The organism is Pseudobdellovibrionaceae bacterium, from assembly GCA_019637875.1.
In the GTDB taxonomy this organism is placed as follows: domain Bacteria; phylum Bdellovibrionota; class Bdellovibrionia; order Bdellovibrionales; family Bdellovibrionaceae; genus JAHBUW01.
Map to the genome: position 1 here is coordinate 1 of JAHBUW010000021.1, position 47,333 is coordinate 47,333.

41 protein-coding genes are annotated in these 47,333 nt (G+C 59.0%); 19 read left to right on the top strand and 22 right to left on the bottom strand.

The window, feature by feature from the left end; genetic code table 11:
• The 7 genes from KF767_18395 to katG form a co-directional block, all read right to left on the bottom strand.
• Positions 1 to 873, bottom strand: an 873-nt coding sequence (locus tag KF767_18395) for a M23 family metallopeptidase (protein ID MBX3019863.1), incomplete at its 3' end; no start/stop codon positions are given.
• 103 nt (positions 874 to 976) lie between these two features.
• Positions 977 to 3,184: a cadmium-translocating P-type ATPase gene (cadA, locus tag KF767_18400; GenBank protein MBX3019864.1), complete on the bottom strand. Its 2,208-nt coding sequence runs from the start codon at positions 3,182 to 3,184 to the stop codon at positions 977 to 979.
• Between the two features lies 1 nt (position 3,185).
• A complete protein-coding gene (locus tag KF767_18405) occupies positions 3,186 to 6,326 on the bottom strand; it encodes an efflux RND transporter permease subunit (GenBank protein MBX3019865.1) in 3,141 nt (1,046 codons plus the stop codon).
• Positions 6,327 to 6,336: 10 nt separating this feature from the next.
• Positions 6,337 to 6,810, bottom strand: a complete 474-nt coding sequence (locus KF767_18410) for a hypothetical protein (GenBank protein MBX3019866.1) — start codon at positions 6,808 to 6,810, stop codon at positions 6,337 to 6,339.
• Positions 6,807 to 8,039, bottom strand: a complete 1,233-nt coding sequence (locus tag KF767_18415) for a TolC family protein (GenBank protein MBX3019867.1) — start codon at positions 8,037 to 8,039, stop codon at positions 6,807 to 6,809. The genes KF767_18410 and KF767_18415 overlap by 4 nt, the downstream gene beginning before the upstream one ends.
• A gap of 74 nt (positions 8,040 to 8,113) precedes the next feature.
• Positions 8,114 to 8,479: a hypothetical protein gene (locus KF767_18420; GenBank protein MBX3019868.1), complete on the bottom strand. Its 366-nt coding sequence runs from the start codon at positions 8,477 to 8,479 to the stop codon at positions 8,114 to 8,116.
• Positions 8,480 to 8,603: 124 nt separating this feature from the next.
• Positions 8,604 to 10,880: a catalase/peroxidase HPI gene (gene katG / locus KF767_18425; protein ID MBX3019869.1), complete on the bottom strand. Its 2,277-nt coding sequence runs from the start codon at positions 10,878 to 10,880 to the stop codon at positions 8,604 to 8,606.
• Between the two features lie 502 nt (positions 10,881 to 11,382).
• Between katG and KF767_18430 the strand changes: the two genes are divergently transcribed.
• The 6 genes from KF767_18430 to KF767_18455 are packed head-to-tail and all read left to right on the top strand — an operon-like array spanning position 11,383 to position 18,962.
• On the top strand, positions 11,383 to 13,980 hold the full coding sequence (locus tag KF767_18430; GenBank protein ID MBX3019870.1) for a HAMP domain-containing protein: 2,598 nt from the start codon (positions 11,383 to 11,385) through the stop codon (positions 13,978 to 13,980).
• 8 nt (positions 13,981 to 13,988) lie between these two features.
• Positions 13,989 to 16,001 carry a response regulator gene (locus tag KF767_18435; GenBank protein ID MBX3019871.1) on the top strand — a complete coding sequence of 671 codons (2,013 nt, stop codon included), beginning with the start codon at positions 13,989 to 13,991 and terminating at the stop codon, positions 15,999 to 16,001.
• Entirely contained in the window at positions 15,991 to 18,018 is a 2,028-nt protein-coding gene (locus KF767_18440) for a response regulator (GenBank protein MBX3019872.1), read from the top strand. The genes KF767_18435 and KF767_18440 overlap by 11 nt, the downstream gene beginning before the upstream one ends.
• A complete protein-coding gene (locus KF767_18445; GenBank protein ID MBX3019873.1) occupies positions 18,015 to 18,410 on the top strand; it encodes a hypothetical protein in 396 nt (131 codons plus the stop codon). The genes KF767_18440 and KF767_18445 overlap by 4 nt, the downstream gene beginning before the upstream one ends.
• Positions 18,403 to 18,666, top strand: coding sequence for a hypothetical protein (locus KF767_18450; GenBank protein ID MBX3019874.1), 264 nt, complete (start codon positions 18,403 to 18,405; stop codon positions 18,664 to 18,666). Before KF767_18445 ends, KF767_18450 begins: the two co-directional genes overlap by 8 nt.
• Positions 18,663 to 18,962 (top strand): hypothetical protein, encoded by a 300-nt coding sequence (locus tag KF767_18455; GenBank protein ID MBX3019875.1) that lies wholly within the window; start codon positions 18,663 to 18,665, stop codon positions 18,960 to 18,962. Before KF767_18450 ends, KF767_18455 begins: the two co-directional genes overlap by 4 nt.
• Before the next feature lie 9 nt (positions 18,963 to 18,971).
• Here the strand turns inward: KF767_18455 and KF767_18460 are convergent, their stop codons facing one another.
• The 3 genes from KF767_18460 to KF767_18470 form a co-directional block, all read right to left on the bottom strand.
• A complete protein-coding gene (locus KF767_18460) occupies positions 18,972 to 20,111 on the bottom strand; it encodes a DNA/RNA non-specific endonuclease (protein MBX3019876.1) in 1,140 nt (379 codons plus the stop codon).
• A 157-nt stretch (positions 20,112 to 20,268) separates the two neighbouring features.
• The gene (locus KF767_18465) at positions 20,269 to 20,841 is read right to left on the bottom strand and encodes a hypothetical protein (protein ID MBX3019877.1); all 573 of its coding nucleotides are present in this window, start codon (positions 20,839 to 20,841) and stop codon (positions 20,269 to 20,271) included.
• A gap of 50 nt (positions 20,842 to 20,891) precedes the next feature.
• Positions 20,892 to 21,275, bottom strand: coding sequence for a hypothetical protein (locus KF767_18470; protein MBX3019878.1), 384 nt, complete (start codon positions 21,273 to 21,275; stop codon positions 20,892 to 20,894).
• A 223-nt stretch (positions 21,276 to 21,498) separates the two neighbouring features.
• Here KF767_18470 and KF767_18475 point away from each other — a divergent pair, with 223 nt between their 5' ends.
• Together KF767_18475 and KF767_18480 are read left to right on the top strand one after the other, a co-directional pair.
• A complete protein-coding gene (locus KF767_18475; GenBank protein ID MBX3019879.1) occupies positions 21,499 to 22,494 on the top strand; it encodes a ligase-associated DNA damage response exonuclease in 996 nt (331 codons plus the stop codon).
• Complete coding sequence (locus tag KF767_18480) at positions 22,494 to 24,902, top strand: DEAD/DEAH box helicase family protein (GenBank protein MBX3019880.1); 2,409 nt, start codon at positions 22,494 to 22,496, stop codon at positions 24,900 to 24,902. The genes KF767_18475 and KF767_18480 overlap by 1 nt, the downstream gene beginning before the upstream one ends.
• On the opposite strand, the gene KF767_18485 is transcribed toward KF767_18480, so the two are convergent.
• The 9 genes from KF767_18485 to KF767_18525 form a co-directional block, all read right to left on the bottom strand.
• Entirely contained in the window at positions 24,899 to 25,897 is a 999-nt protein-coding gene (locus KF767_18485) for a hypothetical protein (GenBank protein MBX3019881.1), read from the bottom strand. The two genes, KF767_18480 and KF767_18485, sit on opposite strands and share 4 nt — an antisense overlap.
• An 80-nt stretch (positions 25,898 to 25,977) precedes the next feature.
• Positions 25,978 to 26,610 carry a TetR/AcrR family transcriptional regulator gene (locus tag KF767_18490; protein ID MBX3019882.1) on the bottom strand — a complete coding sequence of 211 codons (633 nt, stop codon included), beginning with the start codon at positions 26,608 to 26,610 and terminating at the stop codon, positions 25,978 to 25,980.
• A gap of 90 nt (positions 26,611 to 26,700) precedes the next feature.
• Positions 26,701 to 27,441, bottom strand: coding sequence for a hypothetical protein (locus tag KF767_18495; GenBank protein ID MBX3019883.1), 741 nt, complete (start codon positions 27,439 to 27,441; stop codon positions 26,701 to 26,703).
• 181 nt (positions 27,442 to 27,622) lie between these two features.
• The gene (locus tag KF767_18500) at positions 27,623 to 27,760 is read right to left on the bottom strand and encodes a hypothetical protein (protein ID MBX3019884.1); all 138 of its coding nucleotides are present in this window, start codon (positions 27,758 to 27,760) and stop codon (positions 27,623 to 27,625) included.
• A gap of 13 nt (positions 27,761 to 27,773) precedes the next feature.
• The gene (locus tag KF767_18505; GenBank protein ID MBX3019885.1) at positions 27,774 to 29,096 is read right to left on the bottom strand and encodes an erythromycin esterase family protein; all 1,323 of its coding nucleotides are present in this window, start codon (positions 29,094 to 29,096) and stop codon (positions 27,774 to 27,776) included.
• Between the two features lie 6 nt (positions 29,097 to 29,102).
• Entirely contained in the window at positions 29,103 to 29,534 is a 432-nt protein-coding gene (locus KF767_18510; protein MBX3019886.1) for a hypothetical protein, read from the bottom strand.
• A complete protein-coding gene (locus KF767_18515; protein ID MBX3019887.1) occupies positions 29,531 to 30,871 on the bottom strand; it encodes a hypothetical protein in 1,341 nt (446 codons plus the stop codon). Before KF767_18515 ends, KF767_18510 begins: the two co-directional genes overlap by 4 nt.
• Before the next feature lie 114 nt (positions 30,872 to 30,985).
• Entirely contained in the window at positions 30,986 to 32,824 is a 1,839-nt protein-coding gene (locus KF767_18520) for an acetyl-CoA hydrolase (GenBank protein ID MBX3019888.1), read from the bottom strand.
• 6 nt (positions 32,825 to 32,830) lie between these two features.
• Positions 32,831 to 33,355 carry a hemerythrin domain-containing protein gene (locus KF767_18525; protein ID MBX3019889.1) on the bottom strand — a complete coding sequence of 175 codons (525 nt, stop codon included), beginning with the start codon at positions 33,353 to 33,355 and terminating at the stop codon, positions 32,831 to 32,833.
• A gap of 178 nt (positions 33,356 to 33,533) precedes the next feature.
• Here KF767_18525 and KF767_18530 point away from each other — a divergent pair, with 178 nt between their 5' ends.
• The 5 genes from KF767_18530 (at position 33,534) to ligD (ending at position 38,157) form a co-directional block, all read left to right on the top strand.
• On the top strand, positions 33,534 to 34,100 hold the full coding sequence (locus KF767_18530; protein MBX3019890.1) for a cysteine hydrolase: 567 nt from the start codon (positions 33,534 to 33,536) through the stop codon (positions 34,098 to 34,100).
• The gene (locus tag KF767_18535) at positions 34,097 to 34,576 is read left to right on the top strand and encodes a hypothetical protein (GenBank protein MBX3019891.1); all 480 of its coding nucleotides are present in this window, start codon (positions 34,097 to 34,099) and stop codon (positions 34,574 to 34,576) included. The genes KF767_18530 and KF767_18535 overlap by 4 nt, the downstream gene beginning before the upstream one ends.
• Positions 34,577 to 34,693: 117 nt before the next feature.
• A complete protein-coding gene (locus KF767_18540) occupies positions 34,694 to 34,840 on the top strand; it encodes a DUF421 domain-containing protein (GenBank protein ID MBX3019892.1) in 147 nt (48 codons plus the stop codon).
• A 5-nt stretch (positions 34,841 to 34,845) separates the two neighbouring features.
• Entirely contained in the window at positions 34,846 to 35,745 is a 900-nt protein-coding gene (locus KF767_18545) for a Ku protein (GenBank protein ID MBX3019893.1), read from the top strand.
• A 9-nt stretch (positions 35,746 to 35,754) separates the two neighbouring features.
• The gene (gene ligD, locus KF767_18550; GenBank protein ID MBX3019894.1) at positions 35,755 to 38,157 is read left to right on the top strand and encodes a DNA ligase D; all 2,403 of its coding nucleotides are present in this window, start codon (positions 35,755 to 35,757) and stop codon (positions 38,155 to 38,157) included.
• On the opposite strand, the gene KF767_18555 is transcribed toward ligD, so the two are convergent.
• Positions 38,105 to 39,118, bottom strand: a complete 1,014-nt coding sequence (locus KF767_18555) for an HD domain-containing protein (protein ID MBX3019895.1) — start codon at positions 39,116 to 39,118, stop codon at positions 38,105 to 38,107. The genes ligD and KF767_18555 overlap by 53 nt on opposite strands.
• A 139-nt stretch (positions 39,119 to 39,257) precedes the next feature.
• Here KF767_18555 and KF767_18560 point away from each other — a divergent pair, with 139 nt between their 5' ends.
• The 6 genes from KF767_18560 (at position 39,258) to KF767_18585 (ending at position 43,634) form a co-directional block, all read left to right on the top strand.
• Positions 39,258 to 39,644, top strand: coding sequence for a BON domain-containing protein (locus KF767_18560; GenBank protein MBX3019896.1), 387 nt, complete (start codon positions 39,258 to 39,260; stop codon positions 39,642 to 39,644).
• Between the two features lie 15 nt (positions 39,645 to 39,659).
• A complete protein-coding gene (locus KF767_18565) occupies positions 39,660 to 40,241 on the top strand; it encodes a DUF3341 domain-containing protein (protein MBX3019897.1) in 582 nt (193 codons plus the stop codon).
• 15 nt (positions 40,242 to 40,256) lie between these two features.
• Entirely contained in the window at positions 40,257 to 41,291 is a 1,035-nt protein-coding gene (locus KF767_18570) for a DUF748 domain-containing protein (GenBank protein ID MBX3019898.1), read from the top strand.
• A 47-nt stretch (positions 41,292 to 41,338) separates the two neighbouring features.
• Complete coding sequence (locus KF767_18575; GenBank protein MBX3019899.1) at positions 41,339 to 41,869, top strand: hypothetical protein; 531 nt, start codon at positions 41,339 to 41,341, stop codon at positions 41,867 to 41,869.
• Between the two features lie 260 nt (positions 41,870 to 42,129).
• Positions 42,130 to 43,191 (top strand): hypothetical protein, encoded by a 1,062-nt coding sequence (locus KF767_18580; GenBank protein ID MBX3019900.1) that lies wholly within the window; start codon positions 42,130 to 42,132, stop codon positions 43,189 to 43,191.
• On the top strand, positions 43,182 to 43,634 hold the full coding sequence (locus tag KF767_18585) for a hypothetical protein (GenBank protein ID MBX3019901.1): 453 nt from the start codon (positions 43,182 to 43,184) through the stop codon (positions 43,632 to 43,634). Before KF767_18580 ends, KF767_18585 begins: the two co-directional genes overlap by 10 nt.
• A gap of 30 nt (positions 43,635 to 43,664) precedes the next feature.
• On the opposite strand, the gene KF767_18590 is transcribed toward KF767_18585, so the two are convergent.
• Positions 43,665 to 44,093: a hypothetical protein gene (locus tag KF767_18590; GenBank protein ID MBX3019902.1), complete on the bottom strand. Its 429-nt coding sequence runs from the start codon at positions 44,091 to 44,093 to the stop codon at positions 43,665 to 43,667.
• A gap of 247 nt (positions 44,094 to 44,340) precedes the next feature.
• The coding region (locus tag KF767_18595; GenBank protein MBX3019903.1) for a tail fiber domain-containing protein at positions 44,341 to 47,333 on the bottom strand (2,993 nt) is incomplete at its 5' end.

Here is a 47,333-nt window from a genome sequence, read left to right on the forward strand (position 1 = left end):
TGACTTCCTCGGTAAGACAGTGAGCGGATTGATCCACTTGCCATTTTTGATCAGTTCGAAATGAAGATGCGGTCCGGTCACGGCCCCCGTCGCACCCACGCAGCCGAGGGGGGCGCCTTGGGCGACGCGGGCGCCACGGGCGGGGAGGCGGCAGCCGGGACTCAGGTGAAGATAGCGTGTTTTCGTTCCGTCGCCATGATTAATCGTGATCATATTTCCCGCGCCGCCGTTGCAGGAGCTGCGCCCATTGCGGCAACCGCCGGCGGAGACCTCGATGACGCCCGCTTTGGCCGCGCGAACCGTCGCTCCGTTGTTGCGTGAGATGTCCGTTCCACGATGAAGCTTAACCACGCCCTTGATCGGATGGCGTCGGTATCCGAAACCACTCCTCACCACTCCCGAAACGGGCCAGATAAAGTTGGACTTTGAATTTGTCGCGCGGGCGATGGCTGAAAGATCCTCGGTGGCGCGGCGGGTGGCCGTGGCGGGCTCGGCGCAGTTGGTGCATCCGACCCGTGCTTCGGTTCGGCTCTCACGGGGCTGGTCCGCTTCGACGGGTGTTTCGATGGGGGTGAAAAAACGGGCGTTTACCCATCCGGTGCTCACCTGTTTGACCCCGTTGGGTGAACGCACGATCTGGACGCGGTACCAAGTTTCGCCGTTACGCAGTTTACGGGTACGCAGAACTTCGATCTCTTCATAGCGTTTCACTTCACCGAGAACCTCGTGACCCGTCCGGCCCGCGCCATTCCAGAAGCGCACATCGGTATGGTTGGTTTTCACCGTATGTCCCATCGCGTTTTGGAACACGCCGAATCCCGCGATCACGATGAGGGCATGGAGCAGGATGTGGTCGTATTTCCGCAAGGCCATGGCCTATGGAATTGCAGACGGGGTGCCAGATGTAACTCATTTGAAGGCGTTCCAATTTTCCTTGAAACGCCCAAATGTTTTTCGGGTGGCCAGCGTGGAAAGGCTATCGATCCTTGGTCCGCAGCAGCCGAAGCGCGTTCAATGTGACAAGGACGGAGGCGCCCAGATCGGCGGCCACCGCCAGCCAGAGGTTCGAGAGGCCGACGATCGCAAGGACCAGGAATGCGGCTTTGGTCGCGATCGCGAAGGCGATGTTGAACCGGATCACATTCAGTGCCCGTCGCCCCTGCTGAATCGCGCGGGGAAGTTGGGCGAGGTCGTCCTGCATTAAGCTGATATCGGAGGTCTCGATCGCGGCATCCGTCCCGGCCGCTCCCATCGAGATGCCGACACTGGCGTTCGCCAAAGCCGGAGCGTCGTTGACTCCATCGCCGACCATACCGACATAGGTGTAGCGGGCGGTGAGATTTTTGACGGCCTCCACCTTCGCTTCCGGAAGGAGATCTCCCTTTCCTTGATCGATCCCGGTCTGCGCGCAGATCGCGTCGACCGTCCTCTGATTGTCGCCGCTCAGAACGACGACATGCTGAATTCCGACCCGGTGAAGTTCCGCGATGGCCTCTTTCGCGTTCTTCTTGACGGTGTCACCGAGTCCGAAGATGGCCAAGACTTCGCCCGGTCGCCCGCCTTCGTTCAGCCGACCGAGGATCACGACGGACATGGATTGCTGTTCCAGGGAAATCAGATGGGCTTCAATCTGGGGATTGCATAAACCCAGCTCATGAGTCATGCGGTGATTGCCGACAAAGTAGGGGCGGCCATCGATATGTCCCTGGGCCCCGCGGCCCGCAATGACACGATAGTCGGTGATTTCCTTCAGCGGCCCCCGTGGGCCGCCTTGATAAGCCATGACCGCCTTGGCGAGCGGATGCGAAGACAGACTTTCGAGGGCGTAAGCGAAGTGAAGGGCTTCGGTTTCGTCCTTTGCGCCATAAAGGCGGAAGCTTTGAACTTGGAACCGGCCTTCGGTGAGGGTTCCTGTTTTGTCGAGGGCCACGGCCTGGAGGCGTCCCAGAACTTCGAGGTACTTTCCGCCTTTGACCAAAACTCCGCGCCGCGCGAGGGAGGCCAGTGCGGAGACGACCGAAATGGGGGTCGCGAGAACTAATGCGCAGGGGCAAGCGATCACGAGTAGAACCAGCGCGCGGTAAAACCAAACATCGAACTCTCCACCCAGAATGAACGGGGGGACCGTGGCGACGAGCACGGCCACCAAGAACACGATCGGGGTGTAGATCCGCGCAAACCGGTCGACGAATCGTTCCGATGGAGATTTCTGATCTTGGGCCTCCTCGATCAGACGCATGACTCTTGATATTTTTGTATCTTGGAAGGCCTTGGTCACCTGAACGGTCAGCCCGCCCTGCTCGTTGAGAGTGCCCGCGAAGACGCTGTCGCCGGGGCCTTTTTCGACGGGGACGGATTCTCCCGTGAGTGGGGCCTGATTCACGCTGGATGTGCCCTCAGTGACGGTTCCGTCTAGGGGGAAACTGTCTCCCGGGCGAACGATGATGAGGTCTCCGAGACCAACTTGCGCCACTGGCAGGGCCACGATCGCACCATCGCGTTTGACTTGCGCGATTTGGGGCGTCAGCTTCAGGACCGCGCGAATGGCTTGGCGTGCTCGGGCGACACTGAAAGCCTCAAGCAGTTCGGCCAGCGAGAACAAAAACACGACGGTCGCGCCTTCCGAATACTCTTGGATGGCGAAGGCTCCCGCCGCCGCGATCGTCATCAAAAAGTTCATATCGAGGGATCTTTGTTTCACCGCCCGTAGAGCTTTCGGAAACACGAGGGCCCCGCTGAGGGCCGTCGAGAGTCCGAAGACGGCGAAGGCCATCATGGGCGAGAGATTTTCACTCCAATCCAGAGCGAGTCCCGCGACCAAAAGAACTGCGGAGAGGGAGAGGAGGGCGATGCCTTTACGGTGGCTGACAAAAAATCCAGGCGCTTCGTTTTCGACCACGCGCACGCCGGTTTTTTCGATTTGCGCCCGGACCTGGTCTTCCCGAATTGACTTCGGGTATTGAACGGTCGCCGTGGACGCGATCAAATTGACCGCGACGGAGGTGATCCCCAATTCGGCGAGAGATTTGGTGATGGCGTTCACCTCGTCCGAGCAGTCCGCCCCCGAAATGTGAAAGACACTTTCGTTCTCGCCTTCCCGCGCGGCGCCGAGCGCCGGTGCGGGAGATTCCTCGGAATGGCAGTCGTGGCAATGCGAGGTGTGTGATCCTGGATGCGAACTCATATTAGTGGGCGACCTTTCCTTTGAAGCGATTCTCAAAAAGGGAGTAGAGGATTGGCAGTACGATCAGAGTCAAAAGCGTGGAGGAAACGATGCCGCCGATCACGACCGAGGCCAGCGGTCTTTGCACTTCCGCGCCGACGCCCGTGGAAAGCATCATCGGCAAGAAACCGAAAATGGCGACAAGGGCCGTCATCAAGACCGGGCGTAGTCGAATCAATGTTCCGGTGAAGACGAGCTCTTTTCCCGTGTACCCATCCTGCTTGAGCTGGTTGAAATAGTTCACGAGCACGACCCCGTTCAACACCGCGATACCGGAAAGGGCGATGAAACCGACGCCGGCCGAGATGCTGAAGGGGAGCCCATTGAGCACCAGGCTGACGACGCCTCCGACGAGGGCGAACGGAACGCAGAGGAAGATGAGAGCGGTCTGGCCCACGCTGCCGAAGGCCGCGTAGATCATCAAAAGCACCACGACCAATGAGATCGGCGTCAGAAGGAGCAGACGTGAACGCGCCTCCTGCAGATTTTTGAAGTTGCCTCCCCATTCGACGTAGTAACCCTGTGGCAGCTTCACTTCCTGCTCGACCCGTGCTCGCGCCTCTTGCACGAAACTCTCCGTGTCTCGACCACGCAAGTTGATGAGGACGGCGGAACGGCGGTTTGAGTCTTCCCGGTTGATGGACCCGAACGTTTCGCTGAATTCCGTTTGCGCGAGTTCCGCAAGCGGGGCGGTGACGTTCGTTCCGACAGCCACGGGCAGCCTTCGGATGGTTTCAAGATCCGAGCGTTCGTCTTCGGCGAGTCGTACCACGATCGGAAACTTCCGCTCTCCTTCGTAAAGGTATCCGGCCTCGCGGCCCCCAAGCGCGATGGCGATCGTGTCTAGAACGGCCACTTTGGGAGCTCCGTAGCGATCCATTCGCGTTTCGTCGGGCGTGACGCGCAGGACGGGACTCGTTCCCGCCAAATCGACTTCGACGTCGCCCGCGCCAGGCACCTTCGTCACGATGGTTTGAATTTGCTTTGCTAGGTTCATATTCGTCTGCAAATCGGGCCCAAATACCTTCACCGCTACGTCCGCACGCGTCCCCTCGAGAAGTTCGTTGAAACGCATCTGGATGGGTTGGGAAGCGAGATAGTTTTGTCCGGGTAGCTCCTTTTCGAGTCGCGCGACGAGAGTGTTCACGAGGGACTCGTAACTGTGTTTGCCCGTTTCTTCGTGAGTGGGCCACTCTTTTCTTTCTTTGAGCATGATGTAAGTGTCCGAGACGTTCACGCCCATGGGGTCGGTGGCCACCTCGGATGTTCCGATCCGCGAGAACACGTTCTGAACCTCGGGGTACTGACGAATGATCCGTTCCGCCTTGACTTGGAACGCGATGGATTGATCCAAGCTAATATTGACGGGGCGGATCATGTGGAAGGCGTAGGAGCCTTCGCTGAGTTGCGGCAAAAATTCCGCGCCCCGAGAGGCGAAAAGCGCGACTCCCACCATCACGGCCGCCACCGCGATCGAGAGCGTGGCGGCTTTGTACCTGAAAGTGGCCTCGAGAATCGGTTGATAAAGGCGCCGCACCCACTGCATCAGGCGGGGTTCGGATTCGTTGGCATGTCCTGAGAGCAGAAGCGAAGCCAGGGCCGGTGCGGTCGTAAAGGAAAGCACCAAGGCCGACGCAACGGCGATCGCGAATGTTGCCGCCATGGGGCCGAACATTTTTCCTTCGATACCGACGAGGCCGAAGATCGGCAGGAAAACGACCACGACGATGAGTTCGCCGAACCCGGCGGCGACCCGAACTTCGACGGCGGCGTCGTAAACGGCCTTCTGTAGCTCCTCTCGGCTCAACGGGCGACCGTATTTCTTCGCGAGGTCATTCACGTAGCGGACGCAGTTGTCGATCAAGATGACCGTTCCATCGACGATGATTCCGAAGTCCAGCGCCCCGAGACTCATCAGGTTTCCCGAAATCCCAAGGGGTTTCATGATCAGAAAGGTCGCCATCAGAGAGAGGGGGATCGTCACCGCCGTGATGAGGGCGGCGCGGACATTTCCGACCAACAGGAAGAGAATCACGATCACGAGCGTCGCACCCAACGCGAGATTGTGCTCGACCGTACCGAGGGTCGCATTGACGAGGTTCGAGCGATTGTAGACCGTCGTCATCACGTACTCTTCGGGAAGGGATTTCGCGACTTCTTGCACCCGCGCTTCGACGCGGTTCGCGACGATTCTGCTGTTCTCGCCCAGCAGCATCATCACGGTTCCGAGAACGGTTTCGTTTCCGTTCACCGTCGCCGCACCGGTACGCAGCTCCTTGCCGAGTTTGATTTGTGCGATCTCCCCCAGCTTGATGATCTTGAACGAGTCGAGCTGTTTGACGGGGACGTTCGCGATATCGCTCGGACTTTTGAAGAGTCCTACGCCTTGAACGAGGAACTGCTCCGCGGTCTGTGAAATATAGCCGCCGCCGACATTTTTATTCGCTTTTTCGAGGGCGAGGGTGATGTCGTCGAAATGAATCCCGTAGGTCACCATCTTCGCGAGATCGGGTTGGACGTGGTACTGACGCTCGAAGCCGCCGGTGGTGTTGATCTCGGCGATTCCCTCGACCGTCATCAGTCGCGGTTTGACGTACCAGTCTTGCAAGGCCTTGACGTCCATCAACTGGCGGAGTCGCTCTTCGGGATCTTGTGCCGGATTTTTGACGTCCAGAGTGTATTGGTAGATTTCACCGAGGCCGGTTGAAATCGGCCCCAGGCGGGATTCAGCCCCTTCCGGCAAATCCCCGATCACGCTCTGTAGGCGCTCCGAGACCATTTGACGAGCGCGGTAAATGTCGATCCCGTCTTTGAATACGATCGTCACTTGCGAGAGGCCGAAACGCGTGACGGAGCGGACCTGGGTTACGCCCGCGATTCCGCGCATCGCGCTTTCGGTGGGAAACGTGATCGTCCGTTCGATCTCTTCGGGTGCAAGGCCGGCGATGCTGGTGTTGACCTGAACCTGATTGTTGGTGATGTCCGGGACCGCATCGATCGGAAGGTTCTGAAAGGCGACCAGACCGGCGATCGCCATCGCGAAGGTCAGCAGCAGAACAATCCCGCGGTTATAGACGGAAAAATGAATAATTTTGTTGATCATAAGGTCATCCTTAGTGTGAGTGGCCTTCGGCCATGCCGCCGGTGGCGGCGAGTTCCGCGATCCGCACGAAGCCGAGTCCCGCAATCAGGATCTCGTCTCCGGGTCGCAAGTCCTTTGAAGAAACGCGAATCGTTTCGCCGGACTGGCTCGCAGGGGTGAAATCGATACGTTTGATGAATCCCGCGCGTCGCCGATAGAGGCTCACTTCGCTGCCTGATCGGACGGTCGCCATTTTGGGCAGCGTCCAGGGACCGGCATCCTTCAGCACGATGGCCCGGATTTCGAAGTTTTTCTCGGCCTCTGGAGACAGTTTGAATCCGTCGTGATCGTCGATGGCGACAATCCCTTTCTCGGGGCCCACGTTTTCGGGCGTTTCGGAACGTTCTTCAGTGTGGTCGGGGCCGTGCTCATCGTGTTCATCCGCGCTCCAGGCCGGGGGCGTGATCAGCAGAAAGCAAACGAGAATCCAGATCTTGTTTTTCATGTTCCGACCTCCGGTAAGATGCCGTCGAGAATCTGCGCTTCCAGCAAACTGTCGATGGCGGTGGCCTCGCGCTCATTGCGGCTGCGCTCCAGTTCGAAATGCGTACGGTGTGACTCGATCACGAGGGCGCTTGGAATCATTCCGCGGCCGAAGAGTCGGTCCACCGCTTTGTGGCGCTTCTCCATGTCCTGGTGGCTCGGGCCTTCGTTCAGGGCCTTGACGGATTGGCGGTAAATCCGCGCCAATTCTTCGCGCTGAATTCCTTGCTCGCGAAGGCCGGTTTGGCGTCGATTTTCTTGCAGCCGTAGGGCTGCTTGCGAGGCCGCTTTCGCGCCGCCATTCGTATTGAAAATGGGAAGGGGAAGGCTCAGGTTCATGCCGAAGAGTTGATTGGAGCGATTCGCCTCTCGCTGCACTTTGACGCTCGGGCCGATCGCCAAAATGGGCCACGCTTCGCTGCGGGCCACGTCAAGGTCGGCTTGGGCTGCCGCGATCTCGGCATCGAAAAGTCGCGCTTGCGAGGACGGCGCGGGAGACGCTGGCCGTTTCATTTCGGGCCACGATTTCGGGGCGGGGGGGAGAAGGCGGCGCAAGTTTGGACCCGTCGTTCCGGCTTTGCTTCGGAAGAAGGCTTCGAGGCCCGCGATCTCGTCGGCGAGCGCGACGGCTTTGAACTGAAATTCGCCGTAGGCCGACTGAAACAGCGACAGGGACACCTCTTGCTCGGGATTGAGTCCGGGGCGTCGCGCGTACTGTGAAATCAGCTTCGCGTAGCTCTGCAGGGTCTCGTCGACGATCTCGATCTCGTGAGCCGTTTGCCGCAAACGATGCAGTCTGAGAATGGATTCGCGACGGAGTTCCGCGCGGGCGAGTTGATGGCGAAGTTCCGCGATCCGGACTTGGCTTTCCGCGACGGAGCGGCGCGCGGCGCGCCGCGCGCCGAGTTCAAGGGGGATCGCGAGGGAGAGATCGGTTTCGCTTTGGCGAGTGCCGTCGGCGTCCCCTTGAAAAGTCTCTGCGGAGAACTCGGGATTTTTCCATTGTTCGGCGGCGCCGATTTGTGCCTTGTTTCTTTCGACTTCAAGGCGGCTCGACTGCAGTTCGGCGGACTGTTCTTCGAGACATGCGAAGAGTTCATTGATGGATGTCGGGGATGGGCACTCCGCGCGTGCGGTCGATATTGCGCACGTGAGCGCGAGCAGTCCCGTCAGGGAAATAAGACGATTCACGTCAACCTCGTTGGTGAGATGTAAGTTTAAATGGGCAAAGACGGCCGCTCACCGCGATCGCGGCGGGCTTAAAACTAGGCGAGGCGAGGAGGACGACGTCGAGCTTCGAGATCCGGCGCCGCCAGGAGATGGCGTTCCGCAAAGCGATTGCTTTTCGCAAAATGGACCATAAGGTTGCTGTCCGCTACGGGCGCTGACGTGAACAGACAGTGTCCGAAATGGGCATGCCCCGAATGGCAAGGGTCGCCGCAGGACTCTTGATCGGTGGTCTGGGGGGACGCGGAGTGTTCGGTCAGAATGGATCCGGAACCGACGCATTCTTGCTGATGTGACAGGGAGACGTCCGCGTCATGGGGTTTGACTTGAAGGGCACCGGAAATCAAAACCGTTCCCAACAGGGTCACGAGCATCAAAATGAGAAAACGCCCCAGTGCATTCACGCCTTCAATTTATCGGATCCCGTTGGAGTTGACAAGGGAAGCTTTGGCATCCCTCATGTCCGCGTTCGGAAGTCCCGGCCGACTCAGGCCGGGACTTCCATTCAGATAAGAAGGAAAATTCTCGTTACTTCTTACCGACTTGCAGATCAAAGCGATCGTTGTTCATGACTTTGTTCCAAGCGGCGACGAAATCACTCAAAAACCTCTGCTGTCCATCGTTCGCGGCGTAGAGTTCCGCGAGCGCGCGCAGCTCCGAATGCGAGCCGATCAGCAGGTCGACGGGAGTCGCCGTCCACTTGACCGCACCGGTCTTGCGATCGACACCTTCATACATTCCGGCGGTTTTCGCTTTTTGCCACTTGGTCGACATATCGAGAAGGTTCACGAAAACGTCGTTGGTCAACTGACCCGGACGATTCGTGAACACTCCGTTTTTCGAACCGTCGGCGTTGATGTTGATGGCGCGCAGACCGCCCATCAAGACCGCCGCTTCCGGAACGCTCAATCCTAACATGTACGCGCGGTCGACGAACGAGTCCACCGGGGACAGATAGTTGCCCGGACCGAAGTAGTTGCGGAACGCGTCCGCTTTCGGCTCGAGGAAGGCGTAGGACTGAACGTCCGTCTGCTCTTGAGTCGCGTCGCCGCGACCCAAAGTCACGGGAACCGTGATCTTTTGTCCCGCGTCTTGCGCCGCTTTTTCGATGCCGGCCGCGCCGCCGATGACGATCAGGTCCGCCATTGAAACCTTCTTGTTGCTCCAAGCCGACTTGTTGAAGTCGTTCTGGATCTTCTCGTAGGCCGCGAGCACCTTCGCGGTGGCCGCGGGGCTGTTCACCGCCCAGTCTTTCGCGGGAGCTAGACGCAGACGCGCGCCATTCGCGCCGCCACGCATGTCGGTCTTGCGGTAAGACGCCGCCGAAGCCCACGCCGTGCGCACGAGATCCGAAGTCGAAAGTCCCGCGTCCAGGATCTTTTTCTTCAAACCATTCGCGTCGCTTTCGCTGATCTGTTTGTAGTCGGGGGTCGTGATGGGGTCTTGCCAGAGCAGAACCTCGGCCGGAATTTCGCTGCCGACGTAACGCGCGCGCGGTCCCAGATCACGGTGCGTGAGTTTGAACCAGGCCTTCGCGAAGGCGACTTCGAACTCGCGCGGATGCTCGAGCCAGCGCCGGGTGATTTTGCCGTACTCGGGATCCATCCGCAGCGCCATGTCCGTGGTGAACATGATCGGTGCGTGACGTTTCTTCGGGTCGTGCGCATCGGGCACCATCGAGGCACCTTGGCCGCCCGAGGGGATCCACTGCGTGCCGCCCGCGGGACTTTTGCTTTTCACCCAGTCCCACGCGTAAAGGTTCGCGAGGAATTGGTGTGTCCACTGCGTCGGCGACGCGGTCCATGCGCCTTCGAGGCCCGAGGTCGTTGCGTCGGCGCCAACGCCGGTGCCGCATTTGTTCTTCCAACCCATGCCTTGCTCTTCAACACCGGCGGCGCCGGGCTCGACGGCCACGCATTTGTCGGGACGATGACGGCCGTGCGCTTTACCGAACGTGTGTCCACCCGCGATCAATGCGACGGTTTCTTCGTCGTTCATCGCCATGCGGCCGAAGGTCTCGCGGATGTCTTTTCCTGCCGCGATGGGATCGGGATTACCGCCCGGGCCTTCCGGATTGACGTAGATCAAACCCATTTGGACTGCGGCCAGAGGGCCGTCGAGTTTGCGGGCTTTTTTGTCTTTGTTTTCTTTGTAACGCTCGTCCGCGAGCCACTTCTTTTCCGGGCCCCAGTAAACGAGGTCCGCTTCCCAATCGTCGGTGCGGCCACCGGCGAAGCCGAAGGTTTTGAAACCCATGGATTCGAGGGCGACGTTGCCGGTGAGGACCATCAAGTCCGCCCACGACAGCGCGTTGCCGTACTTTTGTTTGATGGGCCAGAGCAGACGGCGCGCTTTATCGAGGTTCGCGTTGTCGGGCCAGCTGTTCAGCGGCTCGAAACGTTGTTGGCCGCCGCCGGCGCCACCACGCCCGTCAACCGTGCGGTAGGTGCCCGCACTATGCCACGCCATACGGATGAAGAACGGACCGTAGTGTCCCCAGTCCGCGGGCCACCAGTCTTGCGACGTTTTCATCACCTTCTCAATATCGGCTTTCACCGCTTTGAGATCGAGTTTCTTGAACTCTTCGGCATAGTTGTAATGCGCGAGGGGATTGGATTCGATCCCGTGTTGGCGCAAAGGACTCAGGTCCACGCGCTCGGGCCACCAGAACTGATTCGACATCGTTTGCACGATGGTGGTGGTGTGGGCAGCGGTACTTTTCAGTTGTCCCTCTTTTTGCGCGTAGGACGTGAGGGGGAGGGTCAACGCGAGCAGCGCGATCCCTTGAATTTTCAGTCGAAGCATAGGCTCTCTTTCTCCGGTTGAAAGGTTGGGGTTTTCGTCTTTGAACGACGCTTCACGATGCCGCCCCCGTCCGGATTCGTACAATACTTAAAACCTATCGCGGGATAGAGGATGTCTATTCTGTTTCCGCATGCGCGGGAAAATCCGTGCGGGAGAAGCATGAGCAGTGAGTCACGCCCATCTGTTCTCCCGTGGCGCGCACTTTTCCGCCTTGGCGCCGCTGTGCTTCATTCCATATTAAACTTTGCTAAGCGGCTTCGCCGACGAGTTCAGCAGAGACGTCTTTTTCTCCTCAAAATCTGAAATCGATGCGGGATATTTTCCCGCTTCAGCAAAGAAGCGGCCATCGAAATCGCTCCCTAATTTCCTCAATTTCTGAAGAAAGTTGTAAGCGCCACTTTTGCAGGCGAATAGAAAATCTTCGCTTTTTAGCGTCGATCACATTGAAGTGAGCGACTGAAATTTTGATCGAGATCGTTAAACCGGATCAATGGAGGATTCGATGGAACGAGTCGTTGTCGTAGGAAAACCCAAATCCAAAGGGAAAGCCTCGAATAAACCTCTGCCTGCTCCGAGGGGCGCGGACGTCGGCCCTTCGCTGAGTGAATCCTCGCGCCTCAGCTCCCCAGACCTGCGCACCCAACTTCGCGATTTACATAAAGTCGTCAAGGCCGTTCGTAACGGTGATTTCTCTGTACGGATGAGTGTCGAGTCGGAGGGGATCGTCGCCGAGATCGGCGAGGTCTTAAACGACATCATCGAACACAACGAAAATATGGCCAATGAATTCGTCCGCGTTCGGAGCATCATCGGTCTGGAAGGCCGCATGACCGAGCGGGTGAATATGGGGTCGGTCAAGGGATCGTGGGCGACTTCGGTCGACTCGGTGAACTTGATGATCTCGGATCTGGCGCACCCGACAACGGAAGTCGCGCGGGTCATCACCTCCGTCGCCAAAGGGGATTTGTCGCAAAAGATGTATCTCGAAGTCGACTCGCGCCCCGTGAAAGGGGAGTTTTTGCGGATCGGAACCACGGTGAACGCCATGGTCGATCAGCTGAACTCGTTCGCGTCGGAGGTGACCCGGGTCGCGAAAGAGGTCGGAACCGAAGGAAAGCTCGGCGGTCAGGCGAACGTCGGCGGCGTGAGCGGGGTTTGGAAAGATCTGACGGATAACGTGAACGTCCTTGCGGGAAACTTGACGGATCAGGTCCGGAATATCGCGAAGGTCACCACCGCCGTTGCGAAAGGCGACTTGTCGCAAAAAATTACGGTCGACGCCCGCGGCGAGATCATGGAACTCAAAAACACGATCAACACGATGGTCGATCAGCTTTCGTCCTTCGCTTCGGAGGTCACGCGGGTCGCGAAGGACGTCGGTACCGAAGGAAAGCTTGGCGGTCAGGCGAACGTCAAAGGGGTCAGCGGCGTCTGGAAAGATCTGACCGATAACGTGAACGGTCTGGCCGATAACTTGACGGCGCAGGTTCGTAACATCGCGAAGGTGACGACCGCGGTCGCGACGGGCGACTTGTCGCAGAAAATTACGGTCGACGCCCGTGGCGAGATCATGGAACTGAAAAATACGATCAACACGATGGTCGATCAGCTGCGGTCCTTCGCGGCCGAGGTCACCCGGGTCGCGAAAGAGGTCGGTACCGAAGGACGACTGGGCGGACAGGCCGACGTCAAAGGGGTCAGCGGAACTTGGAAAGATCTGACGGATAACGTGAATGGTCTTGCGAACAACTTGACCGCGCAGGTTCGTAACATCGCGAAGGTGACCACCGCGGTCGCGAACGGCGACTTGTCACAAAAGATCACGGTCGACGCCAAGGGCGAGATCTTGGAGCTCAAAGATACCATCAACACGATGGTCGATACGCTGCGCTCGTTCGCCGCGGAGGTGACCCGGGTGGCGAAGGAAGTCGGTACCGAAGGGAAACTCGGCGGTCAGGCGGACGTCAAAGGCGTCAGCGGAACGTGGAAGGACTTGACCGATAACGTGAACGCCATGGCCTCGAACTTGACGGTCCAGCTTCGTGACGTCTCGAAGGTCGCGACCGCCATCGCGACGGGGGACTTGTCCCAGAAGATCACGGTCGACGTGAAGGGCGAGATCCTGCAGATCAAAGACGTGATCAACAAGATGGTCGATCAGCTGGGGTCTTTCGCGGCCGAGGTCACGCGGGTCGCGAAGGAAGTCGGTACCGAAGGAAAGCTCGGCGGTCAGGCGGACGTCAAAGGCGTCAGCGGAACGTGGAAAGATCTGACGGACAACGTGAACGTCCTTGCCGGAAACTTGACGGATCAGGTCCGGAACATCGCGAAAGTGACGACGGCGGTCGCAAAGGGCGACTTGTCGCAAAAGATCACGGTCGACGCCCGGGGCGAGATCTTCGAGCTGAAGAATACGATCAACGTCATGGTCGATCAGCTGAACTCGTTCGCCGCCGAGGTCACGCGGGTCGCGAAGGAAGTCGGAACCGAAGGAAAGCTCGGCGGTCAGGCGGACGTGAAGGGCGTCAGCGGAACGTGGAAGGACTTGACCGATAACGTGAATCAGCTGGCCGGAAACTTGACGAGTCAGGTCCGGAACATCGCGAAGGTCACGACGGCCGTCGCGAACGGGGACTTGTCGCAGAAGATCACGGTCGACGCGAAAGGCGAGATCTCGGAACTTAAAAATACGATCAACGTCATGGTCGATCAGCTGAACTCGTTCGCCGCGGAGGTCACGCGGGTCGCGAAAGAGGTCGGTACCGAAGGAAAACTCGGAGGCCAGGCGGAAGTCCGCGGGGTCAGCGGAGTCTGGAAGGATTTGACCGATAACGTGAACTTCATGGCCCTCAACCTGACGAAACAGGTCCGGGGGATCGTGAAGGTCGTCACCGCGGTCGCCAACGGCGACCTCAACCAGAAGTTCGTCATCGAAGCGAAAGGGGAGGTCGCGGCCCTCGCCGAAACGATCAACTCCATGACCGATACGCTCAGGACTTTCGCGGATCAGGTGACCTCGGTCGCCCGCGAGGTCGGTATCGAAGGAAAGCTCGGCGGTCAGGCGAAGGTTCCGGGGGCGCGGGAACGTGGAAGGATTTGACCGACAACGTGAACCAGCTGGCCGGAAACTTGACGAGCCAGGTCCGCGCGATCGCGGAAGTCTCGACGGCGGTGACGAAAGGGGATCTGACCCGGTCCATCACGGTCGAAGCCCAAGGCGAGGTCGCCGCACTCTCGGATAACATCAACCAGATGATCTCGAATCTGAAAGACACGACGTCGAAAAACACCGAGCAGGATTGGCTGAAGACGAACCTGGCGCGATTCTCGGGCATGATGCAGGGGCAGCGCTCGATCACGGCGGTCGCCCAGCTGATCATGTCGGAATTGACTCCGCTGGTGGACGCCCGTCACGGGGCCTTCTTCATGGCGGAAAACGACAAGGACGAAATGTCTTTGAACTTGGTGGCGAGCTACGCGTTCACCGAGCGCCGGACGGTTTCGAACAAATACCGCATGAAGGAAGGTCTGGTCGGTCAGTGCGCGTTCGAGAAAAAACGCATCCTGATCGTGCAACCCGAAGACAACTACGTTCGTATCAGCTCGTCTTTGATCGAAATCACGCCGAAGAACTTGATCGTTTTGCCGGTGCTTTTCGAGGGCGAACTGAAAGCCGTCATCGAACTGGCCTCGCTGAAGCCCTTTACGCAGAACTACCTGAGCTTCTTGGATCAGCTGATGGATTCCGTCGGCGTCATCTTGAACATGATTTCGTCCAACATGCGGACGGAAGAGCTGCTGCAAGAGCTGAAGCGCTCGAATGCGGAGCTGGAAGATCAGGCGCTCGAACTCGAGGACAAAGCGAAGCTGCTTGAAATCAAAAACCAAGAGGTCGAGCTAGCCTCGCGGTCTTTGGAGGAAAAAGCCGAGCAGCTGTCCTTGATCTCGAAGTACAAGTCGGAATTCTTGGCGAATATGTCCCACGAGCTACGGACGCCGCTGAATAGTCTGCTGATTCTGTCGAAGACCTTGGCGGACAACAAAGACGGCAACTTGTCGCTGGATCAAGTGAAGTACGCCCGTACGGTGCATTCGGCGGGGAACGATCTGCTGGGATTGATCAACGAAATCTTGGATCTGTCGAAGGTCGAAGCCGGCAAAATGCAGGTCACGCCGAAAGAGGTGGAGGTCACCGGCATCCGCGCTTATTTGGAGCAGACCTTCCGGCCCGTTGCCGAACACAAGGGGCTGGATTTCGCGATCGAGGTGGGCGCGGGAGTTCCGAAGCTCCTGCTCACCGACGAGAGCCGCCTGCAGCAGATCCTCAAGAACTTGCTGTCGAACGCCTTCAAATTCACCGAGCGCGGTTCGGTCCGCTTGAACATCCTGCGCACGATGGCGGCGAGTGGCCAGGGACAGATCGTGTTCGCGGTGACCGATACGGGGATCGGTATTCCGTTCGACAAACAGAAACTGATCTTCGAGGCCTTCCAACAGGCCGATGGCACCACCAGCCGGAAGTACGGTGGCACCGGACTGGGACTGACGATCTCGCGTGAAATCGCGCGGCTCTTAGGGGGCGCGATCGAAGTCGAAAGCGATCCCGGTCGCGGTTCGGTCTTCCGTTTACAACTTCCCGAAAAGTACATCGGGCCGGACGTCACCAGCGCGGTGGACGAACGTGAAACACTGCCGCCGCGGGCCGCGCTGCCCGAAGCCGCGGATTTCACCGGGCGTCGCGTTTTGATCGTCGATGACGATATCCGCAACATCTTCGCGGTGAATAGCGTTTTGAAAGCGCGGGGCATGAATGTCATGCACGCCGAGAACGGGAAACAAGCGCTCGAGATGCTGGACCGTTATCCGGGTTTCGAAGTCGTCCTGATGGACACGATGATGCCCGAGATGGACGGCCTTGAGGCGACCCGCCATATTCGGAGCCACAGCGCGCATCGGATGATTCCGATCATCTCGTTGACCGCGAAAGCGATGAAAGGGGACCGCGAGAAGTGCCTCGAGTCGGGAGCGACGGACTACCTGACGAAGCCGGTCGATGAGGACAGCTTGCTGTCGGCCATTTTCCAGTGGCTCCCGGCTAAGGAAGAAGCGCGTGCTGAATAGACGCACGATCGACATCCTGATCGCCGACGACCGCGAGGACGGGCTGATCGCCCTCGAAGCGGTCCTTGGCGACGAAAAGAATTACCGCCTGGTGAAGGCGCGATCGGGGCGTGAAGCTTTAGAGCTCGTGCCCGAATACGATTTCGCGATGCTTTTGCTGGACGTGCAGATGCCCGAGATGGATGGCGTGCAAACTGCCGACGCCATCCGGCGCGTCCCGGGCTATGAAGCCGTGCCGATTCTTTTTGTCACCGCGATCAACAAAGACGAGCAACACGTCTACCGCGGCTATGAAGTGGGCGCGGTGGATTACATCTTCAAGCCCTTCGACCCCATCATCCTGAAGTCGAAGGTCGCGTTCTTCGCCGAACTGCACCGTCGAAAAATCATGATCATGGAACAGGCGCAGAAGCTCAGCGAAGCCGAGCAGCGCACGCGCGAGTTGCAGATCCAAAAAATCGAGATCGAAAACCAACGCCGCTACCACAATCTAGCCGACGCGATCCCGCACATGGTGGTCAAAGCCAATGGCGACGGCGAGGTCGATTACCTGAATCAGCAGTGGACCGCCTACACGGGGCTGGGCCTGGAGGCGATGGGACGTGGCTGGTTCCGCGCGCTTCATCCGGACGATCGCGAACGTGTCGTGACGGAGTGGCGCTTCGCCGTCGCGCAGGGACGTGCCTTCGAGGCCGAGGCCCGCCTGCGCCGACACGACGGCGTGCACCGTTGGCATCTGGTGAAGTCCGAGCCCGAAATGAACGCGGCCGGAAAGATCGTCGCTTGGTTGAGCACTTGTACCGACATCGAGGATCGTAAACGTTTCGAAGAAGAACTCGTCGATGCCCGTCAAGCGGCCGAGGCGGCGAACAACGCGAAAACCCACTTCTTGGCGAATATGAGTCACGAAATCCGCACGCCCTTGAACGCGGTCATGGGGTTTTCGGCTCTGCTTACCGATAGCGATATCTCGCTTGCGGACAAAATGAAAAGCGTCACGATCGTACAGCGCAATTGCCAACAGCTCCTGCGCATCGTGGATGAGCTTTTGGATCTTTCTAAAGTGGAAGCGGGCGAACTGAGCGTCGAGAAGATCGAAACGCCCGTCATTGAGCTTTTGCAAGAAGTGAAAACGGTCATGCTTGCCCAAGCGGTCAAGAAGGGCATCGCGCTTTCCATGACCCTTTCGAGCAGCGTACCCGCGAAGATCGTCACGGATTTCACGCGGCTAAGACAGATTCTGCTCAATATCATCGGTAACGCGATCAAATTCACCAATGAAGGAACGGTCACCGTCGGGACGCGCTTTTACACCGACATGGGCGGGAAGTCCTATATGGAGTTTTCGGTGAGCGACACCGGGATCGGCATCGAAGAGGGCAGCTTGCACAAGATCTTCAAGCCGTTCTCGCAAGCGGACTCGACCACCACGCGTCTCTTCGGCGGCACGGGGTTGGGGTTGGCGCTCTCGCGACGGCTGGCGCGCGCGATGGGCGGTGACGTCACGCTCGCCCGCAGTCAGCCGGGCGTGGGCAGCATGTTCGTCGTCAGTATCGAAGCCGAAGTCGTGCCCGAGTCATCCTGGTATACGAAAGCGCGCGAGGACTTCGCGCTCGAGGCCGCCGTCATCGCGCAAGATATGGAAAGCGATTGCCTGGCCGGGAAGCGCATCCTGTTGGTCGAAGACGCCGAAGACAATCAAGTGCTGATTCAGTTCTTCTTAAACCATACGGGAGCGATTCTGGAGATCGCGCAAAATGGGGAAGAGGGGATCGATAAAGCGCTTCACAACGACTACGAGGCGGTCTTGATGGACATCCAGATGCCGCTCGTCGACGGTTACCAGGCGACCTCGCGTTTGCGGGCGGCAGGTTACGATAAGCCGATCATCGCCCTGACCGCGCATGCGCTTCAAGAGCAGCGCGAGAAATGTATGGAGACCGGCTGCAATGGGCACCTGACGAAGCCCATCAGTCGGCGTCTGCTAATTGAATCACTGATGAGGGTTACGAATTGACCACGGACGGAATCGGCGAGGACGTTCGCCAGTTCATATTCGAATCGATCGATTCGGTCGAGCAGCTCGAGGTCTTAATCTACCTGCGGCATCATCCGGATACGAGTCACTTCCCGGAAGAGATCAGTCAGGTCATGCGGAGCACTCCCGAATCGGTCGCGGTGCGGATGCTGACGCTCGAACGTCAGGGTTTTATCACCGGTGATCGTAAGCTCGGGTTTAAGTACCGTCCCGATTCGGGCGCCGATGATGTCATCGGTCGTGCGGAAGAGTCCTTCCGCAGTCGCCCCCACACCGTCATGGAAATGATATTTTCGCCGATGAAAAAAGCGCGTGGCTTTGCCGAGGCCTTTATCGTGAAGCGCAGAAAAAGTGAGGATCCCAATGGCTGATCTCGTTTACGTTCTTTGCGGTGTGACCTGCGTCGCTTGCGCGGTGCTGTTGTTCCGCGCGTATCGTCGGACGGGGACGCAACTTCTGATGTGGAGTGCGCTCTGCTTCGGTCTTTTTGCTTTGAACAATTCGGTCCTCGTCATGGATGTCGTCGTCTTTCCCGAGCGGGATTTCCAGGGGCTTTTATGGCGTAATGCTTTAGGTTCGGGGGCCGGGGCGGTCCTTTTGTTCGGCTTGATCTGGGAGCTGACATGATCATGACCTTCACGCTCTTTCTTTCAGGCGTCATGGGGACGACCTTCGCCGCTTCGGGAATCTTCTTCCTGAAGTTTTGGAAGGCCTCGCGTGATCCATTTTTCCTTTATTTCGCTTTCGCCTGTGAGCTGATCGCGCTGGAGCGCATTGCCGCCGTGACTCTGCACGCGGTCTACGGTCCGCACGATACGGTTCCGGATTTGCGGATGGGGATTTACATCATTCGTTTGGCGGCCTTCGTGTTGATGCTGGTCGCGATCGTGCAACGAAATCGCGCTTCGGGGCAGCGTTACTAGTCCTCCGGACTATTCTTCGCCGTGCCCCAGCCGGGGCGCGGCTTTACGCTCGCGCGCGAGTTTCTTCGCGCTGACTTGGGTTTTCATTTCCGGACAACGGGCCGACTTCCATTGCGAGAGGGGCGTGATACGCGCGCTGGCTTTGCGGAAGAGCGCGAAGCCCGCGCGTTTTTCGACCTGCCGTGGGCTGACCTGCTGACGAAGGGGGAGCGTTCCGGACGGCGTATTCTGTTCGTAAATAAACGCCGCGATTTTGCGCGGCGGAGTGTGGTCGACGATCACTTTGTAAAAGGCTTCGGGGATGGGGACCCGGCTCTTCAGGAGCTTCGGTTTCGCTCCCAGAAGGGGCCCCGTGATGATCGTGACCCGCTCTTCGCCGCAGGCCCAGTCGCGGGCGCGCTCCTCCAGAGACTTCCAGCTCTGCTGGTTGAGGCTGCCTTTTTGTGGAGCCATGTTCGACATGTAGAAGCTCGCAAAAAAAGCGTCGGCGTTGAAGCTCATGTCTTCGGCCGGGGCCAAGTGCCCGCGGTCGTAACCGCTCCGGGTGTAGGTGGCGTGGGTCGCGGCCGCCTCAGGCGCCGCGCTCAGAAGGAGCGGGTCGGGCGTGAAGGGGTTGGCATCGCGATGGATGAAGCGGGCGCGCAGATCCGCCGCCGTGAGCTCGTACTTCGCGTACAGCGCGATTTTTTGCTTTGTCGAGAACGCGATCTGCAAAACGCCGTGATCGAGCGCCAGCGCGCCCGGCGGAAATTGAACGGCGATGTCCTCAGGTTCGAGCGGCGGATCGGGATTTTCGTCCGGCGGCAGGGGGTCGAGCTGCTCCGGGGGCAGGTCGAGCGTCTCGGTGGGGATATTGTCTGGGACGCTGTCTGGGATATTGTCCGAAGGCGCGGGCGTCGTGCTTTCCGGTGTCGGGCTCGGTGTCGTGGTGGGGCCGGGGATGGGCGACGGCGACTCTTCCGGAGTGGGGGCCGGTGGCTTGCGGCGACGTTCCTTTTTCACGCGGGTTTTGGATCGCTCCGCGACTTGGGCCGACGGGGAGTCCGCCACGGGCGCCGCGGGCGTGACGGGGTCAGGCGTGGTTGCACAACCCGAAATAAAAACGAGGATCGTCGCGGTGGCGACGAAAGACAAAAAACGCGCGCGCATGAACCTGAATCCCCCTCAGGGTCCAGTGTCACGCGGGCACCGATCTTCAGGCAATGAGAAAAGTGGCTGACGCCGGAGGGAGGCCCGACGCCAGCGCTCTCGTCGACATCGCAAAGGTCCAAGATCCATGCCGACCCCGAAGGGCCCAGATCCGGGGTTAAAAGGCTGACGCCGCCTCGTCCGTCGCGCCGTCTTCGCCCCGCGATTTCAGAATGTAAAAGAAGTCTTTACCGCTCAGTCCAATATTGAGCCAGAGCTCTTGTCCCTTACGCTCAAAGGGCACGGCGGTGGCGCGGCCGTTTTGCATATCCGGATCGCGGCCGCAGCTGGAGGCATTTTCGGGATTCACCCAGGTGACCCGTTGGCGAAGTTCCGTGCCGACGACTTCGTAGTCCGCCAGCCGTTCGCAGAAACCGGGCTCGTCTTTGCGTTCCCAGTAAAGGCGGCTGACGCCGTCCTCGCGAAATTGAAACTCCAGATCCAGGTCAGGGTTGGGATTGGGGTAGCGATGTCCCTCGTAGAAAAAACCGTCGTAGCGCCAGCGTCCGAGGACGGGTGCGAACTGCGAGGTTTGCGTGGCGGGAAGGCGAAGGACGCTCGGCCACAAATTTTGCGCGCAAATCATGACGTGCGCGTCGCCACCGGCGTTCAGCACCAAGGGGAGTGCGAACGCCGAAGGCGTGGAGAGCAGAAACACGGCCAGAATTTTTGCGAATGTCTTTCCGGCCATCGGCTCTCCTTGAGAGATTTCGAAATTTCCGCGAAATCCCAGACCGAACCTTAGTGGACGGTCAGAGTTTTTTCGAAGAAAGTGTCGTCACCGCTGATAAAGCGCAGAGTATGTACGCCAGCATCAAGCGGTCCCAGATTCACCTCTTTAGCGAACGGAACCAGCACCATCAAGCACAGGCTGTTCGTTTGGACTTTCGCAATGGCCTTGATCTCGTGAATGAAGTCCACCGAGCGGACGACCGCACGATCGTAGCGGTAGCAACCATTGGGGAGGATTCCGGAAAGAACGATTTTGGCTTCGTCACCAGCCCGTAGATTGCTGGGAACGTAAACGTCGTTGACGGCGATGTTCACGTCTTTTGTGGTTTGGTCGGCGAAGGCCGGTGAAAAGCTGGCGAAGAGTGCAATAAAACCGATCAGGATGCGTGTCATGGAAGAACCCCCAAAGTAGCGCGAGCCTCATTGCTCGCAAGCGCTGTCCATTACACGAGCTGTGCCGAGCGTGGGGAGAAAATGGCGGGGGTCTGGGCGCGGAGCGCGGGACAAGACCGCCGATGGCGCGGTGCTCAAGTGTGACAGAATGTCCCGCCAGCCGCGCGCGTCAGCGGCCCGCAGGGGACCTGCATCGGTCGCGCTTTTCTGGCAAACTGGAGTGATGCTGAACTTGGCCAAGGAAGGACTTTATTGCCGAGCGGGGGACTTCTTCATCGACCCGCGACGGGGCGTCAAAGACGCCGTGATTACGCATGCCCATGCGGATCACGCCCGTCGGGGCAGCGAGACCTACCATGTGGTCAAAAGCGGGGTGGATCTTCTGCTCGCGCGCCTGGGTCGCAAGATCAACGTGCGCGCCTACGACTACGGCGAAGTTTTCGAGCTCGGCGCGGCCCGCGTATCCTTTCATCCGGCGGGACATATTCTGGGTTCGTGTCAGGTGCGCATCGAGGTCGGCGGCGAAGTGTGGGTGGCCTCGGGGGACTATAAACGTGAAGCCGATCCGACCTGCGAGCCCTTCGAGGTGGTGAAGTGCGACGTCTTCGTCACCGAGGCGACCTTCGGGACGCCCGCTTACCGCTGGCCGAAACAGGCCGACCTCGGCGGGCAGATCATGGAGTGGTGGCGCCGCAACGCCGCGCGCGGCGAGAACTCGGTGCTCTTCGGTTACTCTTTGGGAAAAACCCAGCGCATCCTCGGTGAATTGAGCGATTTGTCCGAGCGTCCGATCTACTGTCACGACGCCGCGGCCGAAATCAATCTCGCCTACCGACGTCAGGGCATCGCCCTTGCCGAGACGATCTGTTTGAGCGGCGTGGACGAGTCCACGCGTTTGGAAGGAGAACTCATCCTCGCGCCCCAGGCTTTTCTGAAATCCCCGCAGGCCGTGATTTTAGGGAATCGCTTCCGGACCGCGTTCGCCTCGGGCTGGATGGCGGGGGGACGCGCCTTCGGATACGATACGGGCTTCGTGATGAGCGATCACGCGGATTGGGACGATCTGGTCCGCACCTGCGTCGAGACGGGGGCGAAACGCATCTACGTTCAGCACCGGGGGGCGGGCGCGCTCGTCCGTCATCTGCGAGAGCTCGGGATCAAGGCCTATCCCGAAGAGGAATTGACTCTCCAAAACCCCGATCAGATGGCGTTTTTCTGATGAATAAGAAAATCATCCATCTTCCCATCACCGATTTCGCGATCCCGGCGCCCCGTCGCGGCTCGATCGACGCGCATTCTGGGCTCGGCCGCGCCTCGCAGGCGGGCATCGAGATCCATCAAAAAGTACAGCTCGAGCGCGCCCAGGATTTTTCGGATTACGAAGCCGAAGTCGCGGTCGAACACGAATTCGAAACCGAAGACTATATTTTTCGCGTCGGCGGACGGATGGACGGGGTTTTTCGCTCCGAGAAATCTTTTAAGATCGAAGAGATCAAAACGAGCTTCAACATCTTCGATCTCATGCACAAGCTGCGCGAGTCGCAGGACGATCATCCTTACTGTTTGCAACTTCTGACCTACGGCTACATCCAGTTCCAAGCGAGTGGTCGCTTTCCGGAATTGCGTTTGCATCTGGTTTCGACCCGCAATGGGGAAACGGCGGATCTGAGCCTGCGTTTGAACTTGGACGAATACGAAGCCTGGTTGAAGCGGCGCCTGGGCGAGCTGGTCGATGAGGCGCATGCGGAGGAAAAACGCATCGAGCGTCGCAAGAAAGCGGCGGCGGCCTTTCAGTTTCCGTTCGAGCGTCCGCGGCCCGGGCAGGTCGAGCTGATCCAGCAGATCGAAGAGGGGATGAAGGACGCCCACCCCATGATGTTCCAGGCCCCGACGGGCCTCGGGAAAACCATCGGGGTCATGTATCCGACTTTGAAAGAGGCCTTGGCGCGCGGACAAAAGCTCATCTACATCACGCCCAAAAATAGCCAGCACGCGGTGGCCGAGGACGCGGTCACGCGGCTGCAAGAAGAGGGCGCGAAACTGAAGTCGCTGACGATCACGGCGAAGTCGAAGATGTGCATGAAGAATGAACCGCTGTGCAATCCGGACTATTGCGAGTTCGCGCGGGATCACTACACAAAAGTCAGCGAACATCGTTTGGTCGAAGAACTGCGCAAGAAACGCAAACTCACGGCCAAGACGTTCAAAAAGATCGCCGAGTCCCATACCGTTTGTCCGTTCGAGCTTCAGCTCGACGCGGCCGCCGACGTGGACACGGTGATCTGCGATTACAATTACGTCTTTGCGCCGCGCTCGGCCTTCGGGCGTCTGGCGAAAGAGGGGCTGGTCATCAAGGGAAAGCCCAACCTCGTGATCGACGAGGCCCACAACCTGCCGGGCCGCGCGATCGACATGTACTCGCCGCAGCTTTCGGTTTTCGCGCTTTTGAAGTTGCGCGAAGAGGGCGGCAAACTTCCCGGAAAGTTCGCGGGCGAATTTTTGGCGATTCTGAACAGCTGCATCGCCGTGGTGCAAAGCTGCGGAAACCCCGGCCAAGCCAAGGCGCACGAGATCGAACCACCCATCGAGAGTTTCATGTTGCAAGACGTGGAGGTCCGGCAGTTCCTGTCCGCTTATCTGGCCAGCGACATCGAGATCCCCGCGCGGGACCCGGTGCTCAGCCTCGCGTTCAGCTGGTCCGAGTTCACCGGCGCTTTGGAGTACGTCATGCGCGGCAATGAAGCGGAGGGCGCGCCCCGTCGCTTCTTCACGACCTATACGCCCAATCCCGGAACGGTGAAGATCACCTGCTGCGACGCCTCGGCCTTTTTGCGCGAGTCCTACGACGACTTCGCCCAGGTCGTGGCGTTCTCGGCGACGCTGAAGCCCTTCGAGTACTACGCGAAGCTTTCGGGCCTGGAGGGGGAAGGTCTCAAGACCGCCGAGTTCGTCTCGCCGTTCGATCCCGTCCGGCGCAAACTTCTGGTCATCCCGCAGATCTCGAGCAAGTACAGCGAGCGTGAACGGAATTATCCGCGCATCGCCGAAACCATCGCGCGGGTGGTGAAGCTGAAAAAGGGGAACTACGTCGCGTTCTTCCCGAGCTTCGATTTCATGGAGCGTACGCTTGCGCAGTTCGAAGCGCCCGAAGGCTTCCGCTTGCTACGTCAAGAGCGCTTCATGAAACGGGACGACGTGGACGAGGTCCTCGAACGTCTGGCCGATCCGGCCTTCGATCATCTGCTCTTCGCGGTGCAGGGGGGCGTTTTCTCGGAGGGCGTGGATTATCCGGGACGCATGCTGATCGGCGCTTTCGTGGTGGGGCCGCCGCTCCCGAGCTTCGATCTGGAGCGCGAAAAGATGCGCGAGTACTACGAGAAAAACTATCAGGCGGGTTTCGACTACGCCTACACCTATCCCGCCATGGCGAAGGCCGTACAGTCGGCGGGCCGGGTGATCCGCTCCGAGACGGACCGGGGCCTCATCGTCTTGATGGACAATCGGTTTCTAGATGCGAGCTACTCGAAGTCGATGCCGTCGGATTGGTTTCGCACGCATCCGTCGGAGCTCGTTTCGAACCGCATCCTGGCCGAGATCCGCGAGTTCTGGGAGGGGGAGCACCCCTAGCCCCTCCACGAAGTCCAAGCCCTCCGAAAGGATTCAGGGAAAGAGGTGAAGGGATGCTGGGAGAGGTCTCTCTCGCAGACGTCCAATACGATTTCCATGGCCTTCGCGGCGTGAGGGCTTCGGCCATTCCAGTTCCAGCCCGACATGAGGACGTTCGCGAGGTAGCCCAGCTGTTCGCTGAACAGGGGGAATTCTTCCGGATACTTTCGGAAAATTTCGAAAACCTTTTGGAATCGGTTCGCCTCTACGGGGATGGCGGGGATGAGTGGATTTTTTGGAGCAACCGCAGAGGGGGCTCCCGGTTTCCGTAAGAGTTGCGGTGGGGTGAGCCGATCCGGAGGGAAGGAGGGGGCTTCGCACAACTTCAAGAAGGCTCGGGCATTGGCCGGTGAGACAAATCCCTCGGCCTCTCGACGTTTTTCTCGTTCGTGGGCGACGTCTTCGATCAATTGGTCTTCCGTCGTCAATAGGTCGTAGAGTCCTTCATTTTCGTCACCAGCTTGATCCATCAGTAGGCCCGCGCAGCGATCCAGAATGGGGGACAAGGTCGAGAAGTGATGTGTGTCGAGATCCGCAAGGATCGTGATGAGCGCGTCCCAGGCTCCATGATCGCGTGAGAAGAGCACGTAGTTTTCCAGTTCATAGCTCAGACTGGAATCGATCACTTTATCCAAGCGAGGATCGATTTCACACCCTTCTTGCAGCCAGCTCGAATCGGCGACCCAGGCGAGACTTGAGATGGCGAGCACCAAAAAATCCTCGTCCATTTCGGAAAGTTTATCCCCGGCTTTGCGGGGGCCGAGTTCGAGCAGGACTTCCAGCCAAACACCGAAACGGGCGGGGTCGAAGATTTCGTCGCTTCCCGCTTTCTGCGCTTTCCAAAGATCCAAATCGAAAAGATGTTCGAGCTGCTTGGAGCTGGCGAAGGCGACGATTTCCCCCGAATCTTCCAGTCCGACCTTTTCGATCATGCCCATGATTTCGGAAGCGTTCATCGCCTCGATTTTTTCGGGTAGATGGGGGTCGCTCAGAAGGCGCATCAAAATGGAAGTTGGATGGGTGGCGCGAAGGCTTTTCACGGAGTTCCTCTCTGAGAGAGCTCTTCGAAATAGGATTTGAGACCCGGTAGATGGTAACTGCGAAGTCGTCGCAATTGGTGACGGTAGGACTTCTCCGTCGCCGCCTGCCGAAGGATTTGAAAACTATTTTCGACAAATGAGCGGTAGATCATCTGTAGCAGGCGACGCTCGGTTGCGTCCAAGTTTCGTCGACCGTGAACTTGTCGCAAGTAACGAATCGCCTGACGAACCAAGAGGGCCTCGAGCGTTTGGCGAAATCGTCTATGGGGGGATTGAGGGTCGGCGCTCAGCAAAATCAGAATGCGTTCCCGATTTTCAAAGAGGATCTGGATAAGATGTTCAAGGTGCGCCTGATATTCGCCCTCGGTTTTTTTGTAGAAGTCCACTTCGTGGGAGGCCAATATCATCAATTGATTGATCTCGGTCTTTATCGACCGGATGAATTTGTCGGGCAAAATTTCGGCGAAGAGGGCCTCTTTGTCCCGATAGTAACGATAGATATTGCCAGTGGAGATTTTCGCCGAATGCGCGATATCCGACATTGAGGTTTCGGCGAAGCCTCTTTGGCAGAAGAGCTTGAGGGCCGTTGCGGCGATATTCATTCGGACGTCGTCTTTTTTGATCTGCACAATAATGAATATATCATTCATTATTGGCGGGTGTCAAAATGTCCAGAAATGCTTAACGATTTTAGGAAGTTGCCGGGTTTGGGGGAGGGGCTACACCTGCCAGCCCGGAACCCAAGCCGTAGTTCGACCACCGACCTCTTCGTGTCGGATCAGAAGCCCTTTCGAGGTGCGGGCGTTTTTCTTTTTCCCCCAGCGTTCGTGAAACAGCCAGGTCTTCGGGAAGCGTTCGTAATCCGCATTCACGGCCACCGCTTTTTTGACGACCTTCAGCACCGCGCGGTGAAGAGCCGTGATCTGCTTCGGGGTCAAGCGCGAGGCCAGGTGATGGGGACTCAAGCGCGCTTGGAATAAAATCTCGTCCGCGAGCCAGTTGCCCACGCCCGCGAACAGCGTTTGATCCAGCAGCACCGCTTTGATCGCCTTTTTCCGGCGAGCGAGTTTTTCGCCCAGAACCTTCGCCGTCGGAAAGTCGATCAACGGATCAAAACCCAACGCCTTGATGCGGGGATGTTCCCACGGATCCTCCGTGAGCCACATCCGCCCGAACCGGCGTGGATCCAGAAACGCGAATTCGAAACCTTTGTCGCATTTCAAGATCAAACGCGCGAACCACAGCCGCTCGCGCAGGTCCTTGTCGCCCTCGGACCAGAGCTTGGCGCCGCCCCAAACTTTTTCGTGTCCACGCGTGCGCGCGCTTGGATCCAGCAGCGCGATGTTGCCGCTCATACCCAGATGAAAGATCGGCCAGGGTTTTTGATCGAGTTCGAGCCAGAAGTATTTGCCCTTGCGGCCGGTACCGGTCACGCGGCGGCCCTTCAGCGCGCGGCGCACGGCTTAGGGTTTCACGAAGGCGAAAAGCCAACGGTCCTTCGCATCCAGGACGAGCTCTTGAATGCGGTGACCCTTCATACGTTTTTGGACTTGGCGACGGACGGCTTCGACTTCGGCGAGTTCAGGCATGACCGAGTTCTGCCGGAGCGCGGGGCGATTGTCCAGAGTCCCGCTGCGGGGATTAAACCGCGCCGGAGCGACGGGGGAACTGCAAACGCGTCTGCTCTTCCTTGTTTTTCGCCGAGGGTTTCGGCACGGGACGATTTTCTTCTTTGGATTTCGTCGCGGGCGGGGGCGTCTTTTTCGTGGAGCGGGTCATCGTGGACCTCCGGTTAAAGGCCTTGGGGCCAGGTTTCGGGAATTTCTTTGCGGTCCACGCCATGGGGGATCGGCACGAGGGCGCTGGTCCGGTCCACAAACACGAACGTGTCGTAGCACCGGCGAAGCTCGGTGGGAACGTAGTTTCCGAAGCGTTCGGTCGCGGGATTGAAGACGACGCCGATCGCGCGGTGATCCACTTTCTGGTCGAAAATGTCCGGCGCCTTCCGTAGCGGCAGATAAAACTGCGGGCTGCCGATCGCGTCGGCAACCGAGTGCAGGATGTCCTCGAGCGTGCCGGGCCTTGCGGCCGGGATCTTCATCACTTGGGTTTGGCCACCCCACGCGGCACCCGCGATGACTTCTCCTTTGAAGGTACCGAAGCCGACCAATCGGACTTCGTCTTCGCCCCACTTCATGCGCGCCAGGCCCCCGATGTTCACGAGCCCCTCTTCCCGCATGTCGGTCGCGCGGTGATCGCCGATGTGGGTGTTGTGCGCCCAGACCACGGCGCGGGCGTCCTCCCCGCGGTGCTCGAGAATCTGCTCGAGCGTCTCCAGCATGTGACGGTCACGCACGTTCCATGAGTCGTCGCCGCCGTGGACCATGGTGCGGTAGTAGTCTTCCGCGTTCGCCACGATGCGCGCGTTTTGCCGCGCGCTGAAAAGCCGGTGGGACGAATCGGCATCGGGTTGGACGCGTAGCCTCAGGAGATCGCGCAAGATCGAGGTCACCTCGTCCGCACAGCCCTCGGGATACGGGATCAGACTTTTCGCGTAGGTGCGTTCATCTTTTTGAAAGGGCGCGAAGCAGTCATAACGTCCACGTACGGTCGCAGCCAGAAAGGGATCGAAGCCCCGTAAGTATTTGAGCGTTTCGTCGATGGATTCAAACAGCGAGTAGACGTCCAGCCCATAAAAACCCACGGGGCGCGCGCTGCGTTCGTTGTGCGCGCGTAGCCACTGCGTGAATTTGGCGACTTCGGTGTTGGCCCACATCCAGGTCGGCCAGCGCATGAATCCGCGCAAAGGGTCCGCGCCGACGGGATCGCGACCTTGGACATAGTCGTCGATACGCTGACAGGCGGGCCAGTCGCCTTCCACGGCCACGATGTTGAAACCGTGATTCTGAATGAGCTCTTGGGTTAAACGGGCGCGAAGGGCGTAGAACTCCTGAGTTCCGTGGGTGGCCTCGCCCAGCATGACGACGCGGGCCTCGGCGAGTTCGCGGGCGACGGGGGACAGATCCTGCTTCTCGCGCCAAGGACGGGCGAGTTTGACCGCGGCGGCGGCGAGATCGAGTTCGAAATGTTTCGCATCGGCCTCGCGGTATTTCATGGCATCCTACTCGCGGCGGTTGATCTCATCCGCGATCAGAAAGGCTTTCACTTCGCGAAAGCCGGTCGTGATCTGCGGAGTGAGGGTCCAAGTCCCGTCTTTGGTGACGTTGGACACGGGTTTAAGAAGCAGCGTTCCGGTGATCGTGAGCTTCGTATTTTTCGGGATGGTGGTCAGATCGGTGGGATCTTCGGGCGAGCCGACCACGACGATCTCGTCGCTGATGATGCCGCCGCTGGAAAGGACGAAAGACTTCTTGTCGATATTCTCTTCGAGTTTGCCGTCGATCTGGATGCGGCGCCCGGAGTACTTGGATAGATCATCATTCAACGTTTCCACATCGGGAACGCGCATCGCCTCAACCGCCGGTAACTTCAGTGGCGTCACCAGCGGCATGCAGAGCCCCATCACGATGAGCGCGGTCCTCCGCCATTTCATGCGGGCCCTCCCGCGTGCAGCTCGGATACGAAGCTGGAAACGGGTTCGGCGTGTCGGCGATCGCGGGCCGGACTTAGCAAGTGACGCTCGACCCAACGCAAGCTCTCGCGCACGATCTCTTCCATTTGCAGATCGGTATCGATGAAGGCGCCCGCCTCGGGGATGGGGTGAAGTTGACGTTCGCCGTGCATTTGGATGAAGGACTCTTCGTGTAAATGTAAAACCGCGCGGTCTTTGGCGCCCACCAGAAAGAGAACCGGGACGCGCAGTTGCGGAAGCACCTCGGTCACCAGATCGGGACGTCCCGAACGGCTGACGAGGGCGTCGATCCGGTGGCCGGGCTGGGCCGCGACCATCAGCGCCGCCGCCGTGCCGGTGTGGGTCCCGTACAAGGCGAGCGGGATGTCCGCAAGTCGGGGGTCTTTGCGTGCCCAGGCGAGGCACGCCCGCAGGCGGTGCGCGAGAAGTCCGATCTCGAAGCGATTCAAATCGTCGTCGGCCTCTTCGGGAGTCATCAGGTCCACCAGCAAGGTCGCGAAGCCCTGACGATTGAAGGCCTCGGCGATGTATTGATTCTTCGGACTTTGCCGACCGTGCCCGCTTCCGTGCGCGAAAACGACGAGGCCGCGGGGTTTCATGGGAAGACCGAGGGTCGCGTTCAGTTTGACGCCGTCCTCGAAGACTTCGATCTCGCGGGGTGAAACGCGAAAAAATCCGCCGACCTCGGCATCCGAGACTTGGGCGAAGTTGTCGTAGTAGTAGCTGACGGCGCCGAACTCCTCGGGCGTAAGTAAGGCGCGCACCTCGACGCCTTCGTCTTCAAGGCGCTGGACCGCCTGCGGACTCGCGACGGGAGTCGCCACGACGATCTGGCGCACCTGCGCGCGCCGTAAAAATTCGATGGCGGCCAGCATGGTGGCGCCGGTCGCGATGCCGTCGTCCACGACGATGACGTCACGGCCGCGCAGCGGAACCGCCGGGCGACCGTTCGTGTAGTGCGCGCGCATTTCCCGCAGGCGCGTCGCGATTTTCGCGGCCTGTTCGGCGAGATCTTCCTCGATCATGCCGTTCTGCAAAGCGCCCGAGCCCAGAATGACGTCCCCGTTTTCCGTGACGGAACCCAGGGCGAACTCCGGATGTTGGGGATGACCGATTTTTTTGACGAGCACGAGGTCGAGATCGGCCTCTAGACGGTCGGCGATGATTTTCGCCATCGGCATCGCCCCACGGGGAATGCCCAGGACGACGGGTTTCAGCTCGCGCAGGTCTTCGAGCTGATCGGCAAGTTGTTGGGCGGCCACCGTTCGATTTTGAAAGCGGTTCTGAAAACGGTCCACGGGCGGACTCCTTCCGTACTCCCGGGCAAAAGTACAAAAATTGTTCCATTGGGAAGCGGGGGAAGATGGGCGGCGATGGGGGAGTTCTGCCCCAAGTCTCGGTTAAGTCTTCGTCTACTTCAGCGCTCCGCGCACGGCCCACTGAGTGAAGCGTTCGTCCCAGCCACTTGGGGAAGCGAGCTCCAGACGGTGAATTTCTTCGGCGAAATCTGGAGCGCCGATCCCCCTCCAGACGTACCGCAGACGTGCGAGGGGCGAAGCTTCGCGCAGTTTGAGCAGCGCGGGTTTCAAACGATTCTCGACGGGCGTAAAGCTCGTTCCGAAAGGTTCGTCTTGAAAGTGCGCCCGGTGCTTTTCGACGAAGCTTCGAAGCTGCGTGGGCGTATTGGCCCGCGCGGCCTCGGGGACGCGGTACTGGGAGCTTAACTTTTTGTTCGCGATACCCCAGGCGGCGAGTTCGTCTTGAAATTCAGCGTCGGCGATGTGGATCAACGCCTGGATGCACTCTTCGTCGCTTTTGCCTTTCAGATTCGCGATTCCGTACTCGGTCACCACCAGATCGCGCAGATGTCTTGGGATGGAGAGATGGCGCAGATCGGTCGTGATGTTCGATTCGCGTCGGCCCTTGTGGGTCCGGACCGAGCGCAGAAGTAAAACCGAATGCGCATCTTTGAGCTCGTGGCTCATCGCCACGAAATTGTATTGTCCACCGATCCCGCTGACGACCTGTCCGTCGTTCAGGGTGTCCGACATGGCGCCGCCCAGAAGCGAAACCTTCATGCAGGTATTGAAAAAGCGCGCGTGCTTGCGCTGGCGGCGCAAGGCCCACTCGTTCGCGTCGTAGAGGTCGTTCACTTTCGAAACCCGGGTCATCGAAAGCCCTTCGTAGTCCGCTCCACTCAAGGTCCGTAACCAGCTGTAGAAGTCCTTCGAACCCAGAAAGAAGGCCGCGTGCATATAGCGTCGACGTTTTTCATCCAGATCGCAGATCTCGCGTTTCAAGATGCCGGCCTGGCGTAAATGCATGAAGCCGTCCATCATCATCTCGCTCGTGCCGTAGAGACCCTCCGCGAAGGTGCCCTCGTGAACGGGGACTGGCGGTGGGGGAACTTCGGCGGCGGCGGCCGAGTAGGTCGCATTCGCACGCTGACGCCAAAGTAATGAGGCGACCAGCGCATCCGACAGCGAACCGATCCCGACCTGCAACGTGCCGCCGTCGCGGACCAAACGCGAGGCATGAAAACCGATCAAGTGATCGACGGGATCCAGGCTATTGAGTGGGAGCGCGAAAAGTTCGGGCTGCGGCCCTGGCGGCGTGTAGACGAGGTCGAAGAAGTCCGCACCGACTTCGGCGTCGCCGCCCAGAAACGGCAAGTCGGGATGAACGACCGCGATTTTGAACAACGGCTTTTCGGTGAAAAGGTCGTTCACATCGAGCGTCAGGTCCGAGTTGCAGCTCAGGCTGAAGCGCGTGGGATCGTCCGGATGTCGCGCCACGAGCTGCACGAGGGCGTCCAGTCCACGTTCCTTCAGCGCGCGGGCGACGTGCGTGTAGTTCAGACTGACGTAATCGCGTTGGGCCATCGTCTTACCGAGGTAAGCGCCGGCCTGCGCGTAGAATTCGTGGATACGGATGTGTTCGGGAACGCGGCCCTTCTTCAAGTCCTCGACGAACTCCAGTCGGGGATAGTCCTTACCGAAGTGTCGGTCCAAAAACGGCTCTAAAAAACGCCGCTCCAGATCCGAGCCCGGCGTCGGCGGATCCAGCGAAAGGGCGGTGAAGACCTCGAGCCGTTTCGGCGTAGCCGATGCCTGATCGCGGAACTTGGCGTACAGCGCGTTCAGCAAACGATTCGGTTTACCCAAGCCCAGCGGGGTGGCGATCCGAAGTTTGTCGGAGCGCAGATCCCACAGGGCTTCGAGGGCTTCTTCGAGACGATCGGTTTCGCGCATGAACCACTATTGCATCAGCGGCGCGGGTTCCGCAACTTGCGGCTCGTCGGCGCTGGTGAGCATCGCGGTTTTCAAGCGCAAGAACTCTTCACCCAGCTGGCGGCGCTCGTCGACTTTCGATTGGCCGCGGTACTGGGGCAGCATCTCGTCTTCTTCCTCTTCGATGTGGTGCTCAACGACTTCGGCCAGCACCTTCACGCGGGCCGACCATAGATCGCCGTCGTCGGTGTTTTTCGCCTCTTCCAGAAGCTGGTCGGAGATATGGTGTTCGACGTCGCCTTCCAGGCCTTCTTCGCGCATGTCACCCGATTTCATGGCGCGATACAAAGTCCGTTCTTCGGGTTTGGCGTGCAGCGGAAGCAGGATGCAGAACTCCTCGAAGGCCTGTGCACGCAGGGCCATGTCTTTGTCGGAGTCCTTCATGATTTTGATGCAGTCTTTGAGCGCTTTGTGATCTTCTAAAATGAGTTCGACGATGTCCTGGCTATCCATGGACATCTTGCGGTCACTGCTTTTGCGATATTGAGTCATCGTTTTTCTCCTTGTACGGGAACTCGTCCTCGAGATCCGCAAAGAGCACGAGGCATGCCGGGGCGCGCTTTCGCACTTTCCTTGCATTTCCGGGAGTCGGTTCGGCGAATCTCCCTAAGAGCGGGGGAAAATGCGGACACGGTTCGCGGAGTGGGTCTTGCTATCCCCAATTCGCGGTATGCGACACCGGGCCGCCCTCCTCATCTTAGATATGCTCAATGACTTCGATTTTCCCGAGGCCCCGCAGCTGATGCCCGCCGCGCGTCGGGCCGCACGCCACATCCGGGCTTTGAAAGCGCGGATGCGCCGATCACGTTATCCCGTCATTTATGTGAACGACAATTACGGGGACTGGCGTATCGACGCGAATTCGCTTTTTCAACGGATGACCCGGCCGGAGTGCCCGGGCCGCGAGATCGCGACGCTGCTACGCCCGGAACCCGAGGACTATTTCGTCATCAAGCCGAAGCATTCCGGATTTTTCGAAACCCCGCTGCATCAAATGCTGCAGGATCTGCGTATCGACCATCTGGTATTGACCGGCATCGCCGGAAACATCTGCGTGCTTTTCACCGCGCACGACGCGCACATGCGGGGCTACCGAATCACCGTGCCGTCCGACGCGATCGCTTCGAACCGGGCATCCGAAACCAAAACGACGCTCACGCAGCTGCGGGACGTCTTGCGTGCGTCGACGCCGAAGTCCTCGGGACTGCCGCGCGCGTGGCAAGGGAGGACTTCGTGAGTCTCAGTCAAACCGAAATGGATACCTTGGAAAACGAAGAGTTCCAGCGGAAGTCGTGGCTGTTTCAGCGTTGGATGTGGTGGCTCTTGGGATTTTTCATCGCGGCGGCCGTGGCCGGATTTACGAGCTCGGCCTGGACGACCCGGCAGCGCGCCGAGGTTCCCGGCGGCAGCGCGGATTGGCCGCGGTTCGCGCGGCAGGGGGCGAGCTTCGAACTCGACGTGCGATTGCGGAGCGGGGACGCGTTCTGGGTGTCCCATGAATTTCTGGACGCTTTCGAGATCGTCGCGATCACGCCGCGTCCCGTGCGTGAAAGGGCGTTTGCGGACCGCGTGGAATTCGAGACCGTTCAGGCGACCGGGGGCGACGCCCGCGTGCGGCTGTGGCTGAAACCGGTGACGTCGGGTTTCGTCACCGGCGCCTTGGGCTTCGGCGCGGACGATCAAATACACTTGGACCAGTTCGTTTACTATTGAAGGAGGCGGCGGTGGATTCAGTTCTACGCGCGGCGATGATTTACGCTTTCCTACTTTTACTGATGCGGATTTCCGGGCGACGCACGCTCGGAGAAATGACGGGTCTACCACGACCCCTTGTGGAAGGCTCGGCTGGAAGTCAGCGACATTCTGGAGTCCGCGCGCAAATGTCAGGGCGTCGCGTCCCTGCAGGATATTCGTCACGCGATCTTAGAGCGTGACGGCAACATTTCGATCATTCCCTTGGCGAAAAACGGAGGATAAATAAAATGGCGAAGAAAAAAACGACGAAAAAAGCGGCTAAAAAAACGCGGTCAAGAAAAACGACGAAGTCAGGAAAACCCGAACGTGGGCTATGGAGCGGCGCGATCAGCTTCGGCTTGGTGAACGTCCCGGTCCGGGTGGTCTCGGCCAAAGAGCAGCCCGATCTGCATTTCACGATGCTCGATCCGTCGAATCTGTCCCCGGTCGGGTACAAATACTACAACAAAGCGACGGGCGAAGAGATCTCCCGCGCGAAAACGGTGAAGGCCTTTGAACACGAAAAAGGCCGCTACGTCATCATGACCGAAGCGGACTTCAAACGCGCCAACCCCAAGGCGACCCAAACGATCGACATCGAAAGCTTCGCGAAGCTCGACGAAATCGATCCCGTTTTCTTCGAGCGCGCTTATTATCTGCTGCCGAACAAAGGAGGGCAGAAGGGATATAAGCTCTTGGTCGATGCGCTTCGTAACACCGGCAAGGTGGCCATTTCGAAAATCGTTCTGCATACGAAGCAACACCTGGCCGCGCTGATTCCCCGCGGGGACTTTCTGCTTTTGGAGCTTCTGCATTTCGCCGAGGACGTGAAAGAGCTTTCCGAGTTGGGAGATTGGCGGGAAGAAGTGCCGGTTTCGAAGAGCGTTTCCAAAGAGGTCGCCATGGCCGAGAGCTTGATCGAAGACATGACCGAACCTTGGAAGCCCAAGGAGTTTCACAATACCTACCGCGAGGACATCATGAAGGTGGTGAAAGCGAAGGTGAAATCCGGCAAGGCGACCGAAATCAACGAAGATTATGAAGAGTCGGGAAAAGAGGAAACCGGCCAGGTGTTGGATTTGATGCCGCTCCTTCGCAAATCCCTCGAATCCAAACGCGGCGGCAAAGCGAAACGCGCCGCCCACTAAGGAGCGTCCATGAGTCTTCAAGAGTACCGGCGCAAAAGAAATTTTCGCCGCACGACCGAGCCCACGCGCAGCCGCGCGTCCAAAGGGGGGCCGATCTTCGTCGTGCAAGAGCACCACGCTTCGCATTTGCATTACGATTTCCGCCTTGAAGCGTTCGGCACCTTGAAGAGTTGGGCGGTGCCGAAAGGGCCCTCCACCGCGCCGGGCGACAAACGGCTGGCCGTGGAGGTCGAGGACCATCCGATCAGTTACGCAAGCTTTCACGGCCGCATTCCGGAGGGGGAATACGGCGCGGGAGTGGTCAAGATCTGGGATAAGGGCGTGTGGGTCCCGCCGCCGCATTTGAAGGAGATGCTCGCGAAAGGGCATTTGGAGTTCGAGCTGAAAGGGAAAAAACTCAAAGGGCGGTGGATGCTCGTCCGCACAAAAAAGGGGGCCGCGAAACCCCAATGGCTATTGATCAAACGGAGCGACGTCCCGGCGCCGACGCGCACCGCCCGGGAACGAAAGAAAACGGCGGGGGAAAAGGCGGCTTTTCCGACGGTCGCGGAGACGTCCCCGCAGCTTGCGCAGCTGACCGAAACCGTGCCCCCGGGGGCCGACTGGATCTTCGAGACGAAATTCGACGGTTACCGTACGCTGGTGCATAAACGCAACGGGCGTTCCCTCAAGTTTTTCACGCGCTCGGGTCTGGATTGGTCCGCTCGGTACGCGCAGCTCGAGGGCGCATTCCGCAAACTGAAGGCTAAAAATTTCGTCATCGACGGCGAAATCGTGAGCGAGGATGAAAAGGGCCGCTCGAGTTTTTCGTTGCTGCAAGAGTCGCTCGAGAGCGGCGCGAAGACGGGTCTTAAATTTCAGGCCTTCGATCTGCTGTACCTTGACGGCCGCGATCTGCGGGGCGAACCGCTCGAAGTTCGCAAACAGATTTTGAAGGATCTTCTGCGGGAGGCGCCCGCCGGGAAATTGCGCTTCAGCGAGCACGTGCGCGGGCAAGGGGAAGACGCGCTCCGCGCCGCCTGCCGGGCGGGTCTGGAGGGGATCATCGCCAAAGACCGGGGAGCGCGCTACCGCGCGGGACGTTCGGACCTTTGGCGCAAAATCAAATGCACGAATCGGCAGGAGGTCGTCATCGGCGGCTTCACGGACCCCCGGGGAAGTCGTGCGGGGTTGGGTGCGCTATTGGTCGGCGTGCGGGAGGCGGGGGCCTTGAAATACGCCGGGAAGGTCGGCACCGGTTTCGATGATCGTTTGCTGAGGGACCTGCGAGCGCGCCTTGAGAGCATCGGGGCGCCGGAGTCTCCATTCAAAGGGGGCGCGCCCCCGCGCGGCGCCCACTGGGTCAAGCCCCGCATGGTCGCCGAAGTGGAGTTCACCGAATGGACGCGCGACGGGCACATGCGCCACCCGGTCTTCGTCGGATTGCGCGAGGACAAATCCGCGACCGAGGTCGTCCACGAAAGACCCGTGGCCGCGAAGGAGCGGAAAAAGAAGCGGGGCGCGGTTCCGCCCGCGGCCGCGGGGTTCCGGATCACGCATCCCGAACGGGTCGTTTACCCTGCGGACAACTTCACGAAACTGGACGTCGCGAACTATTACAAAAGCGTGGCGCCTTGGCTTCTGCCGCACATCGCGGACCGTCCGCTCGCACTCGTTCGCTGCCCGGCGCGCGCGGCCGCCCAGTGTTTTTTCCAGAAGCACGTCGACATCGAACGGATGAACGAGCTGCGCGAAACGATGATTCGGGATCAGAAGACCGTATCCACTGACAGCGCGGACGGACTGCTCCAACTCGCGCAGTGGGGCGTGCTCGAGCTCCACGCGTGGCAAAACCACAATGATTCGCCGGAGCGCCCCGACCAGTTCATCATCGATCTGGATCCGGACGAAGGCGTGGCCTTCGCCCGCGTGAAAGAGACCGCGTTCCGGATGCGCGCGCTTTTGCGAGAACTCGATCTGGAGTCTTTCGTGAAAGTGACGGGCGGGAAGGGGCTGCACGTCCACGTTCCGATCCGTCCGGACTATTCTTGGGATCAGATTAAAAACTTCGCGAAAAGTTTGGGGCAGCAGCTGGCCGAGGAGCACCCGGGCGAATACACGACGAAGATGTCCAAAGAGGGGCGCAAGGGGAAGATCTTCATCGACTATCTACGAAACGGTTTCGGTGCGACGGCCGTCGCGCCTTACTCGCTGCGCTCCAAAGAGCATGCGACGGTCGCGGTGCCGGTGACCTGGGAAGAGCTGAAGGCCATGCGGCGGCTGAAAGTCTTCAGCCCGAAAGAGACCTTGAAGCGACTGGCATCCATGAAGAAAGAGGTCTGGCCCGGCTATTTCCAGCGGCGCCAAGAGATCGCGCTGCTTAAGACGCCTTCCCGCCGGCCGCGATCTTCGCGGTCAGGCGCTGGACGTTGACCAGGTTTTTCAGCGAAGAGAAAAGCCCTTTGTTGTAGGGCTGCCCCATGACGGCCTCGATGTAGACGATGGCGTCTTCGGCGCTGTACTGTTTGCCTTCGTTGTTTGAAACCAAATCGCAGAACTGATCGGCCAGGCCCACGATCTTCGACATGGGATTGATACGTGCGTCGCGCAGACCCTTCGGGTATCCGTTACCATTGGACAGCTCGTGGTGCTCCGAGATGATCAGAAGGACTTCGACCGACATTCCCTCGACGAAACGCAAAAGCTCGGCCCCCTGGATGCTGTGCTGCTGGTAGTGTTTGCTTTCTTCCGCGTTCCACAGGTGGCGCGGTTTACGCCGCAGTTCGGGCGGCAGCGTGCGCAGTCCCACGTCGTGCAAAAGCGCGCCCGTGACGAGTTTGTCTTGGTTCAGGGGCGAGAGCATCTTCGCCTCTTCGGCGAGCATGACCGACACCATGGCCGTCATCATGCCGTGTTTGGCGTCGTCGGCGCGTTGATGTTTCAGGATGTCCATCACGTCGTGAAGATTGCTCGCTTGTTTGCAGATTTTGATGACGAGCGAACCCACGCTTTTCAACCGCTCGACATTCGAGAACTTCGAATTTTCCAAGTCGTTGTAAGCGTCCGCCAGAAGGCCCGAGACGAACTGGGCCTTTTTATCCAGGCCGACCTGGGGGTTGTCCATCGCCCGGCGTGAGAGGTCTTCGATGTAACCGGTCAGGTAGGCTTTGTCTTCCGCGCGGACGAAAAGCTGGAAGCCTTCGTTCCGGAATCCTTTGAAGTTTTCGATCTGGGCCTTTTCGCCCTTCTTCGCGATCGTCAGGTACGTATTGGTTTTCAGTTTGACGTAGATCTGCACCGGCAGCATCAACCCCTCAAGAATGTAATTCTTCGGGATCGACGCCATTTCGGAATCGCTCAAATAACTCGTCTTCGACGGATTCTCTTCGCCCATGATGACGTATCGGGAAAAGCCCGCCCTTCATGTAGGCGAAACGTCTCGGTTTGAAACGGGATTGTTCCAAAATTCCAGTCTTTCGTGGAGCTTCGTCCGGCGCGGTGTTCGCAACCACCGAACGTGAGGGAGGTTCAGCATGAAAAGCATCACCAGTCGATACATCCTGGCGGCCGCCTTAGGCATCGGAGGGGGCGTGGCCATGAGCGCCACGGCCGAGACCGCCGAACGCGCGAACGGCACCGAAAACGCCCTGAACGCCGTCGAAAGAAACCGGCGCTTGCCCTCGGCCGAACAGCAAGGCTTAAGCGCTCGCGAGGCCGAAACCACGCGCCGGATTCGCGAAGCGATCATGAACGACCCCTCGCTTTCGATGTCCGCGAAAAACGTGACCGTCGTCACCCGTGGGGAGACCGTCACTTTGCGGGGACGGCTCGTCTCGGAAGCCGAACGCACGCGGGTCGAACAAATCGCGAAACAGAAATCCGGAAATCACAACGTCGTGAACGCAACATCGATTCGGTAAAAACGGGAGGTTTGCATGAAACATGGAAATAAAGTGGTCTTTGGACTTTACGATTCGCGTGGGGAAATGGAAGAGGCCATCGAAAAGATGCGTCTGGAAGGTTTCCGCCGCGAGGACATCTCGGTCCTGACGCCGCAAGCGGGTGAGTTCGCGACCTTCGGTCACGAAAAAGGATCAAAGGCGCCCGAAGGCGCGGTCACCGGCGGCGGCGTCGGCGCGGTCCTGGGCGGCACGATCGGCTGGCTGGTCGGCGCGGGCGTCGTCATCGTGAACCCGGTGCTGGCGCCCTTGGTGGCGGCGGGTCCGATCATGGCGGCACTGGCGGGCGCGAGCGCCGGCGGCGTCGTTGGCGGATTGGGTGGTTCGTTGATCGGCGTCGGTTTCCCCGAGTACGAAGCCAAACGCTACGAGGACTTCATCAATCGTGGCGGGATCTTGCTGTCGGTCCACGCGGACGACACCGAGTGGTCGGCGAAAGCGAAACGTATTCTGGAAGAAACGGGCGCCCACGACATTTCGAGCAGCACGGAAGAGGGACGTCCCTATCCGCGGCCCGATATCGAGAACAAGGCTTGGACCCCGAACGATCAAATTTAAGTTTAGGAAATAGGAATGACCAGAAAACAGAAGTGGGGCACGGCCCTGGGTGTCGTCATCGTCGCGGTGATCGCGGTTCGGGCATTGGCGCCGGGATTTATACTCAGAAAAATCAATGCCGCCTTGGCCGAGATGTCCCCGCACTATTCCGCGCACATCGACGACCTGGATATTCACCTATGGCGTATGGCTTACGGTTTTGAAGGGATCACGGTCCGTCAGAAAAAACCGGACCGGCAGATTTTGTCCGTGCGTGAGGTCGACGTTTCGCTCGCTTGGCGTGAGCTGCTCGAGCGCCGGATCACGGTCGATATCGACGTGGACGGCGCGGATCTCAAGGTCGATCAGCCGATGCTCGAGCTGATGAACGACCGGAAGGTCGCGGAAAAAGGAAACGCGCAAGAGGCGAAGAAGACGCTGGTGCCGTTCAAGATCGAGCGGGTGCGCCTGCGCGATTCGCAGGTCGCCGTTCGCGACCTGCCCCAGATCCCGATCGAAGAGGCGCTCCGGATCACCGAGATCAACGCGACCTTGCGCAACCTGATCCCCTCGGCGAAGGATCCGCAAACGGATTTCTCGGCGCGCGCGAAGGTCATGGATCGGTCCCCCTTGCGCGCGGAAGGCTCCGCCCGGTTAAGCGCGAAGCCGCTGCGTTGGGAAGGGCAGGCGGACTTGCGCGACTTCGACGTGCGCACGGTGAACGCGCTACTTTCGCGTTTGGTCCCGCTGAGTTTCGATCGGGGTGTGGTGGATGCCTACGCCGTCGTCAAGGCGGTGGGCTCGAACATCGAGGGCTCCGTGCAACCCTTCGCCCGGGATTTGGAGTTCATCGGCGACAAACGCGATTTCAAAGGTTTGAAGCATCATTTGATCGAAATCGGCAGCGCGATTTCGTCGTGGATCGTGGAAAACCGTAAAGAGGGCACGATCGCGACCCAGGTGGACTTCAAGGTGGCCGACGGGAATTTCAGCGTGGATGTGCGTAAAGCGATCGACGAAGCCCTGCGCCATCGTTTCCGCGAGCCCATGGAGCCGAAGCGCTTGAATTAGGCGACATCCGGCTTGAATTTACGTCCGGCCTCCGCTAACTCGGGGGCATGACGAAAATTCTCGCTTCGCTTCTGGTCGGACTCTGCTCGTTCTCGGCGCTCGCTCACCCTTTGGAAGGTTCTTGGACGGCCCGCGGTCCCGGCGGCCAGGCGGTGGAGTTCACGGTTTTCGGCAACGTGCTGACCGCGCAATCCCGCAGCTATTACGCGAGCGGCGAACCCTCGGACTACTTCTTCTCGTTTCTACTTCCCGAAGGGCGCGACGTCGAAATCGGCGAAATCGTTCCCGGTCGCTTGCGTTCGGTGGACGGGCTTTACGGTTGCCTGTTCGACGAAAAGGCCGAGCTGATGCTGACCGCCGACGGGGACATGAAAATTCACTTTCCGCTTTTGACCTTTCATCGTGAGTACCGCTCGGTGCGCGAGAACCGCGGTTACCGTTATCGTCGTGTCGTCGACTGGACGGGTTGGGGCTGGGTCGAACGTGTCGGCTACTTCCCCATTGAAGAGTGGCGCGTGATCTCGAGCCAGTGCGTGATCGACGCCCGCAATCCCGTGACCCGCGTCCTTTACCGCTAGATCTTCGTCGCCCCTTCCGCACTGTCTAATTTTAAGACGCCTGCTCAGCGCTGGACGTTCGTCCCGATATGCGACGTCCGCGCAGGCCGGAACGTGGTTGAATAAGCTATTGGAATTACACCTGATTCAGGTGTTGGCTTGTGGGCCCGGCTTTGCACTTCTGTCTCATTATGATGAGATGGATCTCAAGCTGGAAACGGCACCTACTTTTAATCGGGCTCCTGAGCCTTTCGCTGGGATTTACGGGGCATGAACGCTTCGTGGAACTCGAAGGCTATTTCAATGGCCGCTCCGAGGCGGACTTCCGCAAAGGCGTGCAAAACGTCCGGGCGGTGTTGCCGAAGGGCACTCGCGCCCAGATCTTGGCCTACGCGAAACTTCCCTCGGGTAATTACGCGCTTAAGGTCAAGACCGTGAACGGCGAAACCAAAGGCCAAGACTTCTGGATCTATTATGATTTGGAACGCAAATCCGTAAAGACGTTCGAGAATGCGCCCTCACACTGGGCTGAGAGACCTGCGGGGCGAGTCGCCGAGACCCAACGTGACGTTCCCGCGCTGGCCGAAACGCCCAGCGCGCGTGAAATCGTGAAAAGAACCGATCGTCTACAGACCGAAATCCGCGACGCCACGGCTCCGCGGACCGAGTGCAGCCACTGCGTTGGTATCGACAATGTCCCGGTCCCCGAACCGCGTCCCGAACGTCGCGACCCCGTGCGGGGCGACCGCGAGCGTCCTCGTCCAGACGTTGCCGCGACCGGTGCGGACCGCGCAACGACGATCAAGCCGAGCCGTAATATGGAAATCGCATGCTACTCGATGATTCAGCAAAACGGAAAGTACGGCGAGTGGGGACAACAGATGTCCTCAATCCTGAGGGAAGAGCGTTATCAATCGACGTACACGCGGGCGGGTGCTCTCGGAAAATTCTGTCCGCGCTTCGATTCGCTGTCGAAAGACGATAAGATCAAGGCTTGGGTTTGGTTCTGGCAATCGCTGGCTAAAGAAGAGTCGTCTTGCCGCTTGAGCGTCCGACACGGAACAACAACCGCGTCGGGTGCGATCTTGAATCCGCGGGAAGGTCACGGGCTGTGGGCGCTGGAAAAAGACCGCAATATTCGCCGTGATCGTGGCTCCGCGTGCGACAATATCAGTTCTTTCGCGGGCCAAGCGCGCTGCTCGATCGATATCATGTTCAAAACTCAGCTGCGTCGGGGCGACACCGCCTCGGACAGTCGTTTGAAATACTGGGGCCCGACTTATAACCACCGGAATGATCGTCAGATCATGCCGCATATGCGGAGATTCACAGCATGTTTCTAATTCGTGTGCTCTTACTGCTGTCGGTGTCGTTCACGGGGGCGCTTTCATTCGCGCAGAATCCGCGTGAGTTTCCGGGGCTTGAGACGGGCAGCTATCGCCTGGTCGAAGGCAACGAAAAGTTGTGTCAGTCCTTTTCGATTCGCCCGAGCGATTTGAAAGAACGAATTATCAATGTCGGTGGTCGTTACCAGATGTTGATGCGGAACGCGAAACGCCAGGTCGAATCTGACTTGGATGCGAACTGCGAATTCGTGGAAGAAGCGACCAAGGAAACTTCGGATGTCGATACGGTACTGACTCGATCAAACAGTGAAGTCTGCGGCGGAGTCGCGAAAACCAAAACCGTATCGAAGTTTCTCTTCCGGGGCGATCGCGTGTGGCTCGACCACGCCATTCAAGACGGACCCCGGAACGTGTCGTATCGCTGCGCTTGGCAGCGTTAATCAGTTAGCTGCGCTTGGCAGCGTTAATTTCTAGATATCGCAGCCCGGAACGACCTGTTCGATCACTTTCGTTTTCTCATTCACGATGACGGCCGAGTTGCAGTCCGTTCCCAGACGCTCAAGCGCGATCGAAAGACGAGCGAGGACGTCGAGATCATCGAGTGGAACGCCGGTCGAACGGTAGCTGCGGTTCGAGGCCGACACGTAAGAGTAAACGCGCGCGTTGAAGTCGATTTGCAGACGAACGACTTTGCCTTTCACCGACAAAAAGAACAGATCGCAAGATTGCGGGCGAACGTCGTTATCACACTGGGCGCCATTCAGCGGGATGACCGCGACGCCGGCTTGTTGGGCTTGGGGGTTCGGGTTCACGACACCGATCGCCATCGCGCTGGCTTGAGCGGCGAGACCAAGGACTGCAGAAAATAATACGGATTTCAAAATTGAATTCAAAGACATGTTTCCCCTCCCAGAGATCGGCTTCGGAGTTAGCTCCGGGCGGTGCGGGGGTCAAAGCTGTGAACGAACGAATGATTTGATCGGCCCCATAAGCGGAGTCGTGAACTTAGCTATCTCTTGATGATTGCAGCGGGATTTCCATTTTTAAGAACGAGAATCCGGAATTTCCCAATGATGTCGTGCCGTCGGGGTTCTGAAAATTTGCCACGAGATGGCGGTTCGGCGGGCAGGGTGCCCGCCGGAGCTCTTACTTCGATTTCTCTTCGAGGAGTTTCTCGACGAGTTTTTCGAGGCGATCGACACGTTGTTTGAGGTCTTCGTTCTCGGCTTTGACCGACGCGATGTCGCGGGTGTTCTTCGCCGTTTGTTCGGCAAGTTGCGCCCACTGCTCTTTGGAAGCCTGGCACAGACCGTAGAGTTCTTTCGTCGATTCGATCAAGGGCGCGACCAAGTTTCCGTACTTGACCGACTTTCTGCCGGTCGAATCGGTGACGACGAGTTCGGGGGCATACTCTTCGACCTCTTGAGCGATCAAACCGATTTCATTTTGATCGTTGGCCTTCCACTTAAAGCGATGTCCTTGCAGGTTCAGAATCAGCGCGAGTCCCTCGACGCCAACGATGTCTTTTTTCAAGCGACGATCCGAAGTGTACAGGAAGGCAGAAGAGGTCACACCGGTATTGTCGATCACGGCCACATCGCCAGAGTCCGCGGCGTTGGCGAAGGAGTATGAGCCCGCGCGGCTACTGATCCGGAAGGCGTTATTCCATCCCGCGGTAAAGTATCCATATTGTGTCGCCCCGCCGAGACGTGAGCGCATATTGATGCTCGCGTTGGCGTTGGCCGCCGAAGAAGTGATCTCGATGTTGGCGTCGCCGGATGCGGTTTCGAAGATCGCCGTTCCGTTATCGAAACGCACTCCGGGCGTGCCGGCTTGATTCGCGAAGGTGTAAACTCCACCTTGGGATTCCATGTAGATTTCGCCGCCGGAGTTCGCCATGATCGCGGCGGGATAGGACGTCCCGTTCGAGCGACCGGTCAGGTTAATTCCCGCGTTCGTGTACTGACCCGCGCCTGACGTCGATTGGATATTGATGAAGGCTTCGCCGTTTTTACGAACATCGAGGGGCGCGACGGGACTGTTCGTCCCGATTCCGACCGAGCCGGTGTTGTAGTAGATGTTGCCCGCGTTCGTCGTCCACTGGCTCGTACCACCGCCAATCATATTCACCCAAGCCGCGCCCTCATAGGCCTCGAACTTGCTGGTCGTGGTGTTATAACGGATCAAGCCGGGGACGGGTGTCGGACGATTCGTAGTGGTGTCCCGCGGAACGCGGATCGCCGAATAGGCGGCGCCGACGTGGTTGACGTCGAGGGCGTAGCTCGGGGAGTTCGTGTTGATACCGAGGACCAGCCCGTTGTTCGCGGTGAAGTGATAAGTCGCGATCGATCCGAGGTTGGTGCTCCAGCTGTTCTTACCGTAGAAGTTGCGCACGCCACCGTCATAGATTTGCATGTAGCTGTCGCCTTCGAGGAAGATGTTCCCGACGACGTGCAGGGCTTCGTCCGGGTTGCTGTTATCCGGGCTGTTGATCTTCACCCATTGCGGATCACGAGTTCCGATGTCGATGCCGTTCGCGGTATAAACCCACGACGTTCCCGCGCCGGTGTACGCCGAGCCGCCGATAAAGTCTTTCCAGCTGCCACCCTCGCGGCCCTCGAACTTGTTGGTGTTTGAGTTATACCGGATCATCCCGTTCACCGGCGAAGTGGGACGGGCCGCCGTTGTCGCCACGGGGACGACGAGGGCCGAGTTCGACGACGTGGTGCCGACCAAGTGCAAGATGCCCGAGGGGGCGGTCGTTCCGATACCGACCCGGCCGCCGTTCTCGATCGTCATCAAGTCATTGACGCCAGGACCGGGGGACGCCGCGGTCGCACCGATTTTGAACTTCCCACTGTCGCTCGCATCCACGCCCGAGTAGAACGATTGGAAGTTCCCCTGATAGCGGATGAAAGAATCCGCGGCCGCGTGGGTCGCGTAAAGCATAAGGAAGGCGTTCGAACCGGACGTGTTGCTGTTGTTTTGGATAAAGATCGACGCGTCCGAGCTCGCGTTATAGTTCGCGACGTGCAGTCTTTGTTGGGGATCTTCGGTACCGATCCCGACGTAGCCATTTGTCTTCAGAGTCATGCCCGGAGGCTGATTGTTCGTGAAGAAGCCCAAGTTGTGGTTCGTCCACGTTCCGAATTGACCCGAAAGCCCGATGGGTGACGTGTTACCGATCCACGACCCCACGATGACGGTGCCGTTGGTGTGCGTGAGACCGTAACGGTCGGTCGCCGTCTGCACGCTCAAAGCCGATGTCGGAGCGGTGGTGCCGATTCCGACTGCGCCGGCGTTCGTGATCGTCATCCGCGTGTTGTTGTTGGTTTCGAATGCCAACGCTTGGTTGTCGTTGGTACCGATGGTTCCGGTTTGACCGAACGAGTTCCCACCTTGTGCCCAGTTGGTTGTTCCGCCCGAGTTCGTCACCCACGAGAGGTTACCCGATGCGTCGGTTTGCAGGATCTGACCGTTCGTGCCGGTCCCCGCGGGCAGCGTGAGGGTGTAGTTTGAGGCCATCGTATCCGCCGCGCGAAGCGAAACGCTATTCGTGCCGTTGACGGCAAGCTCGCGCAGTTCGAGGCGACCCGAGTTGCCGGCGCCCGCGGCGACGGGGCCGGCGACGATCGCACCGCCCGCGACGTGCAGACGTCCCGAAGGCGCGGTCGTGCCGATTCCGACGTTGGCGGTCGCATTTTTGATCGCGATCGCCGTATTCCAAGTGATCGCGTTCCCCGCGGTTCCGGGAGCCCCAACGTTGAACGAGAGCGAGTCATCCGTGTAGTTCTGGAAAATCCGCGAAGACGAGTCGGAAGTCAGGTATCTGTTCGTTGAGTTTCCGTCCGCGTTGAAGTTGATCGCGGGCCAGTTCGTTTCGAACGTGAGATCGGTGCCGACTTGGAAAACGGCGCTGGGGCTGGACGTGGCGATCCCGACGCTGCCGCCGCTGTTAATGAACATACGGGTGTTGTTGTTGGTTTCGAATGCCAACGCTTGGTTGTCGTTGGTACCGATGGTTCCGGTTTGACCGAACGAGTTCCCACCTTGTGCCCAGTTGGTTGTTCCACCCGAGTTCGTCACCCACGAAAGGTTGCCGGACGCGTCGGTCTGCAGAATCTGACCGTTCGTACCGG

Excerpts from the sequence above, each read along its gene's own strand:
- KF767_18485 (MBX3019881.1), bottom strand. The coding sequence starts at position 25,897 with ATGAACGCTTCCGAAATCATGGGCATGATCGAAAAGGTCGGACTGGAA.
- KF767_18545 (MBX3019893.1), top strand. The coding sequence starts at position 34,846 with ATGGCGAAGAAAAAAACGACGAAAAAAGCGGCTAAAAAAACGCGGTCA.
- KF767_18410 (MBX3019866.1), bottom strand. The coding sequence starts at position 6,810 with ATGAAAAACAAGATCTGGATTCTCGTTTGCTTTCTGCTGATCACGCCC.
- KF767_18510 (MBX3019886.1), bottom strand. The coding sequence starts at position 29,534 with ATGAAATGGCGGAGGACCGCGCTCATCGTGATGGGGCTCTGCATGCCG.
- KF767_18555 (MBX3019895.1), bottom strand. The coding sequence starts at position 39,118 with ATGGGCGAAGAGAATCCGTCGAAGACGAGTTATTTGAGCGATTCCGAA.
- KF767_18565 (MBX3019897.1), top strand. The coding sequence starts at position 39,660 with ATGAAACATGGAAATAAAGTGGTCTTTGGACTTTACGATTCGCGTGGG.
- KF767_18480 (MBX3019880.1), top strand. The coding sequence starts at position 22,494 with ATGAATAAGAAAATCATCCATCTTCCCATCACCGATTTCGCGATCCCG.
- katG (MBX3019869.1), bottom strand. The coding sequence starts at position 10,880 with ATGCTTCGACTGAAAATTCAAGGGATCGCGCTGCTCGCGTTGACCCTC.
- KF767_18405 (MBX3019865.1), bottom strand. The coding sequence starts at position 6,326 with ATGATCAACAAAATTATTCATTTTTCCGTCTATAACCGCGGGATTGTT.
- KF767_18450 (MBX3019874.1), top strand. The coding sequence starts at position 18,403 with ATGGCTGATCTCGTTTACGTTCTTTGCGGTGTGACCTGCGTCGCTTGC.
- KF767_18585 (MBX3019901.1), top strand. The coding sequence starts at position 43,182 with ATGTTTCTAATTCGTGTGCTCTTACTGCTGTCGGTGTCGTTCACGGGG.
- KF767_18455 (MBX3019875.1), top strand. The coding sequence starts at position 18,663 with ATGATCATGACCTTCACGCTCTTTCTTTCAGGCGTCATGGGGACGACC.
- KF767_18465 (MBX3019877.1), bottom strand. The coding sequence starts at position 20,841 with ATGGCCGGAAAGACATTCGCAAAAATTCTGGCCGTGTTTCTGCTCTCC.
- KF767_18560 (MBX3019896.1), top strand. The coding sequence starts at position 39,258 with ATGAAAAGCATCACCAGTCGATACATCCTGGCGGCCGCCTTAGGCATC.
- KF767_18525 (MBX3019889.1), bottom strand. The coding sequence starts at position 33,355 with ATGACTCAATATCGCAAAAGCAGTGACCGCAAGATGTCCATGGATAGC.
- KF767_18520 (MBX3019888.1), bottom strand. The coding sequence starts at position 32,824 with ATGCGCGAAACCGATCGTCTCGAAGAAGCCCTCGAAGCCCTGTGGGAT.
- ligD (MBX3019894.1), top strand. The coding sequence starts at position 35,755 with ATGAGTCTTCAAGAGTACCGGCGCAAAAGAAATTTTCGCCGCACGACC.
- KF767_18475 (MBX3019879.1), top strand. The coding sequence starts at position 21,499 with ATGCTGAACTTGGCCAAGGAAGGACTTTATTGCCGAGCGGGGGACTTC.
- KF767_18505 (MBX3019885.1), bottom strand. The coding sequence starts at position 29,096 with ATGAAATACCGCGAGGCCGATGCGAAACATTTCGAACTCGATCTCGCC.
- cadA (MBX3019864.1), bottom strand. The coding sequence starts at position 3,184 with ATGAGTTCGCATCCAGGATCACACACCTCGCATTGCCACGACTGCCAT.
- KF767_18500 (MBX3019884.1), bottom strand. The coding sequence starts at position 27,760 with ATGACCCGCTCCACGAAAAAGACGCCCCCGCCCGCGACGAAATCCAAA.
- KF767_18530 (MBX3019890.1), top strand. The coding sequence starts at position 33,534 with ATGCGACACCGGGCCGCCCTCCTCATCTTAGATATGCTCAATGACTTC.
- KF767_18460 (MBX3019876.1), bottom strand. The coding sequence starts at position 20,111 with ATGCGCGCGCGTTTTTTGTCTTTCGTCGCCACCGCGACGATCCTCGTT.
- KF767_18590 (MBX3019902.1), bottom strand. The coding sequence starts at position 44,093 with ATGTCTTTGAATTCAATTTTGAAATCCGTATTATTTTCTGCAGTCCTT.
- KF767_18575 (MBX3019899.1), top strand. The coding sequence starts at position 41,339 with ATGACGAAAATTCTCGCTTCGCTTCTGGTCGGACTCTGCTCGTTCTCG.
- KF767_18570 (MBX3019898.1), top strand. The coding sequence starts at position 40,257 with ATGACCAGAAAACAGAAGTGGGGCACGGCCCTGGGTGTCGTCATCGTC.
- KF767_18470 (MBX3019878.1), bottom strand. The coding sequence starts at position 21,275 with ATGACACGCATCCTGATCGGTTTTATTGCACTCTTCGCCAGCTTTTCA.
- KF767_18430 (MBX3019870.1), top strand. The coding sequence starts at position 11,383 with ATGGAACGAGTCGTTGTCGTAGGAAAACCCAAATCCAAAGGGAAAGCC.